Source organism: Nocardia brasiliensis IFM 10847, assembly GCF_000710915.1.
In the GTDB taxonomy this organism is placed as follows: Bacteria; Actinomycetota; Actinomycetes; order Mycobacteriales; family Mycobacteriaceae; genus Nocardia; species Nocardia brasiliensis_A.
The window spans coordinates 1-57671 of the sequence record NZ_BAUA01000170.1 but is presented as its reverse complement, the minus strand read 5'-3'; the positions used below and the strand labels follow the sequence as shown (position 1 = coordinate 57671).

At 67.4% G+C, this 57671-nt stretch carries 45 protein-coding genes, 1 tRNA gene, 1 pseudogene and 1 riboswitch (1 of these 48 running past the window's edge); of the genes and pseudogenes, 26 read left to right on the top strand and 21 right to left on the bottom strand.

Features of this window, described 5'->3' with window-relative positions; translation table 11 throughout:
* The 7 genes in view from NBRGI_RS33085 to NBRGI_RS33055 are tightly spaced (at most 58 nt apart) and all read left to right on the top strand, a layout consistent with a single transcriptional unit that may run on beyond the window.
* Positions 1-1041, top strand: partial view of an FAD-dependent monooxygenase gene (locus NBRGI_RS33085; RefSeq protein ID WP_029901110.1) — the 3' portion only. Its footprint begins 414 nt before the window's first position; the window shows 1041 of its 1455 coding nt (coding positions 415-1455); its start codon lies off the left edge, out of view; it ends in the stop codon at positions 1039-1041.
* Between the two features lie 33 nt (positions 1042-1074).
* Positions 1075-2577: an FAD-dependent monooxygenase gene (locus tag NBRGI_RS33080; protein WP_029901109.1), complete on the top strand. Its 1503-nt coding sequence runs from the start codon at positions 1075-1077 to the stop codon at positions 2575-2577.
* Entirely contained in the window at positions 2574-3467 is an 894-nt protein-coding gene (locus NBRGI_RS33075) for an alpha/beta hydrolase (protein WP_029901108.1), read from the top strand. The genes NBRGI_RS33080 and NBRGI_RS33075 overlap by 4 nt, the downstream gene beginning before the upstream one ends.
* A gap of 48 nt (positions 3468-3515) precedes the next feature.
* Positions 3516-4385 (top strand): glucose-1-phosphate thymidylyltransferase RfbA, encoded by an 870-nt coding sequence (gene rfbA / locus NBRGI_RS33070; protein WP_029901107.1) that lies wholly within the window; start codon positions 3516-3518, stop codon positions 4383-4385.
* A gap of 58 nt (positions 4386-4443) precedes the next feature.
* Complete coding sequence (locus NBRGI_RS33065) at positions 4444-5565, top strand: DegT/DnrJ/EryC1/StrS family aminotransferase (RefSeq protein WP_029901106.1); 1122 nt, start codon at positions 4444-4446, stop codon at positions 5563-5565.
* Positions 5562-6944: an NDP-hexose 2,3-dehydratase family protein gene (locus NBRGI_RS33060; protein ID WP_029901105.1), complete on the top strand. Its 1383-nt coding sequence runs from the start codon at positions 5562-5564 to the stop codon at positions 6942-6944. The genes NBRGI_RS33065 and NBRGI_RS33060 overlap by 4 nt, the downstream gene beginning before the upstream one ends.
* Positions 6937-7368, top strand: coding sequence for a nuclear transport factor 2 family protein (locus tag NBRGI_RS33055; protein ID WP_029901104.1), 432 nt, complete (start codon positions 6937-6939; stop codon positions 7366-7368). The genes NBRGI_RS33060 and NBRGI_RS33055 overlap by 8 nt, the downstream gene beginning before the upstream one ends.
* 5 nt (positions 7369-7373) lie before the next feature.
* Here the strand turns inward: NBRGI_RS33055 and NBRGI_RS33050 are convergent, their stop codons facing one another.
* Positions 7374-8105 (bottom strand): response regulator transcription factor, encoded by a 732-nt coding sequence (locus NBRGI_RS33050; protein WP_029901103.1) that lies wholly within the window; start codon positions 8103-8105, stop codon positions 7374-7376.
* 676 nt (positions 8106-8781) lie between these two features.
* Between NBRGI_RS33050 and NBRGI_RS33045 the strand changes: the two genes are divergently transcribed.
* On the top strand, positions 8782-9495 hold the full coding sequence (locus tag NBRGI_RS33045; protein WP_081593917.1) for a response regulator transcription factor: 714 nt from the start codon (positions 8782-8784) through the stop codon (positions 9493-9495).
* 33 nt (positions 9496-9528) lie between these two features.
* Here the strand turns inward: NBRGI_RS33045 and NBRGI_RS33040 are convergent, their stop codons facing one another.
* Both NBRGI_RS33040 and NBRGI_RS33035 read right to left on the bottom strand, forming a co-directional pair.
* Positions 9529-10212: an NAD(P)-dependent oxidoreductase gene (locus NBRGI_RS33040; protein ID WP_029901102.1), complete on the bottom strand. Its 684-nt coding sequence runs from the start codon at positions 10210-10212 to the stop codon at positions 9529-9531.
* Between the two features lie 26 nt (positions 10213-10238).
* Complete coding sequence (locus tag NBRGI_RS33035; protein ID WP_051728218.1) at positions 10239-10883, bottom strand: TetR-like C-terminal domain-containing protein; 645 nt, start codon at positions 10881-10883, stop codon at positions 10239-10241.
* Positions 10884-10993: 110 nt separating this feature from the next.
* On the opposite strand from NBRGI_RS33035, the gene NBRGI_RS33030 reads away from it, so the two are divergent.
* The 6 genes from NBRGI_RS33030 (at position 10994) to NBRGI_RS45630 (ending at position 21813) form a co-directional block, all read left to right on the top strand.
* Positions 10994-12442, top strand: coding sequence for an FAD-binding oxidoreductase (locus NBRGI_RS33030; protein ID WP_200882260.1), 1449 nt, complete (start codon positions 10994-10996; stop codon positions 12440-12442).
* 91 nt (positions 12443-12533) lie between these two features.
* Positions 12534-13505: a pyridoxamine 5'-phosphate oxidase family protein gene (locus NBRGI_RS33025; RefSeq protein WP_051728222.1), complete on the top strand. Its 972-nt coding sequence runs from the start codon at positions 12534-12536 to the stop codon at positions 13503-13505.
* Positions 13506-13625: 120 nt separating this feature from the next.
* Positions 13626-16646, top strand: a complete 3021-nt coding sequence (locus NBRGI_RS33020; protein WP_029901098.1) for an alpha-mannosidase — start codon at positions 13626-13628, stop codon at positions 16644-16646.
* Between the two features lie 149 nt (positions 16647-16795).
* Positions 16796-16978: riboswitch (cobalamin riboswitch) on the top strand.
* Positions 16979-16997: 19 nt separating this feature from the next.
* A complete protein-coding gene (locus tag NBRGI_RS33015) occupies positions 16998-18584 on the top strand; it encodes an ABC transporter substrate-binding protein (protein WP_029901097.1) in 1587 nt (528 codons plus the stop codon).
* Positions 18585-18589: 5 nt separating this feature from the next.
* Positions 18590-19561: an ABC transporter permease gene (locus tag NBRGI_RS33010; protein ID WP_029901096.1), complete on the top strand. Its 972-nt coding sequence runs from the start codon at positions 18590-18592 to the stop codon at positions 19559-19561.
* Positions 19558-21813 (top strand): ABC transporter ATP-binding protein/permease, encoded by a 2256-nt coding sequence (locus NBRGI_RS45630; RefSeq protein ID WP_051728216.1) that lies wholly within the window; start codon positions 19558-19560, stop codon positions 21811-21813. The genes NBRGI_RS33010 and NBRGI_RS45630 overlap by 4 nt, the downstream gene beginning before the upstream one ends.
* Here NBRGI_RS45630 and NBRGI_RS33000 read toward each other — a convergent pair.
* The 3 genes from NBRGI_RS33000 to NBRGI_RS32990 all read right to left on the bottom strand — a co-directional run bounded on the left by NBRGI_RS33000 (position 21774) and on the right by NBRGI_RS32990 (position 24270).
* The gene (locus NBRGI_RS33000; RefSeq protein WP_029901094.1) at positions 21774-22214 is read right to left on the bottom strand and encodes a YybH family protein; all 441 of its coding nucleotides are present in this window, start codon (positions 22212-22214) and stop codon (positions 21774-21776) included. The two genes, NBRGI_RS45630 and NBRGI_RS33000, sit on opposite strands and share 40 nt — an antisense overlap.
* A 117-nt stretch (positions 22215-22331) precedes the next feature.
* Positions 22332-23102, bottom strand: a complete 771-nt coding sequence (locus NBRGI_RS32995; protein ID WP_029901093.1) for a MerR family transcriptional regulator — start codon at positions 23100-23102, stop codon at positions 22332-22334.
* Between the two features lie 34 nt (positions 23103-23136).
* Positions 23137-24270: a serine hydrolase domain-containing protein gene (locus NBRGI_RS32990; protein WP_029901092.1), complete on the bottom strand. Its 1134-nt coding sequence runs from the start codon at positions 24268-24270 to the stop codon at positions 23137-23139.
* A 187-nt stretch (positions 24271-24457) separates the two neighbouring features.
* Between NBRGI_RS32990 and NBRGI_RS32985 the strand changes: the two genes are divergently transcribed.
* Together NBRGI_RS32985 and NBRGI_RS32980 are read left to right on the top strand one after the other, a co-directional pair.
* Complete coding sequence (locus tag NBRGI_RS32985) at positions 24458-25201, top strand: HEAT repeat domain-containing protein (RefSeq protein WP_029901091.1); 744 nt, start codon at positions 24458-24460, stop codon at positions 25199-25201.
* Positions 25202-25286: 85 nt separating this feature from the next.
* Positions 25287-26435 (top strand): serine hydrolase domain-containing protein, encoded by a 1149-nt coding sequence (locus NBRGI_RS32980; RefSeq protein ID WP_036561806.1) that lies wholly within the window; start codon positions 25287-25289, stop codon positions 26433-26435.
* 44 nt (positions 26436-26479) lie between these two features.
* Here NBRGI_RS32980 and NBRGI_RS32975 read toward each other — a convergent pair whose 3' ends face one another.
* The 4 genes from NBRGI_RS32975 to NBRGI_RS32960 form a co-directional block, all read right to left on the bottom strand.
* Positions 26480-27148, bottom strand: coding sequence for a dioxygenase family protein (locus tag NBRGI_RS32975; RefSeq protein ID WP_029901089.1), 669 nt, complete (start codon positions 27146-27148; stop codon positions 26480-26482).
* Positions 27149-27621: 473 nt separating this feature from the next.
* Positions 27622-27963 (bottom strand): putative quinol monooxygenase, encoded by a 342-nt coding sequence (locus NBRGI_RS32970; RefSeq protein ID WP_158439958.1) that lies wholly within the window; start codon positions 27961-27963, stop codon positions 27622-27624.
* Between the two features lie 23 nt (positions 27964-27986).
* Complete coding sequence (locus NBRGI_RS32965; RefSeq protein ID WP_029901087.1) at positions 27987-29747, bottom strand: CocE/NonD family hydrolase; 1761 nt, start codon at positions 29745-29747, stop codon at positions 27987-27989.
* Positions 29748-29813: 66 nt separating this feature from the next.
* The gene (locus NBRGI_RS32960; protein ID WP_029901086.1) at positions 29814-30707 is read right to left on the bottom strand and encodes an NADP-dependent oxidoreductase; all 894 of its coding nucleotides are present in this window, start codon (positions 30705-30707) and stop codon (positions 29814-29816) included.
* A 247-nt stretch (positions 30708-30954) separates the two neighbouring features.
* On the opposite strand from NBRGI_RS32960, the gene NBRGI_RS32955 reads away from it, so the two are divergent.
* Both NBRGI_RS32955 and NBRGI_RS32950 read left to right on the top strand, forming a co-directional pair.
* Positions 30955-32673, top strand: coding sequence for a protein kinase domain-containing protein (locus NBRGI_RS32955; RefSeq protein WP_148311040.1), 1719 nt, complete (start codon positions 30955-30957; stop codon positions 32671-32673).
* 61 nt (positions 32674-32734) lie between these two features.
* Positions 32735-33559, top strand: a complete 825-nt coding sequence (locus NBRGI_RS32950) for a hypothetical protein (RefSeq protein WP_200882259.1) — start codon at positions 32735-32737, stop codon at positions 33557-33559.
* 597 nt (positions 33560-34156) lie between these two features.
* Here the strand turns inward: NBRGI_RS32950 and NBRGI_RS49360 are convergent.
* The 3 genes and pseudogenes from NBRGI_RS49360 to NBRGI_RS32940 all read right to left on the bottom strand — a co-directional run bounded on the left by NBRGI_RS49360 (position 34157) and on the right by NBRGI_RS32940 (position 36161).
* Positions 34157-34609 (bottom strand): YybH family protein, encoded by a 453-nt coding sequence (locus NBRGI_RS49360; RefSeq protein ID WP_268808451.1) that lies wholly within the window; start codon positions 34607-34609, stop codon positions 34157-34159.
* Between the two features lie 54 nt (positions 34610-34663).
* Positions 34664-35050, bottom strand: a pseudogene (locus NBRGI_RS49355) (YybH family protein); the annotation flags it as partial.
* A gap of 67 nt (positions 35051-35117) precedes the next feature.
* Positions 35118-36161 (bottom strand): RNA polymerase subunit sigma-70, encoded by a 1044-nt coding sequence (locus NBRGI_RS32940; RefSeq protein WP_036561814.1) that lies wholly within the window; start codon positions 36159-36161, stop codon positions 35118-35120.
* 358 nt (positions 36162-36519) lie between these two features.
* On the opposite strand from NBRGI_RS32940, the gene NBRGI_RS32935 reads away from it, so the two are divergent.
* The gene (locus NBRGI_RS32935) at positions 36520-38202 is read left to right on the top strand and encodes a hypothetical protein (protein WP_235211175.1); all 1683 of its coding nucleotides are present in this window, start codon (positions 36520-36522) and stop codon (positions 38200-38202) included.
* 83 nt (positions 38203-38285) lie between these two features.
* On the opposite strand, the gene NBRGI_RS46825 is transcribed toward NBRGI_RS32935, so the two are convergent.
* Together NBRGI_RS46825 and NBRGI_RS32925 are read right to left on the bottom strand one after the other, a co-directional pair.
* Positions 38286-39212, bottom strand: a complete 927-nt coding sequence (locus NBRGI_RS46825; RefSeq protein ID WP_148311038.1) for a helix-turn-helix transcriptional regulator — start codon at positions 39210-39212, stop codon at positions 38286-38288.
* A gap of 40 nt (positions 39213-39252) precedes the next feature.
* Positions 39253-40956, bottom strand: coding sequence for a lipase family protein (locus NBRGI_RS32925; RefSeq protein ID WP_235211174.1), 1704 nt, complete (start codon positions 40954-40956; stop codon positions 39253-39255).
* A gap of 88 nt (positions 40957-41044) precedes the next feature.
* On the opposite strand from NBRGI_RS32925, the gene NBRGI_RS32920 reads away from it, so the two are divergent.
* Together NBRGI_RS32920 and NBRGI_RS32915 are read left to right on the top strand one after the other, a co-directional pair.
* Entirely contained in the window at positions 41045-41590 is a 546-nt protein-coding gene (locus NBRGI_RS32920; protein ID WP_051728213.1) for a TetR/AcrR family transcriptional regulator, read from the top strand.
* A 126-nt stretch (positions 41591-41716) separates the two neighbouring features.
* Positions 41717-42535: an MBL fold metallo-hydrolase gene (locus tag NBRGI_RS32915; protein ID WP_029901077.1), complete on the top strand. Its 819-nt coding sequence runs from the start codon at positions 41717-41719 to the stop codon at positions 42533-42535.
* Positions 42536-42600: 65 nt separating this feature from the next.
* Here the strand turns inward: NBRGI_RS32915 and NBRGI_RS32910 are convergent, their stop codons facing one another.
* Complete coding sequence (locus NBRGI_RS32910) at positions 42601-43689, bottom strand: hypothetical protein (protein ID WP_029901076.1); 1089 nt, start codon at positions 43687-43689, stop codon at positions 42601-42603.
* Between the two features lie 251 nt (positions 43690-43940).
* On the opposite strand from NBRGI_RS32910, the gene NBRGI_RS32905 reads away from it, so the two are divergent.
* Entirely contained in the window at positions 43941-45158 is a 1218-nt protein-coding gene (locus tag NBRGI_RS32905; protein ID WP_051728212.1) for an FAD-dependent monooxygenase, read from the top strand.
* 102 nt (positions 45159-45260) lie between these two features.
* On the opposite strand, the gene NBRGI_RS32900 is transcribed toward NBRGI_RS32905, so the two are convergent.
* On the bottom strand, positions 45261-46712 hold the full coding sequence (locus NBRGI_RS32900) for an amidase (protein ID WP_029901074.1): 1452 nt from the start codon (positions 46710-46712) through the stop codon (positions 45261-45263).
* Positions 46713-47124: 412 nt separating this feature from the next.
* Between NBRGI_RS32900 and NBRGI_RS32895 the strand changes: the two genes are divergently transcribed.
* Positions 47125-47598 carry a flavodoxin family protein gene (locus NBRGI_RS32895; protein ID WP_029901073.1) on the top strand — a complete coding sequence of 158 codons (474 nt, stop codon included), beginning with the start codon at positions 47125-47127 and terminating at the stop codon, positions 47596-47598.
* Between the two features lie 77 nt (positions 47599-47675).
* On the opposite strand, the gene NBRGI_RS32890 is transcribed toward NBRGI_RS32895, so the two are convergent.
* Both NBRGI_RS32890 and NBRGI_RS32885 read right to left on the bottom strand, forming a co-directional pair.
* Positions 47676-48809 (bottom strand): NAD(P)/FAD-dependent oxidoreductase, encoded by a 1134-nt coding sequence (locus tag NBRGI_RS32890; protein WP_029901072.1) that lies wholly within the window; start codon positions 48807-48809, stop codon positions 47676-47678.
* A 135-nt stretch (positions 48810-48944) separates the two neighbouring features.
* On the bottom strand, positions 48945-49688 hold the full coding sequence (locus tag NBRGI_RS32885; RefSeq protein ID WP_148311037.1) for a hypothetical protein: 744 nt from the start codon (positions 49686-49688) through the stop codon (positions 48945-48947).
* A gap of 199 nt (positions 49689-49887) precedes the next feature.
* Between NBRGI_RS32885 and NBRGI_RS48830 the strand changes: the two genes are divergently transcribed.
* Positions 49888-50034, top strand: a complete 147-nt coding sequence (locus NBRGI_RS48830; protein WP_200882258.1) for a hypothetical protein — start codon at positions 49888-49890, stop codon at positions 50032-50034.
* Positions 50035-50037: 3 nt separating this feature from the next.
* Here NBRGI_RS48830 and NBRGI_RS32870 read toward each other — a convergent pair whose 3' ends face one another.
* Complete coding sequence (locus tag NBRGI_RS32870; RefSeq protein WP_029901070.1) at positions 50038-50430, bottom strand: nuclear transport factor 2 family protein; 393 nt, start codon at positions 50428-50430, stop codon at positions 50038-50040.
* A 94-nt stretch (positions 50431-50524) separates the two neighbouring features.
* On the opposite strand from NBRGI_RS32870, the gene NBRGI_RS32865 reads away from it, so the two are divergent.
* Positions 50525-50968, top strand: coding sequence for a MarR family winged helix-turn-helix transcriptional regulator (locus NBRGI_RS32865; RefSeq protein WP_029901069.1), 444 nt, complete (start codon positions 50525-50527; stop codon positions 50966-50968).
* Between the two features lie 951 nt (positions 50969-51919).
* On the opposite strand, the gene NBRGI_RS32855 is transcribed toward NBRGI_RS32865, so the two are convergent.
* A tRNA-Leu gene (locus tag NBRGI_RS32855) sits at positions 51920-52004 on the bottom strand.
* A gap of 386 nt (positions 52005-52390) precedes the next feature.
* Between NBRGI_RS32855 and NBRGI_RS32850 the strand changes: the two genes are divergently transcribed.
* The coding region (locus NBRGI_RS32850; RefSeq protein ID WP_029901068.1) for a fatty acid synthase subunit beta domain-containing protein at positions 52391-57671 on the top strand (5281 nt) is incomplete at its 3' end.

Sequence of the window (57671 nt, the reverse complement as noted above, 5' to 3'; positions counted from 1 at the left end):
ACCGGAATACGGCGGCTGCGTGCGGCATTCGTGGTCGGCTGCGACGGCGCGGACAGCACGGTGCGCGAGTGCGCGGGCGTGGAGTTCGCGGGCCGCTCGGCCGCCCGCGAACTGTTGCGCGCGGACGTGGCGGGCCTGGCGATCGAGGATCGCCGGTTCGAGCGGTACGAGCACGGATTCGCCACGGCGGCGAGAAATCCCGCCGGAATCACCAGGGTGATGGTGCACCGCTTCGGCGCCGACGGTGCCGGGCGATCGGGCGCTCCCTCGTTCGACGAGGTCGCGGCGGCGTGGCAGCAGGTCACCGGGGAAGCCATCGGGCACGGCAAGCCGTTGTGGGTGAACGCCTTCGACGACACCAGCAGGCAGGTGCGGGAATACCGCAGGGGCCGCGTGCTCTTCGCGGGTGATGCCGCGCATCAGCAGATGCCCAGCGGTGGCCAAGCGCTGAACCTCGGTCTGCAGGACGCGTTGAACCTGGGCTGGAAGCTGGCCGCCGCCTTGCATGGCGCGGCGGATCAGCTGCTCGACACCTATCACTCGGAACGCAGTGCGGTCGGTGCGCGGATCCTGTCGAACATCCGGGTCCAGACCGAATTGCTGCTCGGCGGACCGGAAGTCGAGTCGTTGCGGACCATGCTGCGCGAGTTGATCGCGGCGGAATCGGTGCGCGTGCACCTGGCCGGGATGATCAGCGGATTGGACGTGCGCTATCCGGCCGAGCCGGGGGAGCACCGCTGGCTCGGCGTCCGGCTGCCCGAACTGGCGCTGCGCGAGCCCGCCGGGACGAGCACCGAGGCGCTGCGCACCGGGCGCGGGCTGGTGCTCGGGTCCGGCCGCTCGCAGGTCGACGCGCTGGAAAAGGTGGTCGCGCCCTGGGCCCAGCGGGTCGGCGTGGCCGAGGTCGCGGACGGCGACGAGATCGGTACCGAGGCCGTGTTGGTACGGCCGGACGGCTACGTGAGCTGGGTGGGCTCCGCGGATGCCGACCTGGACGGCCGCTTGCGGCACTGGTTCGGCCCGCCCGGGTCCGTGGACTGACCGCGAGCCCGTGCGCAGACAAGGAGAGCAAACGTGGACACCGATGTGATTGTGGTCGGCGCCGGGCCGACCGGCCTGCTGCTCGCCGGCGAATTGCGGCTGGCTGGTGCCGAAGTCGTGGTGCTGGAACAACTGCCGGAACCGACGGGGCAGTCCCGCGGCCTCGGCTTCACCGCCCGCGCGATGGAGACCTTCGATCAGCGGGGCCTGCTCGCGGCCGTCGGCGGGCTGGAACAGAGTCCGATGGGTCACTTCGGCGGGCTGCTGTTCGACTACACGGTGCTCGAGGACTGTCATTTCGGCGCGCGAGGCGTGCCGCAATCACAGACCGAGGCGGCGCTGGAGCGGTGGGCCGGCGAACTGGGTGCGGACCTTCGGCGCGGCTGGACCGTGCGCGGGCTGCACGACGACGGCGCGGGTGTCTCGGTCACGGTTGACGTCGCCGGCGACGAAAAGACCTTGCGCGCCGGCTATCTGGTCGGCTGCGACGGCGGGCACAGCGTCGTGCGCAAGCTCGCGGGCTTCGAGTTTCCCGGCACCGCAGGCACTCTCGGTATGTATCTGGCCGACGTGGTCGGCTGCGACATCGCGCCGCGGCCGTTCGGTGAACGGCTCCCCGGCGGGATGATCATGGCCATGCCACTGGCGCCCGGTGTCGACCGCGTCGTGGTCTGTGAGCACGACACACCCGTGGTGCAGCGCGGAACCGAGATCGGCTTCGCCGAGCTGGCCGCGGCGTGGGAACGGATCACCGGGGACTCGATCGCCCACGGTCGCGCGGACTGGGCCAGCTCGTTCTCCGACGCCACCCGCCAGGCATCGGAATACCGCAGAGGCCGGGTGTTCCTGGCGGGCGACGCGGCGCATATCCATCTTCCCGCCGGTGGTCAGGGGCTGAGTACCGGCGTCCAGGACGCGGCCAACCTCGGGTGGAAACTCGGTGCCGTGGTGCGTGGTTCGGCCGGGCCGGAACTGCTCGATACCTATCACGCCGAACGCCATCCGGTCGGCGCCCGGCTGCTGGACAACACCCGGGTACAGGGGATGCTCTACATCACCGGCGCCGAGGCGGATCCACTGCGCGAGCTGTTCACGGAGTTGATCGCCTACGACGACACCAAGCGCTACCTCGCGGGCACGGTGAGCGGGCTCGACATCCGGTATTCGCCCGACCCCGCGGCACATCCGTTGCAGGGCAGGCGGATTCCACCCCGGCCACTGCGTACCGCGGCCGGCGCGACCACGACCACCGAACTGCTGCATCCGGCCCGCGGGGTGCTGCTGGACCTGGCCGCGGACGGTGCGCTGCAGGCCGCGGCCGATCCGTGGCGGGACCGGGTCACCGTCGTGGCGGGCGAACTACCGCAGCGGCGCGGCCTCGAGGACGTGACCGCCGTGCTGATCCGCCCCGACGGCTATGTGGCATGGGCGGCCGCCGAGCGGCGCGACCGTACGGCGTTGACCGCGGCCCTGCGCCGCTGGTTCGGTCCGGCGGACGCCGTGTCCCGCCGCGTAGCCGCCGAGGCGCAGCGGTGACCACGGCGGCGCTCGCGCATTCCACCGGCGTCCGTTCGGTACTGCTGGACGGTGCCGGAATCACGTTGTCCGCCTTGCTGAATCGACCCGATGAAGCACCGCGCGCGACGATCGTGGCGCTGCACGGGGCCGGGATGAACGCGAACTACTTCGACGGGCAGGCGACGGCCGAGGTGTCGCTGCTGACCCTCGGTGCCCGTCTCGGCTATTCGGTGCTGGCGGTGGACCGGCCGGGTTACGGGCGGTCCGCCGCGCCACTGCGCGATGGACAGACGCAGGCGGCGCAGGCGCGCACGCTGCGGCACGCGCTCGCCGGATTCGCGGCCGAGCACGACGTCGGCGCCGGCTTCTTCCTGCTGGCGCACTCCTTCGGCGGCATGGTCGCGCTGCGCCTCGCCACCGAGGCGTTCGGCTCGGCCCGGCTGCTCGGGGTGGACATCTCCGGCTGCGGCCATCGGTACGCGTCGCGCCTGTTCCAGCTCGCAGACGCGCGCAGGCGGGCGCTGCGCGGCTGGGGGCCGCCGCGGCTGTACCCGCCCGCGACTTTCCGGACCAGCTCGACCGTCGTCGCGCCGACGCCCGCGCTGGAGCTGGCCGAGGCGGCCCGCTGGCCGGCGGTGTTCGGGCGCGTGGCGGCCCGGGTCGCGGTGCCGGTCCGGTGCACCTTCGCCGAACACGAGGCGCTGTGGCGGCACGACCCGAATACGTTGCGGGATATGGCCGCTCGTTTCACCGGCGCGCCGAGTGTGGCGGTGGAGCGGCAATCCGGAGCGGGCCACAACATCAGCCTGGGCTGGGCCGCCCGCTCCTACCACTTGCGCGCGCTCGGCTTCCTCGAAGACTGCCTGCACCTTGCCGGTGCGCCGGAAACCGACCGCCCGATGCAGTGACATCCTCCGAACTATGAAGCCGCACAAGCGATCCTGAAGGAGATGGCCGTGAAGGGGATAATCCTCGCCGGTGGCAGCGGCACTCGGCTGCAACCGGTCACCCTGGCGGTGTCGAAGCAGCTGCTACCGGTCTACGACAAGCCGATGATCTACTACCCGCTCTCGGTGCTGATGCTCGCCGGCATCACCGATATCGAGATCATCGCCACCCCGGACGATCTGCCGCGCTTCCAGCAGCTGCTGGGCGACGGGTCGGCGCTCGGATTGTGCCTGACCTACGCCGAGCAGGACAAGCCGCGCGGGCTGGCGGACGCGTTCCTGGTCTCCGAGCGGCACATCGGCCACGAACCGGTGGCATTGGTGCTGGGGGACAACATCTTTCATGGTCCAGGCTTCGTCGAGGTGCTGCAACAGAGCAGCCACGACGTCGACGGCTGCGTGCTGTTCGGCTATCCGGTGCTCGACCCGCAACGCTACGGGGTCGCCGAGGTGGACGCCGACGGCCGCCTGCTCGACCTGGTGGAGAAGCCGGCCCGGCCGCGGTCGAATCTCGCGGTCACCGGTCTGTACTTCTATCACAACGATGTCGTCGCGATCGCGAAGGATCTGCAGCCCTCCGCGCGCGGCGAATTGGAGATCACCGACGTCAACCGGACCTTCCTGGCGCAGGACCGGGCCCGCCTGGTGCCACTCGGCCGCGGCTTCGTCTGGCTCGACGCGGGCACTCATGAGGCGTTGCTGGAGGCCGGTCAGTACGTCGAGATCATGGAGCGCCGCCAGGGCGTGCGGATCGCCTGCGTGGAGGAGATCGCGCTGCGCATGGGCTTCATCGACCAGGAGTCCTGCCACTGGCTCGGCAGGCAACTCGCGAAATCGCCTTACGGCCAATACGTCATGGACATCGCGGCCGCCGTGTGAGCGCGCCCGATCTCGCGATGTCCGTTCCGATCACCCGAACTATCAAGGGAGCAAACTCATGACCACCCGTGTATGGGACTACCTGCCCGAGTACGAGAAGGAGCGAGAGGACATCCTCGACGCGGTGCAGACCGTGTTCGGATCGGGCCAGCTGATCCTCGGCGAGAGCGTGCGCGGTTTCGAGCGGGAATTCGCGGCATACCATGGGCTCGCGCACTGCACCGGCGTCGACAACGGCACCAACGCCCTGAAACTCGGCCTGGAAGCCCTCGGTGTCGGACCCGGCGACGAGGTGATCACCGTGTCCAACACCGCGGCGCCGACCGTTGTCGCGATCGTCGGCGCCGGTGCGACACCGGTTTTCGTCGACGTGCGGGCCGAGGACTTCCTCATGGACACCGATCAGGTGGCGGCTGCGATCACGCCGCGCACGAAAGCGATTGTGCCCGTGCACCTTTACGGACAGTGCGTGGACATGGCGCCGCTGCGGCGGCTGGCCGCCGAACACGGGCTGCAGATCCTGGAGGACTGCGCCCAGGCGCACGGCGCCCGGCAGGGGGAGCAGCTGGCGGGCACCATGTCCGACGCCGCGGCGTTCTCCTTCTACCCGACCAAGGTGCTCGGCGCCTACGGCGACGGTGGTGCGGTGGTCACCCCCGATGCGAACATTCAGCGAAATCTGCAGCAGCTGCGCTACTACGGCATGGACAAGGTCTATTACGTGATGCGCACGCCGGGCCACAACTCCCGGCTCGACGAGGTGCAGGCCGAGATCCTGCGCCGCAAGCTCGGCCGGCTCGACGACTACATCGCGGGCCGCAACACCGTGGCGCGGCGGTACGAACAGGGGCTCGGTGATCTCGCCGGGTCGCACGGCTTGCTGCTGCCCGCCACGAACCCCGGCAATACCCACGTCTACTACGTCTACGTCGTGCGACACCCGAAGCGCGACGCGATCATCGAGGCGATGCGCGAGCACGACATCCTGCTCAACATCAGCTACCCATGGCCGGTGCACACCATGACCGGATTCGAGCATCTGGGTTGGCGCGCAGGGCAACTGCCGGTCACCGAGGGGCTCGCGCAGGAGATCTTCTCGCTGCCGATGTATCCGGCGTTGAACGAAGCCGAGCAGGACCGCGTCATCGAGGTGTTGCGCACCGTCGTGGCGGGGCTGTGAGCGTGCGCTCGGTCCGGACCCGCTCCGACGAGGACCTGTCGGAGCGGCTCGCGTTGTCGGCCGCGGCCACCGAGGCCGGCGCGTGGCTGCGTACGGCGGACTTTCCGGCGTGGCTGGCCGAACGGGCGGCCGCGAACCGATTCGAGGTGCGCCGCATACCGTTTCGCGAGATGGATGCCTGGTCCTTCGAGCCCGGCACCGGGAACATGCGGCATCGCACCGGGAAGTTCTTCAGCGTCGAGGGGCTCTCGGTGCAGGTGGACGAGGGGGCGGTGCGATCCTGGCAGCAGCCGATCATCCTGCAGCCCGAGGTGGGGATACTCGGCATCCTGGCCAAGGAATTCGACGGCGTGCTGCACTTTCTCATGCAGGCCAAGATGGAGCCGGGCAACCGGAATCTGCTCCAGCTCTCGCCGACGGTGCAGGCCACGCGCAGCAATTACACCGGTGTACACCGCGGAAGCAACGTCCGATACCTTTCCTACTTCACCGATCTCGGCGCCGGGCGGGTGCTCGCCGACGTGCTCCAGTCCGAGCACGGCGCCTGGTTCTATCGCAAATCGAACCGGAACATGCTGGTGGAGACTACCGATGAGGTCACGGTGCATCCGGACTTCTGCTGGCTGACCCTCGGCCAGATCGGCGCGCTGCTGCAGGCCGACAACGTGGTGAACATGGACTCGCGCACGGTGATCGCGACCTTCCCGATGAACGGAACCAGCGCTGTCGCACTGCGTTCGGATGCCGAGTTGCAATCGTGGTTCACCGTCGAGCGCGCCAGGCACGATGTGGAGATCGCGCTGATGCCGCTGGCCGACGTCGCCGGCTGGCATCGGGGCGAAACCCATATCGGCCGGGCCGACGACCGGTTCTTCCGGCTCATCGCGGTCGAGGTGGAGGCGGGTAGCCGGGAGGTCACCTCGTGGACCCAGCCGCTGTTCGAGCCGCACGGCCAAGGCATCGCGGCCTTCGTGTTCCGCCGGATCGACGGTCTGCCACATCTTCTGGTGCAGGCGAAGGTCGAGGCGGGTTTTCTCGACACGGTCGAGCTGGCGCCGACCGTGCAGTGCGTGCCCGCCAACTGGGACCAGCGGCCGCCGTTCCTGGACGTGGTCCGCGACGCGGGTCCGGACCAGATCCGTTACGACGTAGTGCATTCCGAGGAAGGGGGACGGTTTCTCAACGCGGAGAGCCGCTACATGTTCGTCGAGGCGGATCTGCCGCTGGAGGTGCCGCGCAACTACTGCTGGGCCACCCCCGCGCAGTTGAATTGGCTCGCGGGCCACGGTCATTACCTCAACGTGCAGGCCAGGACGCTGCTGTCCTGCCTCAACGCGGGGGCTGTCTCGCTGAATCAGGATTTCGCACACCATGGTTGATGTTCAACAGCGTCTGCACGCTTTTCTCGACAAGGCCGAGCTGGTCGAGCTCTTCGACCGCTACGTGCACCACCTCGACTTCGACCGGGACAACGACGCATGGCTCGGCGCGGTGTTCACCGACGACGCCGAGCTCGTCTTCCCGCAGGGCACGTTTCGCGGTATGGCCGAGCTGCGCGAGTTCCAGCGCATGGCGTACGAGAAGTTTCCACGGTCTCACCACCTCGGCGGCAACCACCGGGTGGTGTGCGACGGCGACACCGCCACGGTGACGGCACATCTCACCGCGGTGCACATCGGGCCGGCCGCGGGGCCGGCCGGGCACACCTCGTTCGGCGGCTTCGGCACGGCCGCCGCGGTGCGCACCGCGGCGGGGTGGCGGATGCGTCGCTTCAGTTTCACCTCGGCATGGAGCCTGCCATAGCCGGGCTACGCGTGCTGTGCGTCGTATCGGTGTCCGATGAAGCGGAAGCCGATACCGCGCACGGTGACGATCCACTCGCTCGTGCCCAGCTTCTTGCGGAGGCTGTTGATATGAGTGTCCACGGTCCGGCTCGACAGCGTGCCGTCCCAGATCTCCTCGGTGATCGTGCTGCGCTCGATGACCTTGCCCGGGTTGGAGGCGAGCAGGTACAGCAGGTCGAATTCCTTTCTCGTCGTCTTGACGAGATCACCGGCCAATTCGACACGTCGGGCGTCGGCGTCGACGGACAGCGGGCCGTGCCGGATAGAGGTCGCCGTGACCGGCGTGGGCGCCATACATTCATCGGGCACGAATCGGCGCAATACCGCTTGGATCCGCGCGATCAATTCTCGCGCTCCGTACGGTTTGGTGATGTAGTCGTCCGCGCCGGAACGCAATCCGAGCACGCGATCCAGGACCGAATCCCGGGCGGTCACGATGATGATCGGAACGGCGCTGGTATCCCGGATGGCACGGCATACCTCGATGCCGTCGAGATCGGACAGATCGACGTCGAGCAGCACCAGATCGGCATTGTGGTAACACTCCAGCGCGCTGCCCGCGGTATCGACCGCGGTCACCGTGTAACCGTGCCGAACGAGTCGCTCGGTAAGCGACCGCCGTTCTGCCTCATTGCTTTCCACCAATAGAATATGGTGGCTCGCCGACCGGTCGGCGTCGAAACTTTGTAGCTCCATGATCCCCCGATACATCACAGCTCGTACTGCAGATTGCGGTGGGTGAGCGCATTGCTCCGACGGACGCGCCGTCGGGCTCGGCTGCACAGTTCTTGTGGAATTACTTGTCGCGCGGGCCTTTCCTGTCCGGGTGGCACGCCGCGTGCTCCGTGGCCGGAATGTGATACGCGATAGCCGGGCCGCTCGACGCTGGGCAGCTGGGCTGGGGTACTCTAGAGAGAGGTCGAATTATGTTGTGGCAGTGTTGATTTGGCAGTGCCCTCCGTTCGCTCCATGATGCCCGGAGATCCTATCAGATGGGATGATCCGAGGTCTTCGTATTGTCATGTGACACAACGTATGTCGATATACGCGCAGGATTACCGCGCGTCGCGGATAGTAGATGACAAGCTATTGGCTCAGTTTTCGAACAATACGAACTAAACTTGTCGTGCCGCGTAACTCGTAGTGGTGCCCACACTTTCGTGGTCAGGCTCGGACCTAACCCCTGTGGTACTGTCGGCCTTGCCGTCGGACGGCGACCTCCGGTCCGACGGGCGTCCCAGCTGGGGCGCGGTTTTATCGGTCGCCGTGCTCCAATGCGGGAAAGTTTGGGGGGTATTTCGACGTGCAGTCCGGACAGCGGAAGTCGACACAGGGCCCGATTACTCACCAGGGTGAGCGAAGTACGGGCGCGATGACGAGGTGGTCTGTTGGGCAACGAATCCTGATTGTCGACGGCAACCCGGCATCGCGAGCGGAACTTGCCAAATATATGACCCGGCATGGCTACGAAGTTGCGGAGGCCGATTCCGGTCTGGCTGCGGTGGACGCGTGTACCGCTTACGACCTGGTTATCGTGAGTCTCGAACTGCCGGATATGGATGGTCTTTACGTATGCCGGAGTGTCGCCGAGTGCGGCGTACCGATAATCGTCACCGCGGAGCGGAAGTCGGAACTGGATTGCGTGCTCGCATTGCAGGCCGGGGCCGACGACTACATCGCCAAGCCCTATCACTTCCGTGAACTCGCGGCCCGGGTCGAGGCGCTGATGTGGCGCCGGTCGGCCCGGGTGCGCCGGGCCGAACCCGCGCTCGAGCACGGACCGCTGCGCATCGACGCGCTGGCCCGCGAGGTCACCGTGTTCGGCCGCCGGATCGCGCTCACCCGCAAGGAGTTCGACCTGCTGGTCCTGCTGGCGGAGAACAGCGGGCGGGTGGTGCCGCGGGCCGAGATCATGCGCGCGGTGTGGGGCCACAACTGGTCGCGCCGCACCGCCGATACGCACGTCAGCAGCCTGCGCGCCAAGCTCGGCGCCAGCGAGTGGATCATCTCCGTGCGCGGTGTCGGCTTCAAACTCGTCAGTGACGCCTACCCCGCAGCGCACCACCCGATGGTCGATACGGGCTGACGGCGCACTGCCTCGCCGGGTCATCGGGGGCGGTTACTTCTGCCCGCGCTTGAAGCTGTCGGTCAGTCGTGGCACGCCCTCGGTGGTGACCACGTCGACCGACGCTTTGACGTTCCGGTTCTCCATCACCTCGCGCAACAGCGCGTCCGCCAGGTCGGCGCGTGCGGTGTAGCGGCCGGGGATGCCCGACGGGCCGATCGTGTAGTCGGTGACCCGGTCGGCGTCGAACAGGCCCGAGGCGCGCACGATCGTCCAGTCCAGGCCGCTGTTCTTGACGATGTCCTCCATGCGGCCCATGTCGAAGTACGCGGTGCGGCCCAGGGTGAGCAGGATGGGCAGCAGGACCGTGCGGAAGAGGAACGTCTCGCCCGGCGCGGCCTTACCCGCGACGCAGACGGAGCTGACGCACACCAGACGGCGGACGCCATGAGTCCGCATGGCGGGCAGGATATTTCCCAGACCTTCGGAGAATATCGATACGGGCTTCATCGTGTATTTACCGCCGAGAATGGATATCACCGCATCCTGGCCGGCCACCGCGTTCTTCACCGATTCGGCGTCGAGCGCGTCCACCTGGACTACTCGCAAATTCGGTGCGGTGAGCGGGAATTCGCCGGGTCGGCGGACCGCCGCGGTCACTTCATAACCCTTGTCTATCGCCTGCTGGATGACCTGTAGTCCGGTCGGCCCGCTGGCACCGAATACAACAAACCTCATCTTGCTTCTCCCACCAGCTGATACAGCTAATTGTCAGTTTTCTCGGTCGCGCCGAGCGGGCGCGCGCCCGCATATCCTGTGAGCAACGGGATGACCAGGGAATCGATCACCCGCTCGAAATATGCGCCCTCCATTGGTTCTTCCTTGTCGAGCAGGCGATAGAAGATCATCGCGGGCACGACGTCGGCGATGAGTTCGGTATCGGCTCCCGGCGCGATCTCGCCGCGTTCACACGCCCGATTCACGATGGCGGCATAGGCCGCCCGGCGCGGTTGCGAGATGACGCGTTCGACGGTTTCGCGCAATTGCTGATCGCGTTTGATCGCCGATGCGATCGCGGACAGGATCGAATCCCGTTGACTGCTCGGGTCGAGATACATGGCGCCCACGGCGATCAGATCCGAACGCAGGCTGCCGGTGTCGGGCAGCGGCTCGTCCCAGCTCAGCGCCTGGATCGCGTCGCGGACCAGCTCCGACTTGTCCTTCCAGCGTCGATACACGGTGGCCCGGCCCGCGCCGGCCCGGGCCGCGACGGCGTCCATGGTCAGCCGGTCGTAGCCGACCTCGGGCAGGATTTCGCTGACGGCGGCCAGCAGCGCGCGATCGCGATCCGGATCCCGGGGCCTGCCACCGGGTTTCGCCTTGGGTTCGCCGCTCTGTTGTGTCGACACACCGACAGCGTAGCGGTGCGGGAGTTACGAAACAAGCGTGTTCTGTATCGCATCTCCAATTATGAAACGAGTGCGTATCGTTTCGTAATGAACCTCGTGGAAGGAATAGAATGAGTGCAGGTCAGGACGGTAAGGGCGGGTCGTTCGAGCTGAGCCGCCGCCGCTTGCTGGTGGTCGGCAGCGGGCTCGCGGTGGCGGCGTGCACGACCGACGGGTCCGGTACGGAGGCTGCCCCCGGTGATGATTCGAAGTTGCGATCCGCCGTGCGCGGGCGGGTGCTGCTGCCCGGCGACGAGGGGTTCGACCTCGCTCGTAAGCCGTGGAATCTGACGGTCGACCAGTCGGTGCGCGCCGTCGTCGAACTCGCCGACGTCGAGGATGCCACTGCGCTGGTGCGGTATGCCAAAGATGCCGGCAGCACTGTGGCAGTCCAGCCGAACGGACACAATCCCTCGCCGGCGGTGAACGGAACGATTCTGGTACGTACCAAGCGGCTGAACGAGATCCGCGTCGATCCGGTCGCGCGCACCGCCCGGGTGGGCGCCGGCGTCTCCTGGGGACAGGTGCAGGAGATCGCGAGCTCACACGGATTGACCGGGGTGGCGGGCAGCGCGCCGGGCGTCGGCATCACGGGGTACACCCTCGGCGGCGGATTGAGCTGGTTCGCACGCAAATTCGGCTGGGCCGCCGACAGCGTCACCGCGTTCGAGATCATCGACGCCGACGGACGCACCCGGCGGGTGACGGCCGCGACGGAGCCGGATCTGTTCTGGGCACTGCGCGGTGGTGGCGGCGACTACGCGCTGGTCACCACGATCGAGTTCGGATTGCACCCGGCCCCCGCCCTGTACGGCGGCAAGGTGCTGTGGTCCGCCGACCGGGCGCCGCAGGTGATGGCCGCCTTCCGCGAGGTGACCGCGACGGCTCCGGACGAGCTGACGCTCTGGTGGAGCCTGCTCCAATTCGACGGCGCCCCACCGATGGTCGGCCTCGACGTCACCTATCTCGGCGACGAGGCGGCCGCGCAGGCGCTGCTGCGTCCGTTCGACGGTATCGACGGCAAGATGCGCGATACCCGCAGGGTGCTGCCGGTCGCCGAATTGGGCACCATCACCGGTGAACCCGCCGAGCCCAGTCCGATCCGCTCGCAGATCGAACTGCTGAACGGGCTCACCGACGCGGACGTCGCGGGCCTGCTGGGTAAGCCGATGGCGCCGGTCGCCGCGGTGCAGGTACGCCATCTCGGCGGCCGCCTCGCGCGCGCGTCCGACACTCCGGCCGGCACCGTCACCGCCCCGTACTACATCGGCCTGATCGCACCCGAGGTCACGCCGGATATGGCCGCCGCCAACGAGACTCGGATGGCGGACTACCTCACGGCCCTGGATTCGTCCCGCAGCCGCCGGACGCCGCTGACCCTGCTGGGTCCCGGCCAGACCGCCGCGGACGCCTTCACGCCCGACACGCTGGCCCGGCTGCGCGATATCAAGCGCGGCACGGACCCGCACGGTGTGTTCCGCAGCAACTTCCCGGTCCTCGACCCGAAGTCCGGCCGCTGAACAACCCACCGTAGGTGGCCGCAGCCGCGGCCGCGGCCACGCCGGTTCTCGATGTCAGTTCGAAATGCCGTTCCACAAGGGGGATTACGTCATGTCGCATGCTCTCGACATCAATGGTCGCGCTCGAGCCGGGTCGGTGACCTGGCCGGACGAGATCGATGACATCCTCGCCGGCGATCTCACCGCCGGCCTCGTCTATTCCACCCCGGCCGCGGGCGCGGTGGTCACCGCGGTCTCGCCCATTGGTTTGCGTGATCGAGCAACGGGGACAATCGGTTTCACCACCTCGCTCGGCATGGGCCGTAAATTGGATCGGATCGAGCGCGAGCCCAAAGTCGCCCTGGCCTTTCACAGTCGCGCACACGGTCTCGGCGATCCGGCCAATCGGCGCTACGTGCTCGTGCAAGGCACGGCCCGTTTCGATCCCGAACCCGACCGGGCGGTGCTCGACGAGATCGGCGCCAAGTCCGCGCCGTTCATGGGCGAGCGGCGCCGCGGCGCCTTCTGGGACCGCTGGCTGCGCGCCTACTACGACGATCGCGTGCTCGTCGAGGTCACGGTGACCCGGATCGTGTGCTGGCCCGACCTGCACGCCGCCGAACGGCCGGTGGTCTACGGCGCGCCGCTGCCGGTCGAGCAGGTGCCGCCGCAGATCCGTCCGGCGAAGGGCATCGTGCCCCGGGTGGACGTGCTGAAATCGGCGAATCAGATTGCGCGGCTGCCGTATCGGCTACTCGGCTACCGGGATGCCGACGGCTATCCGATGGTGCTGCCGGTCGAGGTGACCGGTAGCGGCGAAGCCGGTATCGAGCTGTTCGCGCCGGGCGGTCTGCCACCCGGCGGTCGCCGGGCGGGCTTGCTCGCCCATTCGTACAACCCCAAGCTCATCGGCGTCGAGATCGGTCAGTACACCGGCTGGCTGGAGGCCGACGACACCGCGGCCAGGTACGCGCCGCACACCCGCTCGGTCATCAAAGCGCCGGCGAGCGGCACGATCATGATGCTGGTGTTCGGATTCCTGGCCCGGCGCAGGTTGAAGGCGCGCAGACGACGACAGGCGTAGCGGTCCGGCCCGCCCGTGCCGCCGAACCGCCGTTTCCCGGGAATTCCGGGCGGGCACAGCACCATCACGGAGAATGGGGCAGATCGATGATCAGCGCCTGATCCGATGGGAGCCACCGCCATGCACGACGACCGTCGATTGATCGAAGATCGCCTCGGGCGAGTGCTCGGCGAACGGATCACACCCGCGATCTACGGCGCATCGGTGCCGATGCAGGTGTCCATCTGGGTCGCACCGGACGAGCCGGTACCGGTGGCCGAGGGGCTGGCCGCGCCGCGGACGCCCACCGCGCCGGGCGCGCCCTGGGGTGCGCCGTGGGGCACCAGCTGGCTCACGGTCGAGGGCACCGTGCCTGCGGCGTGGGCGGGTAAGACCGTCGAGGCGATCATCGATCTCGGCTTCGACCGGAACATGCCCGGCTTCCAGTGCGAGGGCCTGGTGTACCGGCCGGACGGGTCGCCGGTGAAGGGGCTGCACCCGCGCAACCAGTGGGTGCGGGTGGGTTCTCCCGCGGTGGGCGGCGAGCATGTGCTGCTGCATGTCGAAGCGGCGTCGAACCCGATCATCCCGTTCTTCGCGCCGACGCCGCTGGGCGAGAAGTCGACCGCGGGCACCGACCCGCAATATCGGCTCGGCCGAATGGATCTCGCGGTCTTCCACGACGACGTCTGGCACCTGGTGCAGGACCTCGAGGTGCTCGGTGAACTGATGCACGAGATGCCCGAGGATCCTGCCCGCCGCTACGACATCGTGCGCGCGATCGAGCGCGCGCTGGACGCCATCGATCTGCAGGACGTGCCCGGCACCGCCGCCGCGGCGCGCGCCTGCCTGGCCGAGGCGCTGGCCAAGCCCGCGATACCGTCGGCGCATCGGATCTCGGCGGTGGGGCACGCCCATATCGATTCGGCCTGGCTGTGGCCGCTGCGCGAGACCGTCCGCAAGGTGGCTCGTACGACCGCGAACATGACGGCCCTGCTGGCCGACGACCCCGAGTTCGTCTACACGATGTCGCAGGCGGCGCAGTACGACTTCGTCAAACAGCACCGCCCCGAGGTGTATGCGAAGGTCAAAGCGGCCGTGGCCGAAGGGCGGTTCGTGCCCGCGGGCGGAATGTGGGTCGAGGCGGATACCAATATGCCGGGCTCCGAGGCGATGGCGCGTCAGTTCGTGCACGGAAAACGGTTCTTCCTGGCGGAGTTCGGGATCGAGAACGAAGAGGCTTGGTTGCCGGACACCTTCGGTTTCGCAGCCGGGCTGCCGCAGATCATCAAGGCGGCCGGATCGAAATGGTTGCTGACACAGAAGATTTCCTGGAGTCAGATCAACAAGTTCCCGCATCACACCTTCCTGTGGGAGGGCATCGACGGCACCCGCATCTTCACCCACTTCCCGCCGGTCGACACCTACAACTGCTCCATGGCTGGGCGTGAGATCGCGCATGCCGCAAGGAACTTCAAGGACAAGGGACGGGCCTCGATGTCGCTCGCGCCGACCGGCTGGGGCGATGGCGGCGGCGGGACGACGCGCGAGATGATCGCCAAGGCGGCCCGGATGAAAGACCTGGAAGGTTCGCCGAAGGTGTTGTGGGACAAGCCCGCCGACTTCTTCGCGCGGGCCGAGGCGGAGTACCGGAATCCGCCGGTATGGGTGGGGGAGCTGTACCTCGAGCTGCACCGTGCCACCCTCACGAGTCAGGCGAAGACCAAGCAGGGCAACCGGCGCAACGAACACCTGCTGCGCGAGGCCGAGCTGTGGGCCGCGACGGCCACGGTGCGCAAGCGCGCCGAGTACCCGTACGACGCCCTGGACCGGCTCTGGAAGACGGTGCTGCTGCACCAGTTCCACGACATCCTGCCCGGTTCGTCGATCGCCTGGGTGCATCGGGAGGCCGAGCGCACGCACGCGGCGGTGACCGCGGAGCTGACCGCGCTCATCGATCAGGCGCATCGGCAGCTCGGCGGCGATCAGGCGGGACCGAATGTCTTCAACCCCGCCCCGCACGCCTGGCGCGCGGTGCCCGCCGGCGGCGCCGGACCGCAGCAGTCGGCGACGCCGTGCACGGTGGCCGAGCGGGCCGGCGGCGGGTTCGTGCTCGACAACGCCCTGCTGCGGGTGGAAATCGACGCGCGCGGTCTCGTGGTGTCGGTGTTCGACCTCGTTCAGCAGCGCGAGACGCTGCCGCCGCAGAGCCCCGCGAACCTGCTGCAGCTGCATCCGGATCTGCCCAACTCATGGGACGCCTGGGACGTCGATCTGTTCTACCGTAACCGGGTCACCGATCTCACCGACGCGGACTTCGTTGTAGCGGAGACTGATTCGCCGACCGACGCGGTGGTGCGGGTAGGCCGCTCGTTCGGTTCGTCCAAGATCGAGCAGGCTCTCACGCTGCGGGCGGGCGCGCGCAGTCTCGATATCGATACCCGCGTCGACTGGTACGAGACCGAGAAATTCCTCAAACTGGCCTTCCCCCTGGACATTCACGCCGACCGCTACGCGTCCGAGACCCAGTTCGGGCATCTCTACCGGCCGACGCACACGAATACCAGTTGGGAATACGCGAAATTCGAAGCGTGCAATCACCGTTTCGTGCACTTCGCCGAACCCGGTTGGGGTGTTGGGCTGGTCAATGACTCCACCTACGGTCACGACGTCACCCGGACTGTCCGACCCGACGGCGGGACGACGACAACGGTGCGGGCTTCGCTGTTGCGCGCGCCGCGGTTCCCCGACCCGGAGACCGATCACGGCACCCACGACTTCCGGCACGCCCTCTTGCCGGGCGCCTCGATCGGGGACGCGGTCGCCGCGGGCTATCGCATCAACCTCGCCCGCCCGACCGCAGGCGTCGCCGAGCCGGTCGCGCCCCTGTTCACCGTCGACAACGACGCGGTGGTGACCAGCGCGGTCAAACTCGCCGACGACGGCAGCGGCGATGTCGTGCTTCGCCTCTACGAGGCGCACGGCGGTCGTGCCACCGCCCTGGTCGCCCCGGGTTTCGCCAGCACGGGCCAGCAGGTGTGCGATCTGCTGGAACGACCGTTGCCCGGCGAAGCCCCGGTGCTGGCGGAGGCCGGCGGAGTGCGCGTGCGGCTGCGGCCTTTCCAGCTCGTCACGCTTCGTTTCACGCGTCCCTCGGCGTAGGGCTCCGGAGTGACCCCGCGCCGGGGTGTAGCGGCGCGGGGCCATCGTGGCTGCCGGTACACGCTCCGGCATCGCCTACGGTATCCCCAAATTATTTATCAGGGAAGCCGAACTCTCGGAGTGGCGGCGAATACCGAGGTGAAGGTGGGGTTTGGGGGCCGGGGCCTTGTAACGTTCTGATCGGCGTAGGGAACACCGGTGCGAATCCGGGGCTGTCCCGCAACTGTCACCGAGGAGCAAACCGCCAGTTCATGGCCACGACCTGCCCAGGTTGGAAGGCCGGCGGTGCGCGTCGAATCGGGAGCCAGGATACCTGCGCCGCGGTAAGGGACGAACACCACGAGGATGGCGATGCACAACTCCACATCGACCGCGCCCGCTTTCGGGCGGCGGCGGTTACTGCTCGGCGCGACCGCACTGGCCGCGTTCGGCGGCGCATGGGCGCTGACCGGCTGCGGTGCCGACGCGCACCCCGGCAACACACCCGATGGTCCGCCCCGGCCCGGCGGGCGGTTGCGTACGGCGATCGCGGGCCGCTCGGCGACCGCCGATGTGCTCGACCCCCACCAGGCGGGCAGTTCGGCGGGCGGCGCGGTCGCCAAGAACGTGTGGGACAAGCTGGTCGCCTACAACAACGACCTCACCCTGCGGTACCGCTTGGCGGAATCGTTGCAGCCCAACGCCGACGGCAGCGAGTGGCGGATCACCCTGCGTCCCGGCGTGCTCTTCAGCGACGGCACACCCCTCACCTCCCGGGACGTGCTGTGGAGCTTCACGCGCATGCTGGACCCGGCGCGCAAGTCCTCCGGTGACCTCGCCATGGTCGACATGGCCCGGACACGCGCCGACGGCGATCTCGGGGTGGTGGTAGCAATGAAAACGCCGCTCGCGGACTTCGGTTCGGTGCTCGCGGGCTGGTACTGCTACATCGTCAAGGACGGTACAACCACCTTCGACGAGCGCACCCTGCCGGTGGGCACCGGACCCTTCGCGCTGGTGCGGTGGTCGCCCGGTGACCGAACGCTGTTGCGCCGCAACGAACGACACTGGGACGGGCCGGCCCTGCTGGACGAGGTGGAGATCATCCAGATCGCCGAGACCGAAGCCCGGGTGAACGCCTTCCTCTCCGATCAGGCCGATGTGGTGCACGAGGTGTCGTATCTGCAGGCCAGCAATCTGTCCAGCGATCCGGACGTCTCGGTGATCGTGCCGCCCGCCGGGTTGATGGGCGCCTTCCAGATGCGGGTGGATATCCCGCCGTTCGACGACGTGCGCGTGCGGCAGGCGATGCGGCTGGCGGTGGACCGGCAGGCGATGGTCGACTCGGTGTACTACGGCTACGGCGAGGTCGGCAACGACGTGTACGGCAAAGGCGCGCCCGGCTACGCCGATTCGCTGCCGCAACGCACCTACGATCCGCAGCGGGCCCGTGAGCTGCTGCGCGCGGCCGGGAAGGAAAACCTCACGGTCGCGCTGCAAACCGCCGACGGCATGCCGGGCATGCTCGAATCCGCGACCCTCTACGCCGAGCAAGCGAAGGCCGCGGGGATCACCATCCGGCTCGAATCCGTGCCGGCCGATACCTACTTCTCCCAGGTCAGCGGAAAGTTCCCGCTGACCCACATCGGTTGGTGGAACTACAGTCTCGACTACTTCTACGGCCAGACCATGACCAGCACGTCGCCGAGCAACGGCACCGGCTGGCAGCGCCCGGAGTGGGACGCGAAGTTCGCGGCGGCGCGCGCGGCGATGGACCCGCAGCGGCGCCGTCAGCTCTACCTCGAACTGCAGCAAACGCTTTGGGAGGAGGGCGGCTACATCCTGCACAGCTTCGCGAAGCGACCGGATGCGGCCAGGCCGTTCGTGCGCGGGGTGCGCAACGGGGTCCCCGGCACGGACGACTGGGCGAACTACGCCACGACCTGGCTGGCCCGCTGACGGTCGTGCTTCGCTATGTCGCACTTAGAGTTTGCGCGGGCATCGCCGTGCTGCTCGGCGTCGCCCTGATCGTGTTCGGTCTGTTCGAGACGCTGGATTCCGATGCGGCCACCGTCATCCTGTCCCGGGAAGGCGGTGGCGATCCGGCGCCCGCGCAAGTGGCCGCGCTGCGTGCCCAATTGGGCCTGGACCGGCCCGCACCGGTCCGATTCGCGGAGTGGGCGGGTGATTTCGCGCGCGGTGACTTCGGCAATTCGCTGATCTCCGGGCGTCCGGTGCGCGAGGTGCTGCTCGGCAGATTCGCCAACAGCGCGACATTGGCCTTGCTCACCGCGGCGTTGCTGGTGCCACTGGCGATCGGGCTCGGTCTGGTGGCAGGCGCGCGCGCCGGTTCGCGGACCGATCGGGTGATCAGCGTCGCCGCCCTCACCGCGGAGTCGGTGCCGTCGTTCGTGTCCGGCGTGCTGCTGGTGGCGACCGTCTCGTTGACCCTGCATCTGCTGCCCGCCGTCTCGCTGCTGCCGACCGGCACCAGTGTCTGGGACCGACCGGAGATCCTCGTGCTGCCCGTGACCTGTCTGCTGATCGGGTTGTCGCCACACCCGGTGCGTATGGTGCGCGCCCAGACCGCCGAGGTCATGGCCAGCGAGTACATTCTGACCGCGCGGCTCAACGGAATCGGGGGTGCGCGCTTGTTCTTGCGGCACGTCGCGCCCAACGCGGTCTCGGCGTCGATCCATCCGCTGGCCGGTTCAGTGGTCGGGTTGATCGGCGGCGTGGCCGTGGTGGAGACGCTGTTCGTCTACCCGGGCCTGTCCCAGGAGTTGTTGCGCGCCATATCCGCTCGTGATTTTCCGTTCGTCCAGTCGACGGCCGTCCTGCTGGCGGCCTTCGGCATCGGGGTCTACCTGCTCGCCGACCTGCTCGCGCTGCTGGTGAGTCCGCTTGCGCGGCAACAGATCGTGGTGGGCCGGTGAGGCAGCTGCGGACGGCGTGGACGGCGACCGCCCTCGCCGTGCTGCTGGTGGCACTCGCCGGGCGGTTCTTCGCGCCGTACTCGCCCACGGCCGCGCACGGGCGGCCGTTCCAGCCGCCGAGCGCACGCCATCTGCTCGGTACCGACGTCGTCGGGCGCGACGTGCTGTCCCGGGTGCTGCACGGTGGTCTGTCGCTGGTCGCGATCGCCGCGTTGGCGCTGCTCGTCGCCTACGGCCTCGGCCTCGGGCTCGGCCTGGTCGCGGGGCTGCGCCGCGGCGCCGACCGCTGGATCATGCGGCCGGTCGACGCGATCGTCGTCGTGCCGTGGTTCCTGCTGCTCGCGGTGCTCGCGACGGCGATCGGTGCGGGGCCCGCCGCGATCGTCGCGGCGACCACCCTGGCGTCGGTGCCCTGGATCATCCGCATCGTGCGCACCGCGGTGCTGGAACTGGCGGGGACGGGCTACGTCGAATCCGCGCGCGCCCGAGGCGAACCCCTGTGGCGGCTCGCGCTGGTCGAGGTGCTGCCGAATCTGCGGTCGGTGGTGCTGGCCGACGCGGGCGTGCGGATGTCGATGACCATCTCGATGGTCGCGGTGAGCGGCTTCCTCGGGCTCGGGCTGCGCCCGCCCGCAGCGGACTGGGCGCTGATGATCACCGAGAACCGGCCCGGCTTCGGACGGCAGCCGTGGGCGGTGCTCGCACCGGCGTTGCTGATCATGGTGCTCGTGGTGTCGATCAACCTGGTCGTGGATCGGATGCTCGGCGCGCAGCGCGCGACGCGGGGCAAGGCGGTATCGCCCAGCCGAACCGGCGCTTCGGGTGTGCGTGTGGAGCGACTCACGGTGTGGGATCGCGCGGACAACCTTTTGCTGCACGATGTTTCGGTTCATCTGCCCACCGGCCGCGGCGTAGCCGTGGTCGGCCCGTCCGGCGCGGGCAAGACGACGTTCGCCCGCGCGGTGCTCGGTGCGCTGCCCGTCGGGCTGCGGGCCGAAGGAACGATCGAAGTCGGTGTGGCACAGGGGGAACGGCGGACAACCGGTTACGTGCCGCAGGACCCGGCGTCCGGGCTCAATCCGTCGTTGCGGATCGGCACCGCGATCCGCGAGATCGCCAGGCTGCAGGGCGCTTCCGGCGATGGTGTCGGGCGGGCTCTGCGCCGCGTCGGCCTACCGGACGACCGCCGCTTCCGGCGTCGGTTCCCACACCAGCTTTCCGGCGGTCAGCAGCAACGGGTGCTGCTGGCGATGGCGCTGCTCGGCGAGCCCGCGCTGCTCGTACTCGACGAGCCGACCACCGGGCTCGACGCGCAGACCCGCGACGAACTGGTGGCTACGTTGCGCCGGATCAGGCAGGACAGCACGATCACCCTGCTGGTGATCACGCACGAGGTCTCGACCCTGGCCGAGCTGATCGACGACGTGCTGGAATTCGATCAGGGCCGAGTTCGCTCGTTCGCGCCGCTTCGCGATGAAAAGCCTTGTTACACAGCGGGTTCACGGTCATCCGCCAGGAACGACGCGGTCCCTCCGGTGCTGCGCGTCGAGCAGCTGACGGCCGGACACGGGCACCGCAGGCACTTTCGGGCGGTCGCCACCGACCTGTCCTTCTCGCTGCATTCCGGCGAATGTCTTGCCCTCAGCGGACGTTCGGGAACGGGCAAGACCACCGTGGCCCGCGTGCTGGCCGGTCTGCACCGGCCCGCGCGCGGCCTGCTCGAACTCGACGGCACCCGCTTGGCCTCCGACGTGGATCGGCGGACCACCGCGCAGCGGCGCGCGATTCAGTTGATCTATCAGAACCCCGCGACGTCGCTGAACCCGCACTACCGCATCGGCTTTCAGATCAGCAGGCCGCTGCGCCTGCTGCGCGGAATGACGCCCGAGGCCGCCGCCCGCGAGACCGTCCGGCTACTGGAATCCGTTCGGCTCGAACCGAGCCTGGCTGTCCGCCGCCCCGGTGAACTGTCCGGCGGGCAACAGCAGCGGGTCGCCGTCGCCCGCGCGCTCGCCGCAGATCCGCGCATCCTGATCTGCGACGAGATAACGTCCGCCCTGGACGCCCGGGCCCGGGAAACCATCATCGACCTGCTCGACGAGTTACGCCGAGATGGTTTGTCCCTCATCCTGATCAGCCACCAGCGCGCCGTCCTCGACCGTCTCGCCGACACCACCCTCGCGCTGACCGCATCCGGCGCAGACCTCGATACTCAGGCGGGTTGGTCCTTGTCCGTCGGGAGCCAGACCTGAAAGTTGGCCGGGTCGAACGGAATCGAGATGTGTTCGTGCGTGACCGACCAGCGGCCGGCTTCCCGGCGCAGACAAGAGGTTTCCCGGACCCAGATCGACATCTGCAGTCCGCCCTTACGCTCGCCCGAATCCAGATGAAGCATGTTGGCCACGGCGAGGTCGCCGTCGCGCACGATGGTCAGGTCGTGCGTCTGCAAGTCGATCTGCCCCTCGTACTCGTCGAACCAGCGCACGAAGTTGCGGCGCACCTCGTCGGTGCCGGTGAAGCGAAGCGGCGGCACCACGTCGTAGTAGACGATGCCTGGCGCGTAGTGCGTCATCAGCCGGTCGATGTCCTTGGTCTGCTGGGCGTCGGTGCGACTGGCGATGAACGCGCTGATCTCGGAATCGTTGGTAGTCATCGGATCACCTCTCGAGAACTCGGACCGCGGCCCGTGCCTGCGGTTCCAGTAATCCGACGACGCAGCCCACCGTAATGTGAGGCCGCTGCGCTGTGCTGCTGGAGAGGATCGGCTGCGCTAGCGGTGGGGGATCGGCAGGCCCGCGGCGCGCAGTTCGGCCTCGACCAGCGCGGTGAGCCGGGCCGAAACCGGGGAATCGCGATGATTGTTGATCAGCTTGTACTGGGTGGCCGCATTGGTCCAGGCGTTCAGATCGGTGACTTTCGCCTGCGACGTGATGTCAGCGAGATAGTGCTCGGCCATGGCGGTCGCGAGTTCGGCGATCCTCGGATCGTCGGGGTCCCACGTCTCTGCTGCCCAGCCGCGTTTGGCCAGGTCGATATGCCCTGGATCGCTGAATCGGTGTTCGAGCTGGGTCAGGAAGCCGTCGAAACCGTTGGGCACCAAGGCCCGGGTCAATACCAGGGCCTCGCGTTGGACGGCCACGAACTCCGGGTCGAAACCGACTTCTGTCATCCGGTCGAGCAACGCGCACGCGCGGTCGGGCAGCAGGGCGCGGTCGCCGTCGGCGAGCCGGTGCAGTGTGTCGCGCCGCGTCACCAGGTCCGCGATCCGTTCGTTCAGCAGGCGCTCGGCCTCGGCCAGGGCGGTGGCGAACTGTGCGGCGTCGGCGTCGAGCAGCGGCCCGATCTCGGCCAACGGGATGCCGGCCGAGGCCAGGGCCCGGACCTGGACGAGCCGGAGCAGCTCGTCCGATCCGTACCGGCGATAGCCGGAGCTGTCGCGCGCGGGTTCCTCGATCAACCCGTGCTTGTGATAGTGCCGCACGGTTTTGACCGTGACACCGGCGAAGGCCGCTGCCTGCCCGATCGTGACGCCGTTCATCATTCGTCCAGCTTGCCTGGTGCGCGGGCACGTCGGTCTACTCGGCCTGGTCGCCGCCGAACACCGCCGCGACGAGCCGCTGCATGCCCTGCTGGAACGCGCCGGACAGGGACAGGTCGGCGTCGTCCACCGAATTCAGCGTCGCGGTCAGGGTCCTGCTGCCGTCGAGCGAGCTGTACATCAGTGCCCCGTGACCGGCGATACCGCCGTTGTGGGTGATGACGGTGCCGCCGCCGTTCGGCGCCTGCTGCACGAAAACGCCCAGGCCATAACCGAATTCGGGATGTGGGGTGAACATCTGCGCGAGCAGCTCGGCGGGCAGGAGCTTGCCGCCCACCAGTGCGGCGATGAAGGTGTGCAGATCCCGGGTGGTCGAGATCATGTCGCCGCCGCTGGAGATCCAGGACGGATTCTGCCGGGTGACGTCGACCGTATGCGCCACCCCGGCCGCGTCCTCGTACCGGTAGTAGGCGTGAGCGTGCGGTTCGGCGATCTCCGGCTCGACCGTCGGGGCCACGGTGTCGGTCAAGCCCAGCGGACCCAGGATCAGCCGCTGCATTTCAGCGGCGTACGGGCGCCCGCTGACCTTTTCGATCAGCAGCCTGGCCAGCACATAGTTGGTGTTGGAGTAGCTCCAACCCGCGCCCGGCTCGAACCGGGGCGGCTTGGTCAACGCCAGCTGGACCAGCTCTTCGGGGCGGTAGGTCTTGAACCGGTTCTCCACCCACTCCTGGCCGGACCAGGCGATGCCGCGGACCATCCAGCCGTCGTTCCACGGCACGGCCGCTTCGTGCTCGCGTTCGGTGTAGAACTCACCGGTGAAGTTGAAGATTCCGCTGGTGTGCTGCAACACCATGCGCACCGTGATCCGCGAATCCAGCTCGAACTCGGGTAGGTAGCCGACCAGCGGCGCATCCAGGTCGATCTTGCCCTCGGCCACCAGTTGCAACACCACTGTCGCGACGAAAGTCTTTGTGTTGCTGCCGATCCGGACGTGTCCGTCGATCGGCGGCGTGGCCGTCTCGCCCAGCTCGCGCAGCCCCGCACTCCCGGTCCATTCGCCGCGCTCGTCGTGCACACGCAGGGTGACGCCCAGGAAGCCCGAATCGACCATGCTCTGGATGGCCTGTTGCAGTTCCGGGCGTTCCAGAACGACGGTGTCGGTGGTCATGGTGGTTACTCCTTCAATTCTGTTCCGTTCGGCGTATTCCGTGCCGCTGGAACGAGCCTCCACCCTGACCTCGGGTCAACCTCAACAGTGATCTGGCTCACTGTCGATTTGGTGCTCGCCGACCCCTCCGACGCTGGAAAACCGATGGTTGTGGCGAAGTTGGGTGGCTACCGTTTCTGGGGTGGCCATGTTTGTGCACCTGACACCCGAGAAGAACGTGCGGCGGATTCGCCGGGCGGGCATCAAGGTGCAGGGCGCGGGGGTGTTCTGTGTACCGGTGTTGCCGTCCTATGTGCTGTCGTATCAGTGGTTGCGGGAGTTGCGCCGACGTGGGCAGCGGCAGATCGTCGCGGTGCACTTCCGGGTGCGGGACGAGGAACGGGTCTTCGTCGGGCACTACTCGGATATCGGTGCGGAAATGACTGCGGCCGAGGCCGTTTCGGTGGTTCGAGACGCCGGCGACGCGCGCGGGTACCAGGTTGTCGTACCCCGGTCGATCGCCGCGGCGGAACTGCATCGGATTCGGCAGGTGCGCCAGGTGACCGGGTGGCGATACCGCCCTGACGCGCACGGCCGTCGGCCTTGCGCTTGCCCGGCATGCCTGGGGCGTGGCGAGTACAAGGCGGCAGACCTGCGCCGCCGGTTCCCGTTCGAAGGCCCCGAGCCGACGAAACCGCAACTGCTGCACCAACTGCGGCACGCGAACGATGACGACGACCTGATCGACGCGCTGTGGGGTTTGAGCCGGCGCAGCCGCGGTGCGGTCGGCGATATCGCGCACCTGGTCGAGCACGCCAACCCCGACGTGCGTTACGCGCTCGCGGTGGCATTGCGCAGCTATCGGGGTAGTGCGGCCCGTCGACTGCTGGCAGGCTTAGCCGCCGACCCGGATTCCGAGGTGCGCGAGGTGGCGGTCGGTACCGCAGGGTGAGAAGGGCGTGGTGGTTCGCTACCTGAGGGTGATCTCGGCGGGTGGCGGGCACGGATAGATTTTCGCGGACTCGGAAGGGGACGCGATGCGATATGCGATGGCGGCTGTGGTGGCGCTGGCTCTGGTGGTCAGCGCGTGTGGTGGGTCGGCTACCGGCGATGGACTACAGCGCGATGTCGATGCGGTTGTGGCCGTTGGCACCACCGGCGTGCAGGCCAGGGTGGTCGACACCGCCGCGGGCATCAACCGAGTCGCGGTGGGTGGTCGCGCGGATATTGCTGTCGCGGAGCCGGTTCCGGCGGATGGGTACTTCCGCGTCGGAAGCCTGGCGAAGACGATGGTCGCGACCGTGGTGCTCATGCTGGTCGGCGAAGGGCGCCTCGCGCTCGACGACCCGGTTCAGCGTTGGCTGCCGGATATGTTGCGCGGCAACGGTTATGACGGAAACCAGATCACCATCCGGCATCTGCTCCAGCACACCAGCGGCATTCGTGATGCCCCACTGGACATGCTGACCGCCGAGGATTACCACCGCCTCCGCTATCGGGTCCGCACCCCGCAGCAGGTGTTGGCGTCCGCCGTGCAGCACGCGCCCGATTTCGCGCCGGGCGGTGGTTGGTCCTACTCCAACACCGGCTACGTCCTGTTGGGTCTGGTCATCGAACAGGTGGCGCACCGGCCTTGGCATGCGGAGGTGAGTGCGCGGATCCTCGAACCGCTCGGATTACGCAACACCCGGTGGCCCGGGGACGATCCGACACTTCCCACGCCACATGCCAAGGGCTACAACCAATTCGAGGTGGGCGGACCGATGGTCGAGGTCACCGAACTGATCGATGCGGACGCGTCGGGCGGTTATCTGTCGACCACCGAAGACATCGGTGAATTCTATCGAAGTCTGCTGGGCGGCAAGCTATTACATCCTGCGGAGCTCGACCGGATGCGTAGCACGGTTCCGGTCGACGAGGTCACCGACAAAGCGTGGCCGGGCGCGCGTTACGGGCTCGGCCTGTTCTCGGTCCCGTTGTCCTGCGGCGGCACCTACTGGATGCACAACGGCGGCCAGACGGGCTACCTCACCAACGCGGGCGTGACCGAGAGCGGTTCGCGTAGCACCGTCGTCGCTCTCACCGGCACCCTTGCCGTCGGCGGGGAAGACATCACGCGCAGTGCGGGTTTCGCGCAGTTGCAGGCCGCCAACCAACTGATCGACCACGCACTGTGCGGGGGATGAGCCGGTGGACGAGATGGCGGCCGCGACTGCGGGACCGGGCACGCTCAGCGGAAGTTCAGAATGAAGTCGAAAGTGCCCTCCTTCCCGGTGGGCACCGTCCGCACGGTCATCAGCAATCGCCGGTCGAAGATGGAATCGGTGTTGTTGCGGGGCTCGCCGGGGAAATACAGCTGAGTGGTGAGTATCCGCTGGTTGGGCGCCTGCACCTTCACATGGATGTGCCGGGTGCGGCCGGGGTAGAGGCCGGGCACGATGGTCGACAGGCTGAATCGGCCGTTCGCGTCGGTGAACTGATGCCCGCGCCAGTTGTAACCCGAATTGTCATAGGCTCCGGCGTTGTCGGCCTGCCAGAAGTCCAGCAGGGCTTGGGCCACCGGACGGCAAGAACGCGTGAACACGTAGCCGCTGACCGTGAGCCGGGTGCCCGGCGCGCCCGGGAGCACCAGGTCGGTGCGCCGAGGTGAATTCGGTTTGAAATAGGGGCCTTCGGTCTGCGCGATGGTGGCCGCGTCGCCGTCGTGGCAAGCCGGGGTCGGCTCGAGGTCGTCCGGTACGGCCTGCTGGGTCGGTGCGGCATTACTGCTGGTAGCGGCGGTCGCGGCGGTCACTGCCGCCGCGGCGGGCACGGCCAGCAGGCCGAGCTGCAGCAGGCGTTTGCGGGTGATCGCCTGGGGGATCTCGGCGTCGTCGTCGGAGCGGGGTCGATCGGTCATGATTGTTCATCTCCTCGCGGGAATGGATCGCCGAAGTGCGCGGGCTTCGCCTCCGGCGGCGCCGACAGCCCTGATCATTGCGCGCCGCGCAACTCGAGTGCGTGCGCCGTGGTTCGGCTGGTGATCAAAGATCTTGTCGGCGAGGGTATTTCAAATTTGAACGCGAGAAGAACGATAAGTCGGTCGCGGTGAAGCGGACAAGAAGTGCAGTCCGCAGGGTGGGTCGGTTCGCTCGAATCACCTATGAAAAGCTAACGGCTGCAACGTGATTAGTGACTTCGCCCCGCTTCGTGCCATGAGGTCCCCAGTGTGCCCCAGTTGTCGAATCGACTACGCGCAGGCAATCACCGCTGAGTGCCGGAGCCGGGGGCGTCCGTATCATGTTGCAAAATAATTCGTTTCATGGATCACGAACAGGCCGGACGGAATGTCCGCCCGGCCTGGTGAACCAGTTGAAGCCGTTGACTACGGTGCTACACGGTCAACCGTGCGACATCGACCGCGCTGACCTCGATCGTCAGCGGAGCCGGGTGCAGTTCGATCGTGCGGGGTGCGGGATCGACCAGGTCGAGCAGCCGTGGCAGGTACTCGGTCAGCACACCGTTGTCGTGCGCCACCAGATCGGCGCGCGTGGCGTACTTTTCGATCACGGTGACGCGGAGCGGGTCGGAGTCGGGCTCGACGTAGAAGGCATAACGTTGCAACTGCGGCTCGGTGTGCAGGACCCGCGGGGCCAGTTCGGACAGCAACGCGAGCAGTTCCGCGCCCCGTCCGGCCTTGGCCTGCAGACTGGCGAGGACGACGATTTCGGACAACGTGGGCTCCTTCGGGCAGTTGGTCATGCGGCGAGCACCGGCAGGCGCAGCGTGGAAGGCGCTGCCGGATGGTGGTGCACGGTGTGCTGAGCGGACACGGCCTCGTCGAGGGTGCCGAACTCGGGCACGGTGCGGGTGTGCAGGTTGCGGCTGAACCGGGGGAAGTCGAACCCGGCGATCTGCACACGGATGCGGTGGCCGACACCGAACCGGTGTGCCACGTCGTGCAGGGTGACGGTGACGCGGCTGGGTTCCTCGGCATCGAGCCAGTCGGTGTCACCGCCGTCGCGGTAGCGCGCACGTTGCGCACCGTCGGCGACATTGCGGGCGAAACCATCGGGTTCGACGTCGACCAGGGTGACGCATACGTCCGCGTCGGGGGCGCTGCTGGTGAGGAAGGTGACCAGTTCGGGTTGTCCGGCGATCGTCACCTCCTCGGTCAGCGGCTCACTGGTGTAGACGAGCAGGTCGTAGCGCCGGTCGACAGCGCGCTGGTCCTGGATGCCCTGCGGCGCCGCCGCCGGGTCTCGTTCCAGGAGGACCGCGCCGCCGTGAGTCGGAAACGGATCGTGCGGGTCGGCGGTGAAGGTATCGGAAATGGCGCTGGCCTCAGCACTTTTCGTCCCTGGCCGGGTCAACTTTCCGTTGCCGTCCGCGGTGCGTGCGTCACCACCCGAGCCGAGTGCCCACTCCTCGATGGTCGACGCGGGCGGCCAGGCGGGCGCGTGGGCCCAGGTGTCCGAGCCGCCGACGAAGTAGGTGACCCGGCCGGGCCCGGACAAGTACCGGTCGGCAGCGGGGTAGTCCGCGCCGTCACCGCCGCGCAGATGGCGGTCGAAGAACGCGGCGAGCACCGGATTCCAGGTGGGCACACCGGCGCTCGCGCCGGCGAGCACGCGCGCGCCGACCTGCCCGGACGGGGTGTAGGCGCCGAAATGCGTCCAGGGTCCGGCGACGAGGCGGGCGTTCTCGTTGTCGGCGAGTGCGGTGGCCAGCCGGAACTGGGTGGGGCTGGTGAAGTCCTGGTAGCCGGTCACCTGCAGGAACGGGATGGTGACGCGTTCGGGTTCAGAGAGCAGGGTGGGCCGCCGCCAGAACGGGTCGTTGGGCGAGCGCAGCCAGTCGGCCCAGAACGGCGCCACCCGGTCGTCGTCGAGCGGGCCGATACCGGTGAGTGGCAGTCTGCGCACGGTGGCGAGCGGGTCGGCGAAGGCTTCGGTGAGTTGCTTGCGCACCTGTTCCCGCTCGTCTGCGGTCAGGGGGCTGTGGTCGAGACCTTCGAGGCAGAGGACGAGGCCGTAGGTGGTGAGGAAGCCGAGCTCGAACATGCCACCAGGCCGGGCGGTGTGGTGCATGTCGGCGGTGGCGACCATGGCGACCGCGGCTTTGAGATGCGGGTTGCGGGCCGCGACGGCTTGCAGGACGGCCATGCCCAAATAGGACGAGCCGTAGATCCCGACGTTGCCGTCACTCCAGGATTGCGTTGCGGCCCAATCGATCGCGTCGTAGGAGTCGTTGTACTCCTGGGTGATGAAATCGAATTCGCCGCCGGACTGGAATCGGCCGCGGGTGTCCTGGACGAGCACCGCGAAGCCCTGTCGGGCGAGCCACAGCGGGTCGGCCACGATTCCGGACACCCGGAAGGAATCCCTGCGGTTGTACGGGGTGCGATGCAGCAGCACCGGCCATCGGCCCTCCTCGGCCGGGCGGTACAGATCGGCGGTGAGGGTGACGCCGTCTCTGGTCGTCATCTCGACATCGGCGTCGATGCGGGGTCGGTACACGGTTGTCTCCTCTGAGGTCGACGGGCGACCGGGGTGGATGCTGCGGCCGAAGCGAAACGCACGCGCTCAAACGAGCAGGACCCGGCGTCCGCGGGTGTGCCCGGCTTGGCTGTCGGTGTGTGCGGTCGCGGCGTTGGCGAGCGAATACGACTGGGCGACAGGGATATACAACTTTTCGCGAGATATGAGGTCGACGGTCTCGGCGAGCGCCTCGGACATGCTGCCGCCCACTCCGGCGAATCGGATGCCGAGCATCGGCGCCTCTAGGTCGGCGATGGTGACGACCTTGTCCGGGTCTCCGGTCAGATCGAGCAGCCCCCGGATGACACCGGCACCGTTCAAGTCCAGCGCGGCGTCGACCGGGCCGAGCGCGCGGACCCGCTCGACCCAGCCGTCGCCGTAGGTGGTGGCGAGGGCGCCGAGGCCGCGCACGTAATCCAGATTCGCGGCCCCGGCGGTGCCGATCACCTTGATGCCGCGTTCCCGGGCGATCTGCAACACCGCGGAACCGACACCGCCGGCCGCGCCGCTGACCAGCAGCGTTTGCCCGGGCTGGACATCGACCAAGCGGAGGATTCGTAATGCGGTCTCGGCCACAGACGGGTATCCGGCCGCCTCGGCGAAGGTGAGCCCGCGAGGTAGCCGGGCCCACGACGACAGCACAGCGAACTCGGCGTACGTGCCCGTACCGCGGCCGAGCACGTAAGCGCCGACCTCGATATCGGTCACGCCCGCGCCGACCTCGTCCACCACGCCCGCAGCGTCCTGGCCGATGCCCGTCGGTAATTCGATCGGGCGGATCCGCCGGAACTGGCCCTCACGAACCCGCCAATCATGCGGATTCACACCTGCCGCGCGCACGGCGATGCGTATCTGACCCGGGCCCGGGTGAGGTTCGGGCACCTCGGTCAGTTCCAGGACTTCCGGGCCGCCGTACTCGGCGAAGCGAACTGCTCTCATGCCTGCAACATATCGCTATCCGTTAGTGTTTTGCAATGGGTAGTCTTTAGGTGTTGATTCGAGTTAGTGTCCGGTAGCGCTAAGGGCGAAGGGTGCGAGTGGCTGTAGGCAGCCCTATTCGGCACTCGCGTGGCATGCGCGTCCCAACCACCCGCGCGAGGGTCGCCGAAGAACTGACCGACCAGTTCGCCGCGGTGGCTCGTTCGGGTCGAGAGATTGTGGGAGGGCTACACTTTCGCTGCGGGACGTGAGCCGAATCGAGGACGGGCGCATGGCGAGCGACGGTGACTGCATCGCGGATCGTTACACGTTGCGGGAAATGTTCACGTTGGGTGGCGAAGGGCTGGTCTGGCGGGCCACCGACGAGGTCCTCGGCCGGGACGTGGTGCTCAAGTGTCCTCGTACCGGCGATACGGGGGGCGCGCAGGTGCTGCGTGTCGCGGCACGCAACGCTGCGGGCCTGCGGCATCCGAATATCGTCGGCGTGCTCGACATCTTCGAATGCGACGGCGTGCTGTGGTTGGTCACCGAGTGTGTCCCGGGCGCTTCGCTCGCCGAAAACGTGCGTCAGCAAAGGAAATTGGGGATATCCCAGACCGTGGCCGTCGGCGCGCAGATCGCGAGCGCGCTCGCGCACTGTCACGACAACGGCATCCTGCACTGTGATGTCTCGCCGGAGAACATCATCCTCACTCCCGACGGCGACGCCAGGCTCACCGATTTCGGCAGCTCGCTGGATCTGCGGGCGGCCGGTACCGGCGAACGTCCGAAAGCCGATGCGGCGCGCGGAAAGTGGCGTTATGCCGCGCCCGAGCTCGGCCGAGACGGGCTCTGCGGCCCCAAGGCCGACGTGTACGCGCTCGGCGCATCCTTGCTCGCGGTGTCGGGTCCGCGGCGCGGACCCGGCGCCCTCGACGCGCTGCTGGCCCAGCTGACGCAGTCGAATCCGAGCCTGCGCCCCACCGCCGTCGCGGCCGCCGACGCGTTCGCGCGCCTGGAACAGGCGCCGCGCGATTTGGACCGCACTCTGCTGCGCCGGGTGCTACTCGGTGCGGCCCTGCTGTGTGCGGTAGCGCTGACCGTCGCGGCCGGGGTGGCCATGCCCGCCGACGGGCCCGCCGACCCGCTCGGTGATCCGCGGACCGCCGACCCCTGCGCGCTGCTGGACCCGGCGGTGCTCGCGGACTTCGGGCGCATCGACATGGCCACGGACCAAGGCAATTTCGATACCTGCGATCTGCGGGTCCGGCTGCCCGGCGAGGATTTTCATCCCGAGGTCGGCCGGGTCCGGCTGACCTTGTCCGGCGCCCCGCCGCCGGAACAGGGCTCGCATGCCACCGTGACCCGGGTCGGTGACCTCGCTATTGTGTCCGAGCCCCCGGGAAACACCAGATGCACTCGGGCTCTGACACTTTCCGACGATGCGACGATCGAGATCCTCGGTCAGCGCAAGCCCGGTGGGCCGGATCCGTGCGCGCTGGCCGACGCGGTGACCGGCCATGTGCGAGAGATGTTGGCACGTGGGCCGATTCCGCGACGGTCGGGCGAATTCCCTGCGGACTCGCTGGCCCGCCACGACGCCTGCGCACAACTGGACGTGCCGACGCTCAGCAAGGTACCGGGATTGGACGCGTTGCGTCCGGTCCCCGGCTTCGGCAACTGGTCTTGTCGCTGGAACAGCACCATCGACAGCCACGTGACGGTGCGCTACGACCGCGACCCACCGAAAACGGCCGTGGACGGGCAACCGCTCGTACTCGCCGGACTGCCCAGCTTCCGGCGCGCCGGCGTGACCAGTACCGACGAGTGCACCGTACAAATCCAGTACCGGGACTTCACCGGAATTTCCGGCGACGAACTCGCCGAAATCGCCGTCGTCCGGTTCGGTGGCGCGCCGACGCCGGAGTTGCGTTGCGCGACCGCCACCGAACTCGCCACCACCGTGGCCGCCAGCCTGGTCCGATGAATGTGCGGACCGGTCCGGCGGGCGTCGTGCAAGGCTCGAACACTGAGTCGAGGAGGCCGATGTGTCGCAGCAAGAAGGGGAGCGCAAGCGAAACGGGCTGACCGCGTTGGCCCCGTCCACACAGGGACTGGCGGGCGGAGTCGGTGGCGTGCCACCGGGCACCATCTCGGTCCAGTCGACGGTCGGCGGGGTGAGCGGGCGCCCCGAGGAAGGCAACGTCATCGAGTTCGGCCGCAACCTGCGGCAGGTAGACGTCGGGGTCGGGCCGGACGATCTGCGGATCAGCCGGGTACACGGGACGCTGACCTATCGCCGTGCTGGTTGGCAACTCAGCAATACCGGCACCGTGCCCATCCGGCTACCGCAAGCCCGGCTGTTGTTTCCGCGGGAGGAGCCGTTCCCGCTGCTCACCGGCTATACGCCGATGTTCATCCGTGGCTCGCACCACCGTGAGCATCTACTGGAGGTCTACGTCACCGGCGACGACGGCGACGTGCGGGCACCCCGGCACGAGCATGTCACCGATGTGGCGCCACCGTGGCCGTTGCGGCCGGAAGAGAAACTGGTGCTGGTCGCGCTCGGCCAGTCGTATCTGTTCCACGAGCGCTGGCCGCAGCCGTGGACCTGGAAGGAAACCGCCGCGCTGCTGGCCACGGTGCAGCCCGAAGCGGGTTGGACCGATCGGGTGGTCGCCGAGTTGGTCGGCCGGGTGCGGGCCAAGCTCTCGGACGAGAAGTACGCGCGAGCCTGTGGGCGGCTGCCGGTCCCGGGCCTGACCAGGGACCAGCTGACCGAGCCGATCGGGAACATGCTGAACCACAACTTGATTCAAGAGTTGATCCAATCGTCGACCCTCGTGCCACGGGATCTCGACCTGCTCGACTAGTCACGACCGCTCCGGTGTGGCGACAGCAGCGTATTGCGCTGTCGCGCGGTCTGCTGTGCGAAACCCTTTCTGGTTCAGCGCATTGCGCCCCGGACCGGTCCGGCGAGCGTCGCGCGAGTATCTGATCGCGGAGTTCAACCGGGCTCGCAGCATCGGATACCGAAACGAAAGGCAATTCTCATGGCACACAACAGCATCCGCTATGCGGTAACGGCAGCACTGGCCGCTACAGCACTTTGGGCGGCAGCGGTACCGGCAACCGCGGCCACACCCGATCCGTCGACACTGGTGCCGGACGCGTCACGATCGGAGGCGCGCACCATAGTCGGCCAGGTCGCGTCCGGATCGGCGGGCCGTTACCAGCTGCCCGATCCGGGACCGTATCCGAACCGTGAGGAATGTGAGAAGGCGCGCGCGAAGTATTACGACCCTTCGCAATTGGAGTGCGTCTCCGTGCGAACTGGTCACTGAGCGAGGCACCCGGCCGCGTGGCAGCGACCGTCGCCGAACCCGCGGGAGGGGTGTGGGTTCGGCGGGCGGTCGCGCTCACCGTGTCCGCGGCGCTGGAGGATTTACAGCGAGGCGAGATCCTCTCGGTCAATACTTTCCGTGATCGTGTTCCTTCTCGTGCTCACCCGCGCTGTGCGGGAGATTCGTCTCTGCGGCACCGGTGGCCGGGTCGTACGGGAAGGAGACATGCTGATGAGTCATCCGCCAAACCCCTTGCCTGCGTCGGAAAATGCGGGTTCCGCGGGACCAGCTCTCGACAGCGGGCGCATCCGGGGGAGCGACCTGCATATGGTTGAGGCCCCAGGCGACGGCGAGATCGCCGTCGACCACGATCTTCAGATCTGGAACATTCCATGTGACGGTGCCGTCGGCGGAAGCGTCGAGGCCAGCTTGGCAGACCTCGCGAACGGCTCGTACGCCGACGTATTCCAGCGGCTGTTCGTGTTCGTAGGAGACGACGTCGTCGGCGATGGGAGCCATGAGACCGTCGATGTCCCTCGCGGCGGTGCTGTCGAACCAGCGTCGGTGGAGTTCGCGCAGGTCCTGCTCCGCGGCGACGTCGGCTTGCGCAGCCTCGGGAGAGTCCGTGTCGAGCGGGAAGGAATGGTGCTCATGCGCGACGACCCATCGACCGTCCTGCTTGCGCAGGCCGAAGGTCAACCGCAGTCGGTTTTCAGGATTGCTGAGAAAGTTCTTCTCGGTTCCGCACCGCAGCAGGGCGTGGGCGAAGGCGACGTCGTCACCGGCCGTGATGTCGAGTGACTCGATTTCGAAGGCGGCGCCTTGGCTCTGCCATTGGAAGAACGACGGCCAAGTCGCACGGTAGGCGTCGAGGCCGCGCACGCCCTGATGCGGTGGCGGCACGTCGAACATCACGATGTCCTCGGCATGGTCGGCGAGGACTGCGGGGAGGTCGCCGCTGTGCACCGACTCGGCCCAATGCTCGATCAGTGTGCGGATCTGCTTCTCGTCTGTGGACATGGTGTGCTCGGTCCTTTCGGGTTGTGTCAGGACTACAACCCGGGCCGCCCGGCAAACTCATCGCCGTTCACAGATCTTTTTCCGTCAGTTGCGCAGGCAGGCCGAACGACGGGAAGTCAGCGTCGAGGAACGAGACCACTTCTGCCACACGCCGATCGCGGAGCAGCAACAAATCCAGGCCGGACGGAATGTACGCGCCCTGTCCTGCCTCCCACCGGTACGTACCGAACGCGATCTGCCCGTTCGCCTGTGCCGGCCGGAACCGCCACCGATGCCGCAGGGCGGTGTCGACCAGGAACTCGCGCACCCCGTCGAGCCCCTCGTACCAGATGCTCAGCGGTGGCATCGAGTAGCGAACGTCCTCGGTCAGCATCGTCACGATCGTGTCCACGTCGCCCGCCTCCCACGCGAGCATGTACTTCTTTGCCAGGTCCCGCTGGGCGACCTCACCCAGCGCGTCGAGAGTCCGGTGTTGAGTGGTCGCCGGTAGCAGGTCGGCATGCACCTTGCGGGCCCGCTGCAGTGCGCTGTTCACCGCAGGCACCGTGGTGTCCAGCAGTGCGGCGACCTCGCCCGCGGTGAACCCGAGCACATCGCGCAGGAGGAGTACGGCCCGTTGCAGAGCGGAAAGGTGCTGCAGCGCGGCGACGAACGCCAACTCCACGGTTTCTCGTGCGATGACTCGGGTCTCCGGGCTCAACTGCGCTGTCCAGCCCATCAATTGATCCGGATAGGGTTCCAGCCACGTAGCCTCGGCTCGCGGGGTAGCTCCCGCTGCCAAATCGGTAGGCAGCTCACGCCGTCCGCGACGCTCGATGATCGTCAGTGACCGATTCGTCGCGATCTTGTACAGCCACGGTCGGATCGACCCCCGGTCCTCGAAGCTCTGCAGGCTGCGCCATGCGCGATCCAGGGTGTCCTGGACCGCGTCCTCGGCATCATGAACAGATCCCAGCATTCGGTAGCAGTGGGCACGTAACTCGTCGCGAAGCGGCGCGACCAAACGTCCGAACGCGTCGCCGTCACCCGCGCGCGCTGCCACCAAAAGTTTTGTGGCAGCGGACTCGCCCGGTTGATGTGCCTCGCGCACCCGGTCGGAGGGATCGTCCATGATCGTCACGCTACGCCGAACGACGTCGGAATTCACCGGCATCGCCACTGGTCGCCGCGCGTCCGCACACGTGCGCGGCAGTATGCCCGTCGTAGGTGCTCTTGAACGTCAGGGTGCTCGAATTCGCTTATCGCGTCACTGATTCGGACGCGTCAAGAATTCTGCTGCGGAAATCCGCCGGCACCTTTATTCGGGTAGCCCTTGCAGTTGAACAACGCATTCTGGAAAACACTAGTGATTTGCCAGTAGTTCGGCCGCGGGCTGCGCTGGCAGGCTCCCCGGCATGGACAGTGTGGTTTGGTCGGCGGCGCGCCGACGGGGGGTCATCGCCCTCATGGCATCGGCGATCGTGGCATCCATGACACAGGCCGGAGCGGCGGGGGCCGATCCGGAGCCGGTGAGTGCGGCGAGTGATCGGCAGGAACAGGTGCTCTCGACGCGGGACGGGGTCGTCACGTCCTATGTCAGCTATCTGCTGCCCTTGCCCGCGAACGCGCCCGCACATCCAGCCGCCTGCGATCGGGTCGGGTATCTACGGTATCGGTCCGCGGACGGGCCGGCCCGGTCGGCGGACGCGGCGCACATCGCGATCCAGGAGCAGGGGCTCGGCGGTGGCGCGCAGAACTCCGACAGCGTCGCGTTCAATACCGTGCATTCGGCGCGGGCCATGGGGCAGCAGATCGAATTCTGGGCGCTGGGACGGCGCAGCGCGTGCCTCGACGAGACCGAGGGTTTCGACTACGCCCTGCGCAGCGGCGACTACCTCGACGCGGTCGACTACTACTTCAACGGAAAACCGTTGGACGGCAAGGTGTTCCCGGGCATCAAGACGTCTGCCGAGCTGCCGGTACTCGATTTCATGGGTCTCGAACGCCTGGTGCGGGACCAGTACGAGGTGATGCTGGCGGAGGTGCCCACCCAGGCCGAGCGGCAACGGCGGTTCGTCTGCACCGGAATCTCGTTGGGCGGCTTGGTGACCGGGTTCTTCGCCGACTGGGACTTCGACGGACGCCCCGGCGCCGATCAATGCGCCGCCTTCGCCGCACAGGACTCCATGGTCTCCTCCGACCCGGTCGCCATCCAGAACACGCCCCTGCTGCACGACATCACCAATGCCCTTGTCTCACCGGTGAACATGGTGGCGCAGGACGGATTCCGGGCGGGCCTGCTGCCGCGCACCTTCGGTCCGCTACCGGTGCTCGGGACCAAGACCTTCCTGCTGCTGCGGTTGGCGGGTCTGGCCGCATACCTGGATCCCGAAGCAGAGAGCAGGTTGCTCGCGCACATCCCGCACGACCTGGAGATGGACACCACGCTCAACTACCTGTTCGCCCGCAGCTGGAGTGCCTTCGCCACCAATGGCGCCGACGGCACCGGCACCATGCGTGACTACCGGTTCACCAATTCCGCCTTGCTCGGAGTGCTGATCGACAACAACTCCTGCAACTTCACCCTCCTCCAGCAGGGACTGGGCGCTCTGGCCGGCGGGCCAGTGGAAGAGAAGACCTTCCCCAATCCCGGATCCGTTACGCAGATACCGCTTCTCGGCAATTACCTCAGAATCGGCGCGGGCCCGCAGACGCGCGTCGCGCCGACCGACCGTGGGGCGCTCTATACCTGGCGCAACTACGACGACGTCATCGGCGTCGGGTACACCGCGCCCGCGCATGAGACCGCCGATATCCGTGATGCCGCAAGACAACTCGCGATGGGCTCGCCATATGCGTACTGGGAGACCTACTTTCCGCTGCGCGTGGTGGTGGACCTCGGTGCGGGCTATGGCGGTGCGCGCAGCGGTGAGCTGAACGGGCTGCGTTACCACGGCATGAGCCGCACCAAACCCAACTACGCGGCCTTCGCGCAGGACAGCGTCGTGCAAGCCGCGGTGGGTGCGCTCTTCCCGACGCCGCCGTCGTCGACCGTTGTGACACTTCCTGGTTACAACCACGTCGACACCATCGCCGCCGCAGCGGTGCAGAACGACGGAAGCCCGGACTACAGCGGGGAAACCCTCGCCCGTTTCATCCGGACGCTCGGCTAGGCACTTCGTCGCCCGTCCGCGGGGAACTTTTCAGCTCGGCGTGCCCGAACGCGAAATCGGCACGCCGAGCGCAGCTTCGGTCCTCAGCGCGGACGATCGCCGGTGCCGGATTGCTCCGCTCTTTTCCAGGCCGCATGTATCTCGTCCGCGGTCGTCCTATAGAGCGCTGCCAGGTGCTGGGCTCGTTCCTCGGACAATCGGGTTCTGCCGCGCTCGATTTGGGCGAAGGCATCGGTGCGCATGCCCAGTGTCCAGGCGACCTGCGACTGGATCAGGCCCGCCAGCCACCGATATTCGGTGAGGGTTCGGGTGTCGGCGGGGAGGTCGAGAATTTCGTCCATCCCGACCTCCAGCACGGCGGCGACCCGATGCAGGAGATGGATCTGTGGCCGGCTGATGCCGGTGCACCAGCCGTAGACCGTGGTCACCCCGACGCCGCTACGCCGGGCGAGGTCGGCGATCGAGACACCCTCCCGGCGTCGAATCGCGTCGAAGCGTTCGGCATCGAAGCCGCGCGGGATATGTCTGTTCATTGCGGGAACTTCTCGATCGTCAGGTCGCTCTTGCGAATCGCGTGCGGCTTCGGAGATTTGGAGCAGTGCGGCGAGCGTGGACAGGCGTTTGATGGAGTCGCTGGACAACGCGGCCGAGGTGCGGACCAGCCGTCGTAGCGCGGTGCCGGACAGTTTGGCGGCGAGTGCTTCGTTCCATTGGCTGGAACCCAGTTCGGGGCCTGCGGCGAAATAGTCGTCCTCGACTTCGAAAAAGGTTGTCAGTGTTGCGATGACTTTCGCGGAGGGCTCGGTGCGGATGCCCCGGCGCAGTTGCGACAGATAAGGCGAGGAGATGCGGCAGCCGCGACGGTCGAGTTCTCGGCGGAGTTGTTCATTGCTCAGTGTCTTGCCGTGCTGTCCTTGCCAGCGGTCGATCAGGGCGTTGAGCTTCGCAGCGAACTCACCGGGTGATTCGCGGTTCGGGACCGGCTCGTAGCGCTCGGGTGCTTGCTGCATGGTCGGCTCCTCCAACAGACCAGTGGCTTCTCGGCTGAGGTCAGCGTCCGGGTGTGCGTCCGACTTGCTGTCCGGTGAGCAGGCCGGCCAGGGCGGGCCACTTCTGCACGAGCAAGTCGACGACATCGCCCTCGGTGAGGGTGCTGAATTGTTTGTTGGTTCGGCAGCCGGGCTGGGCAGGGCGGTCCTCGAGCCGGTCGACGACGAAGTTATAGGCGCGAGGTATCCAGGTGAGCAGTCCGGAAATGTGTTCGGCGAAGTATTCGCTGTCGTAGGTGATGGATTGGCCGGGATCGTCGCAGTACCAGTTGATCAGGCGGTCGGTGCCTGCGTACGGGATGAGCTCGTCGCTTTGCGCGTGGTAGACGTACATCGGCACGGTGGGTCGTTGTTTACCGAGCGCGTTTTCGTTGATCGCGTCGACAATGGCGGGTTCGGCCAGGATGCCGCCGGGCTCGGGGCCGGTGTAGCCGCCGAGATAGTTCCAGAACGGGAAAGTTGCCGAGCCATAAGGGCTGTGGCACAGGAAGCTCTTCATGGTCATGGTGAAACGGGTGAACCAGTCGGTCCTGGTTTCCAGTACCTGTTTCACGCCGGGGTACTCGGTGGCGAAGCCGGAAAAGGCGCCGCCGATCAGTCCGGCGCCGATGTTGAAGTTGTTCTGGCGAATGACCGCAGGCAAGTCCGCCATGGCGACACCGCCGAGACCGATGCCCACGATCTTCAGTTCCGGGGCATAGTCTTCGGCGTGTTCGGCGAGCCAGCCGGTGGGGATGGAGCCGCCCGAGTAGCCGAGCGCGGCGATGCGCGTGTCATTCCCGGCGGACAGTTCCAACGGCGTGAACTTTATCGCCGCGCGCATTGCGTCCAGTGTCGCCTGCCCGCCGATGACGGCGGCGCCGAACGCCGAGTTCGGGCCTTGGTAGTCGGGCATGGACAGCGCATAGCCCGCCGAGACCGCTTCCAGAACAGCGAGATTCGCTTCGCCCATGTTCACGAAGTCGGAGAAGATCGGGATGCTGCCCTGCTGGATGCCGTAGGACGGCGCGCAGTACATCGCGGTGGAGTCTTCGGCCACCTGATAGGACAACAGCTTTCGCCCACCTTCGGGCGCGGGACCGCGGGGCTTGATCAACGTGGTCACGGTGGCGATCGCTCGACCGTGGCTGTCGTTGGTGCGATACAGCACCTGCCAGGCGTCCACGTTCATCGGGATCACGTTCAACGCGGCCGGAGTGATCAATCGCGCCTTCAGGATATCCCCGGGTGCGGCGGCCTCGATCGCAGTCGCCGGCGCCCGGTAGAACGGATCGAGTTCCGGAGGGAGCACCGCGACCGGTAGCGGATCGATCGGCACGTCGGTTCTGCTCTCCGGCGCAGCCGTGGCTATTCCGCCGGTCAGTTGCACCGCCAATACCGTTATGGCGGAGAGCAATACCGTGTGAAGCCAGTGTCGTCGCCACCCCGTTGTGGATACCCGCATTCGCTTCCTCGCTCTCGGAGACAACCTCTGGTGCGGATCTGTACCGTTTTTCGTTCCGTTGCCGGATGGCGTCAGGGCGAGCCTCGGGAAATCCGGATGAGAGCCCTCTGACCTGCGCCGGGTGATTCGTATCCTTTGCAGTCTATGGGAGACTGTATAGTCTCCAGAAACTTCCTGCAACATGCTGGCTATGTTTTGTAAACGGACCGGTGTCCCGGAGACGAGGTAATCTGCAACAGTGGCGCCCTTGACCCCGCTCAATATCTCGCGTGACCGCCTCCCTAGTGGAAAACATCGGTTCACCAGGGAGGATGTCGTTTCGTCGCAGCGGGGCAGGATTCACCTGGGCTTGTTCGATGCCCTCCATGCCAAGGGCTACGCCGCGACCACGATCACTGACATCGCGGATCGCTCCGGGGTTTCCCGCCGCACCTTCTATCAGCAATTCACTGGCAAAGAGGATTGCTACCTCGCCGCCTTCGACGCGGTGCTGCCCGTGGTGATCAGCGCGATCGACGACAGTATCGAACGTTCCACGGGGGACTGGCGGGCCAGGATCGATGCCTCGCTGCACGCCTTCATCGATGTTCTGGTGGCCGAACCCGCTGCGGCATGGGCGCTACTGGTGGAATCCCTGGGCGCCGGCCCGGCTATCTCGGCCCGCCGCGTGCAGATGCTCGCGGCGTTCGCCGGTCGTGTTCGCGGGGCGTATCACCTTGCACAGCAAGATGACCCGGCGTTACCCGAGCTGTCACCGGAAATGTTCGATCTGCTCGTAGGCGGCTACGACGACCGTGTCCGCCACTGCATGACCACTCGCAGCATCAGCGAATTACCCAGCGTGACACCGCTGCTCGTGTACGCCACCCGCCGAGTGTTCGGCGATCCGATGTGACCGTGTGACCACCGCGGCATTCCCGGTGCCGGCAGGCGACAACGATCTCGGATGTGACGCTGATCGTCGGGCTCTGTAGGTTCTGGTGCAGAAGAATCAGCGAACATGCTGGACGTCGGAGGTGCCATGCGTTTGATCTCGAGTGGGCGGCACCATGCCAGCTTCGAATTCGGCGAACTGCAAGTGATTTCGTTGCGAGACGGGTACATCGATATGCCGCCGGCCCGGCTGCGCGGTGAAGACGGGTGCCCGCTCGAGGAGCTGCCTGCGTCCGTGCCGCTGGTCGACGCGAACTTGCGGCTGGCGGTCAACGCCTTCTTCGTCACCGACGGCACGCGATCGGTGCTGATCGACACCGGTGGGTGCGATGTCTGGCATGAGCCCACCATGGGTTCGATCTACGACGCACTCGACGAAGCGGGTATCGATCGCGCGCAGGTCACCGAGGTGGCCATCACCCACCGCCACGTAGACCATGTGAGCGGGTTGATCGCGCCCGACGGCACGGAGGCGTTTGCCGAACTCGAGCGGGTGTGGATCGGCGCGGGCGACACCTCGGTGTTCACGGGACGGCTCGAGCCGCTGCGCGACCGCGTCGTCCCGGTTTCGGAACAGGTCGCGATCACCGACTGGCTCACCGCGATCCCGACACCGGGCCACACCCCCGGCCACACCGTCTACAACGCCCGCAGCAGCGCCGGTCACCTGCTTGTCTGGGGCGACACGGTGCACGTGCCCACCCTCCAATTCGAGCGCCCGAACATCACCTGGGAGTTCGACGGCGACCAAGCCGGTGCCCGCACTGTACGAGCGTCGCTGCTCGAACAACTGACCCGACCACACCACTACGTGGCCGGCGCCCACCTCGACTCACCCGGCATCGCCCGCGTCACGCCCTCTGGCACCGGGTATGCACTGGAATACCTCGCCCCATCCCTCGCCTGATCGCAGCGCTGCCGTGGGCCGCGCCCGCGAAAGACGCGTTCATGCGGTCGAAGCACAGCCGCGACCTACTCACTCAGCAGGCGGCGGATCTTCTGGTCCGGGTACCGGGTGCTTCGGCTCTCCTGCTGGAACGCGCGTATGAACGCCGACATCGCCGCCGCGGTGGGCGCGTGCCGGGTGAGGATCGCGGCGGCCTGCGCCGGAATACCCTTCGGCGGTTCGCCTTCGGCGAAGGTGCGCACCATCTCGACCCGCGCCTCCCGGTCCCCCGGCGGCAGCCCGTACAGGGCGACGATCAGCCAGTTCACCAGGTAGGCGGCGGTGTAGCCGCGGTCGTAGCTCTGGTGTTGGTCGAAGAACGTGACTTCCTCGGGCGAGAGTTCGAATCCGCGGGAGAGCGCGAGGCCGTAGTCGCCGAAGTAGAGGCGCCGACCGTCGGTCAGGATGTTCTCGAAGTGCGCGTCGAGGTGCAGCAGCCCGCGGCTGTTCATGAACTGCGTGCCGTCGGCCAGTTCGCGCTCCACCATGGCGCAGGCCCGGTCGGCAGCTTCGTCGCCCGCCTCTATCTGGGCGTTCAACCATTCGTGCAGATTCTGCGGAAGGTACTCCAGAAACAGCGCGATGCTCGACGAAGCATCCTGGATGGCCTCGATCCGGTGGCGTATCTGCGGTCGGCCGTCCCAATAGGCGACGGCGCGGTCGATGTCGGCGAGTTCCTCGGGCAGCGGCGTCTTGTCCGGCAGTACCCGCCAGTGATACATCAACGGGAAGCCCTCGTGTTCGGCCGCGAGCACCCAGTTCGTCGTCATGATGTGCACGGCGAGTTCGCGCCAGGCCCCGAAGCCGGGCCCGCCGAGGAGCCCGACGCCGTATTGGCAGAACAGCGGCAGGTCGAACAGGTTCGCCGTGGACCGGACGTGTTCCGGCTGCCGTTCCAGGTCGGCGAGGGGGACTCGCTTCACGAAGACGGGGGTTCCGGCGACCTCCAGCAGCGCCGACTTCCCGCCGATGCCGGCGCCGATCGGTGCGGCCCCGTCCACGAGTTCGCGCAACGCGTAGTCGCTGTGCAGAGCCAGGGCAGTGGAGACGGCGCCGTGGGCGCGCAGTCGCGCCTGGTGTGACAGGTCGGGAGTCGTCGCCGCGTGAGGTGACATTGCTACTACCCTGCTTCCCGGCCTGTTGCTTGACCGATCTTGTGCTGTCGGGTTAGCTTTTCGCTGGTTTTCATGATCGTTGAGTTTTGAGGGAGTGACGTCCATGCCTACGCGCCCGCAAGGGCCGTTGTGCACCGCCGGGGTGGGTTTCCAGCTCTAGCCCGCAGTAGATCGCGCTGGTGTCAGCGGCCTGTGTCCTTGTGCATGTGGTTCGTATTTGTCTGCACCAGTGAAGGATTCACTCTCATATCATGTTCGATCATTCTTTGCGCTCGCCCGAGCGCGCGCTGAGCGGCCGCAACGTTCTCATCTGTGGCGGGAGCGTCGCCGGATCGGCGTTGGCGTATTGGCTCAGCCGGTACGGCTGCCGGCCGACCGTGGTGGAAGCCGCGCCCTCGCGCCGCGACAGTGGTTTCGCGGTCGACTTCCGCGGCGCGGCACATCTGACCGTCCTGGAACGGATGGGGATTCTGGACGACGTACGCGGGCTACAGACCGGCGGAGTTCCGACGACGGTCGTCGACGGGGCGGGTCGCGGGCTCGCGGCGGTTCCGATCGAGTGGGGCGGCGGCCAGATCGAGATCATGCTCGGCGATCTGACACGCGTGCTGCACGAGCACACGCGGGACGGTGCCGAGTACATCTTCGGCGATGCGGTCGCCGCCCTGGAAGAATCCGAAGATGTTGTGCGCGTTGGCTTTCGGCGGTCGCCATCGCGCACGTTCGACCTCGTCGTGGGTGCCGACGGGCTGCATTCCACGGTGCGGCGCTTGGCTTTCGGGCCGGAGTCGCGGTTCGTCAGCCACCTGGGCTATTACGTAGCCGCTTGGACGGCGGCCGATCAGGTCGGGATCGACGGCACTGCGTTGATGTACAACGTCCCGGGGAAGATGATCATGGCGGTGCCCCGTCCCGGCGGTTCCGGGAAGATCGACGTCTACGCCCTCTTCGCCGGCGACAAGATCGATGATGATCGTGATCCGTTCCGGCAGAAGAAGATCCTGGCCGAGACGTTCGGCGGTATCGGCTGGGAAACGGCCGCATTGCTGGACGGTTTGGCCGATACGCCGACGCTGTATTTCGATTCCATCAGCCGCGTCGACGTCGACTCCTGGTCCATCGGGCGGACGGTACTGCTGGGCGATGCCGCCGCCGGCGCCACCCTGGGCGGCAAGGGCACCGGGTCGGCGATGGTCGCGGCGTACGTCCTCGCCGGAGAACTCGCCACAGCCCAAGGCGACCACCGAAATGCGTTCCACGCGTACGAATCCCGTCTTCGCGACTACGTCACCGCCTGCCAGGAAGGTGGGCAGGCGACCGCTCGGTTCCTGGCACCGCCGACCGCCGACGCGCTCGACGCACGCAACCGGCTGCTCAACGAGGAGAGCGCGATGGACGAACAGCTCGAGGACAGCCGCGAGACCGCGGCCGCCATCGAACTCGAGGACTACGTGGCGGCGATGCGGTAGTCCCCGACGGCTGTGCGGTGGAACATGCAGCGCCGCACAGCCGTTCGGCCCCGAAGGTCTCGACGGGACGGCCAGGGTGTCGGTGACGCGAACCGGTGCGCTCTATTGCGGCGGTTGGAAACCGCCGATGCTCTGCTCGAGCAGTTCGGCCAGCCGCAGCGGGGTGCGGTCCTCGAACGCCGGGCCGATGAGCTGGACGCCGACCGGCAGGCCTGCGGGGGACAAGCCTGCTGGTATGGCCGTGGCGGGCAGGCCGGGCATGGTGGCCAGACCGGCCCAGACCAGTTGGTCGAAGAAGGGGTATTCGACACCGTCGATATCGATCCGGCAGTCCAGCAGGTTGGGATTGTGGTCGTGCGGGAACGCGGGGGTGGGCGTGATCGGGCACACCACGGCATCGAATTCGGCGAAGAACTGCCGCCAGCCGTGCCGATGGAGTTCGCGACGGTCGTTCGCCGCCATCCAGTCGCGGTGACTGAACAGCATCCCGCGCAGCCGCGAGGCGTCGAGACTCTGGTCGTCTGCGCGCAATTCGGCGGCGCGAATCCGCAGCTGCTCGTCGGCTTCGACGGGGAAACGCGCGACAGAGCCCGAGAACAGCAACTGGGTGTAGAGCGTTGCCGCGTCGGCCAGATCGGGCAGCAGCGGACTGTGCCGTTCGACGGCGGCACCGCCGGCGACCAACGCATCGGCCACCCGGTGCACCGCCGCCCGCACCGCGGACCCGGTCGGAATGAACGGGTGCTCGTCGAGGACCAGGACCCGGAACTCACTCAGCCGCTGATGGCGTGCGGGCGGTAGGGCCAACTTGTGCGCCACGCCGCGCGTCAGCGGATCCGGTCCGGCCATCACGTCGAGCAGGAGCGCGAGGTCGCGGGCGGTGCGCGCCATCGGGCCGACGACCGCGAGGTCGAGATCGACCGGCAACGCCGGTGCGAGCGGCGCGACCATGCCGCGGTTCGCCACCAGCCCGAGGGTCGGTTTGTGTCCGTAGACGCCGCAGAAATGCGCGGGGGTGCGCAACGAACCGGCGATGTCGGAGCCGATGGACAGCGCGCCGAAGCCGGCCGCCAGAGCCGCCGCAGATCCGCCGGAGGACCCACCGGGCGTGCGTTCGTGATCCCACGGATTATTGGTGGTGCCATAGATCTCGTTGTAGCTCTGCAGACCTTGCAGCCCCGGCGGCACGTTGGTCTTACCGAGCAGCACCGCACCGGCCGCCTTCAGCCGCGACACCTGCACCGCGTCCTCGGCCGGCCGGTAGTTCCGGTGTTCGGGCAAACCCCAGTTGGTAGGCAATCCGGCGACGTTGTAGCACTCCTTGACCGTCACCGGGATACCGAGCAACGGCAGATCCGCGCCGCGGGCGCGCTCCTCGTCGGCATGGCGCGCGGCGTCGCGCGCACGGTCGAAGTCCGGGACACAGATCGCGTTGATCGCCTTGTCCTCGCGCTCGATACGGGCGATCGCCTCGTCGGTCAATTCCACCGAGGACACCGCGCCGGCACGCAAAGCAGTCGAAAGTTCTTCGGCCGAGAGAAAGTTCCACTCCATGCCGCCGAAGCTAGAGGTCCGCCGAGTAAGCCACGAAATATCTTTTCGCGCAATGGAAAAGTCGCCGGGGTCGTCCCCGTCGTGCCGCCGAAGCTGGATCGCCCGAGGTCAGAGCGTTTACCGGGATCGACTTCACCGGTGCAGGGCATGTGCTGTCGCGTCGTGCAACGGGATGGATGTCTCAATTCTCGCGCCGCTTGACCCGCGCCGAGCATCACCCATATGAACGGCCCGCACCCACCCGGGCTGCCCGCGGCCGCCGTGGTCCTAAAGGTGCACTTGATAGCCGTTCGGATCATTCAACTCGGCAAACCGTCTCGATACAGTGAGCGGGTGCCGTGGAATTCGGGAGTTCGTGGCCGGACTTTCCGCGCATCACGACGAATTCGAGTGAGTTGAAAGGAGAGCTGGTATGAAGGCCGTTCTCGTGTGCAAGTCGAAGTACCACGGCAACACCAAGAAAGTCGCCGATGTGATCGCCGGGGTGCTGCACGCACGGGTTGTCGATCCGGCGGACATCACTGCTGCCGACCTCTCCGCCTACGACGTGGTGGGCTTCGGCTCCGGTATTCACCTGCAGAAGTTCTATCCGGAGCTGCTGGCGTACGTTGCGGCCTTGCCGACGGGACAGCGCGGCAAGGCATTCGTGTTCGCGTCCAGCGGTTTCAAGGACTCCGGACCGACCGCTTTCTCCGCCCCTTTGGTCAAACTGTTGCAGGAGAAGGGCTTCGAGGTGATCGACACGTTCTCGAGCCGGGCGTTGGACACCTTCGCGCCGTTCAAGATCTTCGGTGGGATCCGGAAGGGGCGGCCCAACGCCGCCGATCTGGATGCCGCGCGTGAATTCGCCGCCGGACTACTCGCTCGCCACGGCGCCATTTCCTGACCCGCGGCTGACCCGCCGGGACTCTCCGGTTCTGCGTGCCCGGCGGGTCAGGGTATTCATGAACCCGACTCGGTCTGCTATCGGCCGGTAGGCCAGGACCAGCTGTAGCGCAGCGGCCCGAAGTGGCCGAAACCCAATGTGGCGCTGCAGATCTGTTCCTTTATGGCGGCGGCAACGCGACCGGTCAGCACCGGGCGGCGCGGCCGGTCGGCCAGGTCGGAGGTCTGGATCAGGGCGTTGTGCCGGCCCAGGCTCATCGCCTGACCGACGTACTTGCGGCGCACCGGTTTCGGCTCGCGGCCATCGATCAATGCCAGCACGGTGTCGGCGGCGTGCACCCCGGTCGGGTTGGCCGCCTGGGCGCTCATCCGCAGCGGGCGTGCCGCGAAAGCGCAGCCGTCACCGGCGCCGACGATAGTCGAAGCGCTGGTGCTGACGAGGGTTTCGGAAACCTGCAGCGCACCGGACTGTGTGGTGGCCAGGCCACTGCCTGCGGCCAGCTCGGGTGCCTGGAAAGCCGTTGTCACCAGGGTGAGTTCGCTGCCGAGGTGACGGCCGTCGTCGAGGACGAGCTTGTCGTCGAAGATCTCGACCACCCGGGTGTTCTCCGTGACGAGCACACCGGCCTCGCGAAAGTATCGCCGTAACCGGTTCTGCGCGTGGGTGTTCAGTGTGGCGCCCAGCGAACCGGCGCTGATCAGCCGCACGGCGAAGCGATCCAGTTCGTTGAGTTCGGCCGCGGTTTCGATACCGGTCAATCCGCCGCCGACCACCGTGACGGTCGCACCATCCGGCAGTGCGTCCAATCGCTGACGGGCTGCGACCGCATCCTCCCAGGTGGACACCGACACGGCGAACTCGGCGGCACCGGGGATCCCGGTGCGGCCCGCGCGGCTGCCCACGGCATAGACCAGGTAGTCGTATTCGAGGCTTCCTGAATCGAGCAGCTCGACCCTACGTGCCTGCGCATCGATGAATCCGGCGCTGTCGTGCCGGAATTCGACCGTGTCGGGCAGATGGTTCCGCATCGGTGACACCGCAGCGTGATTGCCCGCGACGTACTGGTGCAACCTGATCCGCTCGACGAATTCGGCACGCGGATTGACCAGCGTCACCGCGGTATTCGCCCGGGCCAGCCGGGTCGCGGCCGCGACACCCGCATAGCCTCCACCGAGCACGACCACCTTCGCCTGTTTCGACGAAACCCGCATCACCACAACCCCTCCGTTGAACCAACCCGCGGCCGGATGACGCCATCACGGCCGCGACCGATGGTAGTTGCTGGGGTGCGCGGCTCCGTAGTGGCTGCGCCGCAACCAGGGATTCGGTAACACGGTCCGGTCGGCTCAGGTCGATATCTGCTTCACGTCGCTGATCAGCCAACGGCTGTCGGGTTGCTCTTCGGCGGTTACCACCATCGCGGTGAGGGAGACGGACTGTTCGGCTGCCGAGTCGTTCGTCGTGGCCAGCTTGACGTAGCCGACGCCGAGCGCGGTGCCGCCGGTGATGGCGCGCAGGCCGCAGTTGAAGTCCATGACCTGACTACGGCGATTGGTGGCAAGCAGGTATTCCCGAGTCGCGTGCTGAGTGTCGATCAGGTGCTTGCGGTGCGCTCCGGTACTCGAAGCTATTGCGCCGGTGAAGTATTCGTCCAGTGAATGCGGTGCATATGTGGAGATGTGGTTCATGTAATTGTGAATCGCATGGAGCGCGGCGATATGACGACTGCCGATACGTGATATCTCGGGCGCGAGATCGGCTGCGGGGGCGGCCTGCGTCGTGAGGGTGCTGGACGTCGTCGGCGTCGGGCTGGTGGTGCCGGGAACCGCGGCGGACGAGACGTTTTCACTGTTCCGGCCCTGCACCAGGGCGCCGATTCCGATGGCGCCCAAGGGAAGAGCGCCGACCAGGGCGGCGATTTTTCGCCGGGACACGGTTTTCCTGATCGGCCGTGCGTCCGGGAACGGCGGAGGCTCTGCCGGTCGAAAGGACAGCGATTCATCTTCGGATGGAGTCACGATGATCCTCGGGTTGGACGGCGTGATGGGGGACTGGCAGGAGCGGCCGACGCACGATGCTACCGAGAGCACCGTGATTCAGCGGCGGATTCGCATGGACGGATCTGGCGTGCGGTGATCGTGTCCGAATTGGACGAGATGTGATTACTGTGAATATCGCGTATTTTATTGAGTAGCATCCGCTTTGAGGGCTTAAACCATTACCGGTCGGCTGTTTCGCGGGGTTGATCGGCTCGTGCGACCGACCGCGCGGGCCACCGTGTTGCGTAGCATGAGGCCCGGCCGGGTGCGGGCACATGAGCCGGGAGACCAAGCCGACGCGTTGCTGCCGTTGGCCTACTTCACGGCAGAGTTGCGACTCGTAGGCAGCGAAGGCGCGGGCGTGATCATCTGGATGGTGCTCAGGGACGAGCGCTGAATCTCAGCGGGCGCTGCCGATGTTTCGGTCCGCTTCGGAGCCGTGGAGCATGAGCGTGGTCTCCTCGATGCGGCCGAAGCGTCCGTCGGGTGTGAACTCGCCGAAAACGTAGACCTCCGTGCGAACGGTCGATCCGTCCGTCTTGGTGATCTCGACGGTGTGGCGATCGGCGTAGCGGGGGCCGTCGTACAGCTCGTCATGGACCTCCACAGTTCCTGCGGCCACGATCGTGCGCAGATGGGCGATGTGCTCGATGAACCCCGCGCGGTCGGCCCACTCGCCGTCGGTGCGTTGGCGGTAGTCGGGGGCGAAGTGCCGGTCGGCGGCCTCGTGCAGGTCGAGGTCGGGGGAGAACAGCAGGTCGGTGAGGGCGGCACGGATATCGGTCCGGTTCATGGAGAGTCCTTTCACAGGCAATGTGCGTGCGTCGCGCACGCACTACGGCGAAGCTAGCACATGATGCGTGCGCGGCGCACGGTAGTCTGGGAAAATGCGTAACGAGGTAGGAGGCGAGATCGCCGACGCGCTGGGTGTGTTGCTCAGGCGCGCCACGCGGGTTCAGCTGTACAAGACGCTGACCGCCGACATGGGCGAAGCGCTGGACGAATGGACCTATCCGGTCTTGAGCGCGGTGGCCCGGATCGGCCCTCGAAGCGCGGCCGACCTGGCCTCGGAGGTGGGGCTCGATCGCTCAGGCGTCACTCGCCGCGCCTCCAGACTGGAACAGGCCGGGCTGCTCTCCCGTGAACCCGACCCCCTCGACCGGCGCGCGACCCTGCTGGTCCTCACCGAGCAGGGTGAACGTGCGGTGGACGAGCTACGCCGCCGTCTGGCCGCGCACATCACCGCAAGCCTCACGACCTGGCCGCCCGGCGAAGCCGAGGCGTTCGCCCGCGGCCTGAGCCGGTTCATCACCGAAGGTCCCTTTGCGTGACGGCGACGCCCGCCCTCGGTGCGGGCGGCCGAGTCGGAGGTCCGCCGGAGCAGCAGTCACGCCACCCTCTCGGCGGTAGGTGCCAACCCGTCATCGACTAACTCAGTCGGTATTCAACTTGATCTGTATGCGAGCAATGGTGTGCATGCATTGTGCCTGCGGAGATACGATTTGTTGGCGGATTCTGGATTAGCCGCGACAGCCGGTTGCGCCCCGGATGGCTTCGCAGCGAATGGTGCGCGAGAGAAGATTTACCCCGTCATCGCGGTGACGCTCGGCACGTAAGCACTCACCTCATTGGACAAACCCGCCGGCTCGGTCTGCCGCTGCTCGACGTTGATGGATCTTGATCAGTTCACCGCGGACTTGGGTTCATCTGCGAGTCGACGCGGGCAGACAGTCGTTGCGCGGGCATGGCCCGTGCCTGCAATCGGACGGGCCGGCTTGTCACACGACGGTGGCCGGGTGTGGCGTCGAACAGTGGGGCGGCGGCGTTGGGGAACGCCTCCGAAACGCTGACGCCGTTGCACGATCGCGAGTCCAGAATCGAGCGCGATCTGCTGGCGCCGCGTGCCGAGTAGTTGCGGCGCGTGTGCAGTGGGCCGGCCTGCGTGAGGTGCGCCGCAGGTGGGCGTGGTCGCGAGCCCATACACCGTGATTGCTGGGTTTGCATGCGTTCTGGAAAACGTGGCAGGACGGACACGCCGACACATCTGGCCTTCGTCGGTTCTGGACCAGCGACCGGCCCGTTATCCCGAAGAGGCCAGTCGGTCGGGTACGCGGCTGGTTCCTGACTCTGCGGAGCAAATCTCTCGCGTGTGTCGTGATCGCGTGCTCGCAGGTGCCGACGCGCGGCGCGAGCGGGGGAATGTTTGAAAGAGTGCTGGTAGGGGCATATGTGTCGGATTCGGGAGCGGGGCGGCTCCAAAACCCGACACGGGTGCCGCCGGGTGGTGCGCGAGAGGGGACTTGAACCCCTACGTCCGTGGACACCAGAACCTAAATCTGGCGCGTCTGCCAATTTCGCCACTCGCGCGTGATGGTACGACCGTCCAAACTCTACCGGGCTTGACCGCGTTCGCGAAGCTCCGGGCGGGCGTGGCGTACTGGTCGGTAACCCTACCAGGGATTATAACGATTTGATAAATCTCAACATGAGGAGCACTCATGTTTCCTACGTGTTAGTAACCGGGTAGACCAGCGCGTTCAAACATGAGGAGGGGTCATGTTTGTCGCGATTCTGGTACGGACGTACCGAAATACTCGAGGGTAGCGACTTCGCCGGCGAGCAAACGTGAGGATTTCCTCATGATTCTGTGGAATCCTCGCCGTTATCAGGCCCCAACGCTGAGGATCACCTGCGCCCGGAGGAAGCGGCGTGTCTCGGAGGGCATGTCGCCAGGAGAAGGAAGTCGAGCTGCCTTGACGATCAACGAGAGCACCGAGGCCGGTACCGGACAGAGCGCGAAGGTCGGTGGAGCCACCCGCGCGGGAGGCACGCGGTCGCCGCTGCTGGACCGCCTGTTGAACGGGACGCCGTACGCGCTCGCGTTCGGCGGGCAGGGCGCGCAGTGGCTCGACGAGCTCGCCGACATCAGCCGCGACAGCGCGCTGGAGCCCGAACTGACTGCCCTGGTAAACGAGGCGGAGGCGATGCTGGAGCCGGTGTCGGCACAGCTGCTCGTGGTGCGCCCGGTCGGCTTCGATCCGGTGGGCTGGATGCTGGAAGACGATCTGGTCGACACCGAGCTGGGTGAGGTCTCGGCCGCGCCGCCGGCGCAGGTGCTGCGTTCGGCCGCGGTCTCGATGCCGGGTGTGCTGCTCTCACAGGTGGCCGCGATGCGCGCGCTGCGGCTGCAGGGGCTGGACCCGGCCGCGCACGCGCCGGTGGCGATCGTGGGGCACTCGCAGGGCAGGTTGGCGGCGACGGCCGTGGAAGCCGGCGGTCAGCGCGACGCCGAGATCCTCGCGCTGGCCCAATTGATCGGTGCCGCCGCGGGTCTGGTGGCGCGTCGGCGCGGGCTGATGCCCGTCGGTGAGCGCTCGCCGATGGTCGCGGTGTCGAACGTGGACCCCGAGCAGTTGCGTGCCGTGGTGGCCGAGGTGTCCGAGGGCGTCGACCCGGTGGCGGCCGCGGTGGTGTCGATCCGCAACGGTCGCCGGCGCGCGGTGCTGTCCGGCGCTCCCGCGCAACTGGAGCGGGTGCGTCAGCGCTGCGCCCAGATCCATGACAAGCAGGCCGCCGAGCGCGAGAGCAAGGTGCGCGGCGGCGCGATCTTCGCGCCGGTGTTCGAGGACGTGGCCGTCGATGTCGCGTTCCACCACCCGGCCCTGGCCGACACCGTCGATCTGGTGACCTCGTGGGCGGGTCAGTGTGGGTTGGACGCGGCGCTGGCCGGCGCGCTCGCACAGGAGATCTTGGTCGACCCGATCGACTGGGTGGAGATCGTCGACGGTGTGGTTGCCGCAGGCGCACAGTGGATTCTGGATCTCGGCCCCGGCGACCTGCTGTCCCGGCTGACCGGTGGTTCGCTGAAGGGCACCGGCGTCGGCATCGTGGCCGCCGCGACCCGCGCCGGGCAGCGCAGCCTGCTCACCCCGGGCGCCGCGCCGGAGACCGCCGCCGCGTGGACAGAGTTCGCGCCGCGCCCCGTGCGCCTGCCGAACGGCCGCATCGTGGTGGAGACCGCGTTCACCAAGCTCACCGGTCGCTCGCCGATCCTGCTCGCGGGCATGACCCCGACCACCGTCGACGCGAAAATCGTTGCGGCGGCCGCGAATGCGGGCCACTGGGCCGAACTCGCCGGTGGCGGTCAGGTGACCGAGCAGATCTTCGCCGACCGGGTGGCCGAGCTGAAGACGCTGCTGCAGCCGGGCCGTGCGGTGCAGTTCAACTCGCTGTTCCTCGACCCCTACCTGTGGAAGCTGCAGCTGGGCGGGAAGCGCCTGGTGCAGAAGGCGCGCACTGCGGGTGCGCCGTTCGACGGCGTCATCGTCACCGCAGGCATTCCCGAGCTCGAGGAAGCCGTCGCGCTGATCAACGAGCTCACCGAGGTCGGCATCTCGCATGTCGCGTTCAAGCCGGGCACGGTCGCGCAGATCCGGGCCGTACTGCGGATCGCCGACGAGGTGCCCGACTACCCGGTGATCATGCACATCGAGGGCGGCAAGGCCGGCGGGCACCACTCCTGGGAAGACCTGGACGACCTGCTGCTGGAGACCTACGCCGAGCTGCGCAGCCGGGACAACGTGGTGGTCTGCGTCGGCGGCGGCATCGGAACCCCGGAGCGCGCAACGGAATACCTCACCGGCGCGTGGGCGAGCGCCCACGGCTACCCGGTGATGCCGCTGGACGGCGTGCTGGTCGGCACGGCCGCGATGGCGACGCTGGAGGCGACCACCGCCCCCGAGGTGAAGCAGCTGCTGGTGGACACCCCGGGCACCCCCGACTGGGTCGGGGCGGGCACCGCGTCCGGCGGAATGGCTTCGGGCCGTAGCCAATTGGGCGCCGACATCCACGAGATCGACAACGCCGCCTCGCGCACCGGACGGCTGCTGGACGAGGTCGCCGGTGACGCCGACGCCGTCGCCGCCCGCCGGGACGAGATCATCGCGGCGCTGAACGGCACGGCCAAGCCGTATTTCGGTGACGTCGCCACGATGACCTACCAGGATTGGTTGCAGCGCTACGTAGAGCTCGCGGTGGGCTTGGACCGCCGCAAGGATTTCGACTGCGGCAGCGATATCGGGGACGCGATCGCCGACGCCACCCGCTCGCTGTGGCTCGACATCAGCTGGCGCGATCGTTTCGCGGAAATGATGCGCCGCACCGAATCTCGGCTGCATCCGGCCGACCGCGGCGAGATCCCGACGCTGTTCCCGACCGACGACGCCTTCGAGAACCCGGTCGCGGCGCTGTGCGCGTTGCAGGAGCGTTACCCGGCGGCCGCGCACACCCGGCTGCACCCGGCCGATGTGCCGTTCTTCGTCGCGCTGTGCAAGACCCCCGGCAAGCCGGTGAACTTCGTGCCCGTCGTCGACGGTGACGTGCGCCGCTGGTGGCGTTCGGATTCGCTGTGGCAGGCCCATGATCCGCGCTATTCCGCCGATCAGGTGTGCATCATCCCGGGCACCGTCGCGGTCGCTGGGATCACCCGGGTCGACGAGCCGGTGGGCGAGCTGCTCGACCGCTTCGAGCAGGACACGGCCTACTCGCTGGTGCGGGCCGGTGTGGTGCCGGTCGCGATCGACGCGCGCCGCGTCGCGGGCGTGACGACCGGAGCGATCGACACCGTGCTCGCCGCGCCCGACCTCGAATGGTCCGGGCGTACCACGGTCAACCCGGTGCACCGGCTCGGTGAGTTGTCGGAGTGGACCGTCGACGGCAAGGGGGCGGTGCATCCGCCGAGCGGCGCCACGCTGACCGAGACCACCGGCCCGGTCGCCGAGCACGCCTACGTCGAGCTGACCGTTCCGCTGTTGGGCAGCAACGTGGTTCGCATCCGGATCACCGTGCCGACCGCCGTCTACAACGGTGGCGCGCCGGTGGTCACCGAGGCCGACGCCACCGCGGCGATGTCGGCGCTGCTCGCCGTGGCCGCCGGGCAGGACCTGCCCGAGGTGAAAGGCAAGGTCGCCCACCTCAACATCGCGTGGACCCCCGACCTAATCGCCGATCACGCGGGCGTGACCGGTTCGGGTCTGCCGTCGACGCTGAGCACGCTCGGCCGCACCGTGCCCGACGTGCTGGTCGGCGCCTGCTGGCCCGCCGTGTTCGCGGTGCTCGGCGCGGCGCGTGCGGCGGACGGAACCAGCGTTATCGAGGGCATGCTCGATCTGGTTCATCTCGATCACCAGATCCACCTCGCGGGCGAACTGCCCACCAGCCCAAGCGTTCTCGCGGTCCGCGCGGAGGCGGGGGAGACGCTCGACACCGATCTCGGCCGCGTGGTCGAGGTGCGGGTGCGGATCGCGGGTCTGCTGGACCGGCCGGAAACCGGGCTGTCCATGCCGACCGTCGCCACGCTCACCGAGCGGTTCGCCATCCGCGGCCGCAACGGCGCGGGTGAACTGACCGATCCGCCGCGCGCGGCGGGTACGGTCGCCGACACCGCGACCGACACCCCGCGCCGGCGTCGCCGTGACGTGACCATGGTCGCGCCGCGCACGATGAACGCCTTCGCCGCGGTCTCCGGCGATCACAACCCCATCCACACCAGCGATGCCGCGGCCAAGCTGGCCGGTCTGGGCGGCCCGATCGTGCACGGCATGTGGCTCTCGGCCGCGGCCCAGCACGCGGTGTCGGCGGTCGACCCGGACAGCACGGTTCCGGCCCGCACCCTGACCGCCTGGACCACCCGGTTCCTCGGCATGGTTCGCCCCGGCGCGGAGATCGACGTGCGGGTCGAGCGGGTCGCGGTGGACGCGGGCAGCGAGATCATCGAGGTGTCCTGCCGTGCCGCAGGCGATCTCGTGATGACCGCGACGGGTCGCACCGCCACGCCGCGGACCGTCTACGCGTTCCCGGGCCAGGGCATCCAGCGCAAGGGCATGGGCCTGGACGCGCGCACCCGGTCCAAGGCCGCCAAGGCCATCTGGGACCGCGCCGACAAGCACACCCGCGACGCGCTCGGCTTCTCGATTCTCGCTGTGGTGCGCGACAACCCGACCTACCTCAAGGCGCGCGGCGTCGAACACCGGCACCCGGACGGCGTGCTGCACCTGACCCAGTTCACTCAGGTCGCGATGGCGGTACTCGGTGTCGCCCAGGTGGCCGAGCTGCGCGAAGCGGGCGCGTTCATCGAGGGCGCGATGCTGGCCGGGCACTCGGTCGGCGAGTACAACGCGCTCGCCGCCGTGGCCGGCGTGCTGCCGCTGGAAGCGGTGCTCGAGGTGGTGTTCCAGCGCGGTTCGGCGATGCACGAGCTGGTGCCGCGGGATGACAAGGGCCGCAGCGACTATCGGATGGCCGCGATCCGGCCCTCGCAGATGGGGCTGCCCGACGACGAGGTGATCGACTTCGTCGCCGGCATCGGCGCCGAGGTCGGTGAGTTCCTCGAGGTGGTCAACCTGAACCTGCGCGGTTCGCAGTACGCGATCGCGGGCACGGTGGCCGGACTCGAAGCGCTCGAGGCCGAGATCGACCGTCGCCGTACCGAATTCGGCGGCAAGCGGGCCTTCATCCTGGTGCCGGGCATCGACGTGCCGTTCCACTCCACCGTGCTGCGCAAGGGCGTGCCGGAGTTCCGGCACAAGCTCGAGCAGCTGCTGCCCGCCGACCTGCATCCGGAGGTTCTGGTCGGCCGCTACATCCCGAACCTGGTGCCGCGTCCGTTCTCCCTGGAGCGCGAATTCATCCAGGAGATCGCGGATCTGGTGCCGTCAGAGCCGCTCGCCGCGGTCCTTGCGGACTTCGAGGGCTGGGCCGCGCGCCCGACCGAGCTGTGCCGCGTCGTGCTGGTCGAGCTGCTCGCCTGGCAGTTCGCCAGCCCGGTGCGCTGGATCGAGACCCAGGATCTGCTGTTCACCGATATCGCCTCGGGTGGTCTCGGCGTGGAGCGCTTCGTCGAAATCGGTTTGGGCGCAACCCCGACCGTGGCGAACCTGGCCAGCCAGACCCTGAAGCTGCCCGCGTTCAGCGGCACCACGGTCGAGGTGCTCAACATCGAGCGCGAGGCCGGGATCGTGTACTCGACCGACACCG

Bases quoted from the DNA above. Each gene is read 5' to 3' on its own strand.
- NBRGI_RS33065 (WP_029901106.1), top strand. From the start codon at position 4,444: ATGACCACCCGTGTATGGGACTACCTGCCCGAGTACGAGAAGGAGCGA.
- NBRGI_RS33055 (WP_029901104.1), top strand. From the start codon at position 6,937: ATGGTTGATGTTCAACAGCGTCTGCACGCTTTTCTCGACAAGGCCGAG.
- NBRGI_RS33050 (WP_029901103.1), bottom strand. From the start codon at position 8,105: ATGGAGCTACAAAGTTTCGACGCCGACCGGTCGGCGAGCCACCATATT.
- NBRGI_RS33045 (WP_081593917.1), top strand. From the start codon at position 8,782: ATGACGAGGTGGTCTGTTGGGCAACGAATCCTGATTGTCGACGGCAAC.
- NBRGI_RS33040 (WP_029901102.1), bottom strand. From the start codon at position 10,212: ATGAGGTTTGTTGTATTCGGTGCCAGCGGGCCGACCGGACTACAGGTC.
- NBRGI_RS33030 (WP_200882260.1), top strand. From the start codon at position 10,994: ATGAGTGCAGGTCAGGACGGTAAGGGCGGGTCGTTCGAGCTGAGCCGC.
- NBRGI_RS33025 (WP_051728222.1), top strand. From the start codon at position 12,534: ATGTCGCATGCTCTCGACATCAATGGTCGCGCTCGAGCCGGGTCGGTG.
- NBRGI_RS33020 (WP_029901098.1), top strand. From the start codon at position 13,626: ATGCACGACGACCGTCGATTGATCGAAGATCGCCTCGGGCGAGTGCTC.
- NBRGI_RS33015 (WP_029901097.1), top strand. From the start codon at position 16,998: ATGCACAACTCCACATCGACCGCGCCCGCTTTCGGGCGGCGGCGGTTA.
- NBRGI_RS33000 (WP_029901094.1), bottom strand. From the start codon at position 22,214: ATGACTACCAACGATTCCGAGATCAGCGCGTTCATCGCCAGTCGCACC.
- NBRGI_RS32995 (WP_029901093.1), bottom strand. From the start codon at position 23,102: ATGATGAACGGCGTCACGATCGGGCAGGCAGCGGCCTTCGCCGGTGTC.
- NBRGI_RS32990 (WP_029901092.1), bottom strand. From the start codon at position 24,270: ATGACCACCGACACCGTCGTTCTGGAACGCCCGGAACTGCAACAGGCC.
- NBRGI_RS32985 (WP_029901091.1), top strand. From the start codon at position 24,458: ATGTTTGTGCACCTGACACCCGAGAAGAACGTGCGGCGGATTCGCCGG.
- NBRGI_RS32980 (WP_036561806.1), top strand. From the start codon at position 25,287: ATGCGATATGCGATGGCGGCTGTGGTGGCGCTGGCTCTGGTGGTCAGC.
- NBRGI_RS32975 (WP_029901089.1), bottom strand. From the start codon at position 27,148: ATGACCGATCGACCCCGCTCCGACGACGACGCCGAGATCCCCCAGGCG.
- NBRGI_RS32960 (WP_029901086.1), bottom strand. From the start codon at position 30,707: ATGAGAGCAGTTCGCTTCGCCGAGTACGGCGGCCCGGAAGTCCTGGAA.
- NBRGI_RS32940 (WP_036561814.1), bottom strand. From the start codon at position 36,161: ATGGACGATCCCTCCGACCGGGTGCGCGAGGCACATCAACCGGGCGAG.
- NBRGI_RS32935 (WP_235211175.1), top strand. From the start codon at position 36,520: ATGACACAGGCCGGAGCGGCGGGGGCCGATCCGGAGCCGGTGAGTGCG.
- NBRGI_RS46825 (WP_148311038.1), bottom strand. From the start codon at position 39,212: ATGCAGCAAGCACCCGAGCGCTACGAGCCGGTCCCGAACCGCGAATCA.
- NBRGI_RS32915 (WP_029901077.1), top strand. From the start codon at position 41,717: ATGCGTTTGATCTCGAGTGGGCGGCACCATGCCAGCTTCGAATTCGGC.
- NBRGI_RS32910 (WP_029901076.1), bottom strand. From the start codon at position 43,689: ATGTCACCTCACGCGGCGACGACTCCCGACCTGTCACACCAGGCGCGA.
- NBRGI_RS32905 (WP_051728212.1), top strand. From the start codon at position 43,941: ATGTTCGATCATTCTTTGCGCTCGCCCGAGCGCGCGCTGAGCGGCCGC.
- NBRGI_RS32900 (WP_029901074.1), bottom strand. From the start codon at position 46,712: ATGGAGTGGAACTTTCTCTCGGCCGAAGAACTTTCGACTGCTTTGCGT.
- NBRGI_RS32895 (WP_029901073.1), top strand. From the start codon at position 47,125: ATGAAGGCCGTTCTCGTGTGCAAGTCGAAGTACCACGGCAACACCAAG.
- NBRGI_RS32890 (WP_029901072.1), bottom strand. From the start codon at position 48,809: ATGCGGGTTTCGTCGAAACAGGCGAAGGTGGTCGTGCTCGGTGGAGGC.
- NBRGI_RS48830 (WP_200882258.1), top strand. From the start codon at position 49,888: ATGAGGCCCGGCCGGGTGCGGGCACATGAGCCGGGAGACCAAGCCGAC.
- NBRGI_RS32870 (WP_029901070.1), bottom strand. From the start codon at position 50,430: ATGAACCGGACCGATATCCGTGCCGCCCTCACCGACCTGCTGTTCTCC.
- NBRGI_RS32865 (WP_029901069.1), top strand. From the start codon at position 50,525: ATGCGTAACGAGGTAGGAGGCGAGATCGCCGACGCGCTGGGTGTGTTG.